This window comes from Flavonifractor sp. An100 (assembly GCF_002161175.1).
GTDB lineage: Bacteria > Bacillota > Clostridia > Oscillospirales > Oscillospiraceae > Lawsonibacter.
On the sequence record NZ_NFMA01000027.1, the window covers coordinates 1 to 42,222 of the forward strand.

The following is a 42,222-nucleotide window of genomic DNA, read 5'->3' on the forward strand; positions in this document are numbered from 1 at the left end:
CGGAGCGCAGGTCGGCAAACCAGGGAGGGCCGCAGGCCCGAGCGTTTGGCGGCGGAGTCGGAGGACTTAGGGAGCCGGGCGCGAGGGCGGGAAGGCGTGACAGCTAGAAGCGCCGCCCGCCGGAGCAGGCGAGCTAAGACAAGACCAACAGACAGGGGGCGGGGATTTCAACCCCCCGCCCCCTGAAACAACAGAATGACCGCAATGTTGGTCACATAGACAATGGCCAGTCCGGCCAGGCGTGACTGCCATGAATCCGCCACGGACATCCCTCCTTTTCTCCCGGCAGGAATAGTGTACGGGCGGGACAGGCAGGAATATACCGGAAGAAAAGAGGACAGACTAAGAGTAAATACTGGGAACACAACCGTCCCTGAAAGGATGTGACATAGCTATGGTGAAAGGCATCACCCGCCAGGTCATCCTGGTAAAATCTCCCGACCCCAAGCTGTTTGAGGAGGCCATTTTTATTGTCAAGGAGGAGGCTTTGGCCCGGGAGGGGGTCAGCGCCGACCGGGTGCTCAAGGAGGCAAGGCAGGCGGCGGACGGATACCTGAAGCAGGGGCGGGCCTGGAACCGGCGGCTGGAGCGGCTGCCGGGTCTGGCGTGGGGCGCGCTGGGAGCGGTGCTGGCCTCGGCGGGCTGGAGCATCTGGCTGCTTCTGCTGTGACTTATGGGGGCGGACGGCATAGGATGGTAAGCGCGCAAGAAGCTCAGCCTGTGCCGTCCCCCGGACAGGAACAAAACGGAGGAAGAAAAGGAGAATTGTACTTATGTCTGGAATCGGAGGATTCTGCAGCGTTCATCAGAATAACAGCACCCTGGCCTGGCGGGATGTGGGCAGCCAAATGGGATTGGCCCTGGGCTCAGACAACGGGGAGTACAAGGGCCTGTGGCAGAATGACCACTGCCTTCTGGTCCGCCGGGGAGTGGAGGACGGCCAGCCGCTGACCCAGCGGTGGAACGGGGTGGAGTATGCGCTGGTGTGGGAGGGGCAGCTGTTTGATTTGTCCCAGCTGTGCCATCAGGTCCGGGAGAGCGGCATGCCCCTGGAGGGGGAGCAGGCCGGGCGCGCCCTGCTGTGGGCCCTGATCGCCTGGGGGGAGGGGGCGCTGTGCCGGCTGGAGGGAGAATTTGCCCTGGCCTTTTGGGACGGCGGAGGCAGGCGGTTGCTGTGTGCCCGAGATAAGCTGGGACGAAAGCCCCTCTGCTACGCCTGGCGAAAGGACACCTTTGTCTTTGCCTCTCGGCCCAGCGCCCTGTTTGCCTATCCGGAGCTCACCCCCGCCTTGGACCGGGAGGGAATCTGCCACCTCCTGGGCCTTGGCTCGGTCCGCGGGCCTGAGGTGGGGCTGTTCCGAGGGGTGGAGGAGCTGCCAGGGGGGTGCTGCCTGATGGTGGATGACCAGGGCAGCCGCTGTCACCGCTACTGGCGTTTAGAGGGGCGCCTGCACCAGCAGGACTACCGGGAAACGGCGGCTCAGGTGGGGGAGCTTATCCGCCGCAGTGTAAAGACCCGGCTGACCGGGGAGGAGCAGGTGCTGCTGTCCGGGGGGGTGGCCTCCTCTCTGGTCACCGGACTGGCTGCCTGTGCATATACTGACAGTGGGAGCCCCCCGCTGCAAGCGGTCACCTTCCACTGTCCCGCCCAGTCCGGCAATGGCAGCCAGTCGCCTGCCATAACCTATGGGCAAACAGTGGCGCAAGCCTTTCATGTCCGCCACCGGGAGGTGGAGTGGGATCTGACCGCCCTGCCCGCCCGGATGGAGCAGGTTCAGCTGGCCCGGGATGTGCCCGGGCTGGGATGTGGGGATGCCGCCCTGCTGTATGCCTGCCAGGAGCTGGGAAAGGGCAAGAGGGTGCTCTCCGGAGGGGGAGCCCAGGTGATTTTTGAAAATCTGCCCTGGTCAGAGGGGTGGGAGGGGGCCATGCCCACCTTCCCCAGGTGCCCAGCTCTGGAAAAACGGCGCAGTGTGTTCCGGACAGAGGTGTGGCATGCGCTGGAAGTGGAGTCCTATGTCCAAGAGCAGCTGCAAAACACGCTGGATGGCTGTCCTGTTTTGGAGGGAGAGCCGGAGTGGGAGCGCCGCCGCCGTCAGGCGGCCTGGCTGGCCCTTACCTGGTGGCTCCCCGAGGTGATGGAGCAGGCGGAGGCCATGAAGCAGGCGGTTGGGGTGGACGTAAAGCTGCCCCTATGTGACAGCGCCCTAGTGGAATACACCTGGAATATTCCCCACTCCATGAAGATGCTCAACGGACACCCTCAGCAGCTTTTGTGGGACGCGGCGGAGGGACTACTCCCGCCACCGGGCCGCCCGCCCCGGCGGAAAAAGCCGGGGAACTGTGATGGCCTATACCGGCAGCTGGTGCGCTCTCGGCTGGCAGCCTTGTTGGATGATCCCACCGCCCCCATCCATGACCTGGTGGATGGCCCTGCCCTGCAAAGCAGTTGGCTGGCAGGAGGCTGGGAGCTGGAGCAGCTGGAACTAATGGCCTATTTGCTGCAGCTCAATACCTGGATGGCGCGCTTCGGCCTGCGGGCCTGAGCCGTCCGTGTCTTCATCGATTCCTCCTTATTTTTTCTTGGCACTCCGGCTGCTGCCGGAGTGCTTTTTTTGCCTGTGGACCTTTAAAAGAATTTAAGGGAAGTTTAAGAAAATCCTCACAGGACCTTTAAAACATTTTTTAAACTGTATGGTATGCTTTCATACAGTTCACAGCTGCCCAAACTGCGAGGTAGTACCAAAGGAGGATCGCTATGGAAGAAATTTTAACTGTCCGGGAGCTGACCCGGGTTTACGGAAAAGGGGGCGGGGTGACCCGGGCCCTGGACGGGGTGTCCCTGTCCCTCCAGCCGGGGGAATACGTGGCGGTGATGGGACCGTCGGGGTCGGGAAAGACTACGCTGCTCAACTGTATCTCCACCATTGACCGGCCCACCGCGGGGTCCATCGTGATTGACGGCCAGGAGCTGACCCGACTGCGGGGCCGGGCGCTGGCCAAATTTCGCCGGGAGCGGCTGGGATTTATTTTTCAGGACTGCAACCTGCTGGACACCCTTACCGCCTTTGAGAATATTGCCCTGGCCCTGTCTATCGTTCACGCGCCGGCAGGGGGAATTGAAAAGCGGGTAAAGGATACCGCCCAGCTGCTGGGGATCAGCGACTGTCTGAACAAATACCCCTACCAGATGTCGGGCGGCCAGCAGCAGCGCTGTGCCGCCGCCCGGGCCATCATCACCAAGCCCGCCCTGGTGCTGGCCGACGAGCCCACAGGAGCCCTGGATTCCCGGTCGGCCCGGATGCTGCTGGACCGGCTGGAGGAGCTGAACCGGGACCTGGGGACCACCATCCTCATGGTCACCCACGACGCCTTCACCGCCAGCTGCTGCCGGCGGGTGGTATTTCTCCAGGACGGGCAGATTTTCCAGGAGCTGCGCCGGGGGGAGGAGGACCGCCGGAACTTTTTCCAAAAAATCATCCAGGTGGTGACCCGGATGGGAGGAGAGATGGCCGATGTTCTCTAAGCTGGCTTGGCGCAATGTCCGCCGCTCCTTCCGGGACTACGGGGTGTACCTGCTCACCCTCACCTTCGGTGTATGCCTGTTTTATACCTTTAACTCGGTGGAGGGCCAGGGGGCCATGGTCTATCTGGCCCGGAATGGAAATCCCATGGTGGAGCCCATCCTCATGCTCATTGACATCTTCTCCGTCTTTGTGGCAGTGGTGCTGGCCTGCCTGATTTTATACGCCAACCGGTTTCTCCTGCGCCGGCGCAAGCGGGAGCTGGGCACCTATCTGCTGCTGGGAATGAGCCAGGGACAGGTGTCCCGGCTGCTGTTTTTAGAGACGGGCCTGGTGGGGCTGGTGTCCCTGGTGGTGGGCCTGGGACTGGGTGTGGTGGCCTCCCAGGGCTTATCAGCGTGGACGTTGTCCCTGTTTGAGGTAGACGTATCCGGCCTGCTGGGGCTGTCCTTCTCCCTGAAAGCGGCGGGCAAGACAGTGGTGTACTTCGGCCTGATTTTCCTGCTGGTGATGGTGTTCAGCGGGCTGGAGGTTTCCCGGGCCAAGCTCATTGACCTCATCCAGGGGGAGCGGAAAAACGAGGTGCTCCGCCAGCGCTCGCTGACGGTGGCAGCCGTGCAGTTTGTGCTGGGGGCGGTGTGTCTGGGGGCGGCCTATGCCATCCTTTTGACGGTTGGTATGGCCATCGCCGTGGCGGTGCTGCCCATCTGCATCCCCATGCTGGCTCTGGGCACTCTGGGCACCCTGCTGATCTTCCGCTCTCTGTCCGGGTTTGTGATGAAATTCGTCCAGAACCGGCCCAAGCTCTATTTCCGCAACCTGAACCTGTTTACCCTCCGGCAGTGGCTCAGCAAGGTGCACACCACCTACCTGTCCCAGACGGTGGTGTGTATTCTCCTGCTGCTGGCCATCGGCATCACGGCCAGCTGTGTGGGGCTCAACCAGACCCTGGAGAACGCCGCCAATGAAAATACGTCCTTTGATATCACCATCCAAAACCAGTCTGCTGATGTGGCTGGAACGGTAGATTTTGATGCTCTGCTGGCCGAGCATGGGGTGTCAGCGGAGGAGCTGGAGTGGCAGAAGGACACCATATTTTATTATAACGACCCTGCGGTGACAGGAATCGAAGACGCCCGAGGGGCGGTGAAGGTCTCCGATTTGGATGAGCTGCGGCTGCGGGCGGGACTGCCGGCGTATTCCGGTGTGCTACCTGCCGTGCTGGACCAGGAGGAAATTCCCCTCACCGGACGGCTGGGCATGACCTGTCTGGTCATTCCCGACGAGATGGCTGGAGAGCTGGAGGTGCGCCGCCAGGTGTGGAGCGCCGACTATGCCGGGGATAAGGAGCAGGTGGAGGCAAAGATTCTGGCCGCTGTGGAGGAGGGGCAAGAAGATTACTCCCTGTTTGCCGACAGCCGTCTCATGCGCTACTCCGACATTATGGGAAACAAGATTCTGGCTCTGTTTTTAGGGCTGTACTTGGGCTTTACCTTCCTGCTGGCTGCGGCGGCGGTGCTGGCCCTGCAGCAGCTGAGTCAGGCGGCGGACAACGCCGGGCGGTATGCCGTCCTGCGCCGCCTGGGGGCGGAGGAGAAGCTGGTGCGCCGGTCGGCCACCCAGCAGGTGGCCCTGGCCTTTCTGCTGCCCCTGGTGCTGGCCGTGATCCACTCCGCGGTGGGGATGAAGGCGGCCAACGATCTCATCGCTACGGCGGGCAAGGTGGATAGCGTGGGCAGCAGCCTGGCCGCAGCGGCTCTGCTGCTGGCCGTGTATGGAGGCTACTTCCTGGCCACCGCCCTGGCCTGCCGCCGTATGGCCAGCCGGGGATAAAATACGCACTACCACAGATGGGCCTGTCCGTCAAAGGGGACAGGTCCATCTGCTGCTTTTCGGGCTTTGCCGTTCTCACAAGGGAGGTCCCGGGAAAAAGCGGTTAAAATTGTGCAAAACACATCTATGCAGAGGAGGGGAGGATGACTATAATAATTCGGTATTCCAAATGGAACCCGAAGAGACTAAGGTATGGAAACATAGGAAAGGAGCGGTGATCCGGTGACCAAGGATCTGACCAGGGGAAATCCCATGGGCTTGCTGGTGAGCTTTACCCTGCCCACCCTGTTGGGGATGCTGTTTCAGCAGGTATATAATTTGGTGGATACCATGATCGTGGGCAAGCTGCTGGGGGCCAAAGCCCTGGCTGCGGTGGGGGCCACAGGCTCCATCAACTTTTTTGTCATCGGCTTTTGCATGGGGGTGTGCAGCGGCTTTGCCATCCCTGTGGCCCAGCGCCTGGGGGCGGGGGAGCATGGAAAGATGCGCCGGTACGTATGCAATGCCGCCTATCTCTCCGCCCTGTTCGCTCTGGTGCTCACAGTGGCCACCGGCCTGGGGTGCCGGGGCATTTTGACCCTGATGCGCACCCCAGAGGACATTTTTGCCGACTCCTACGCCTATATTTTCGTCATCTTTATGGGTATCCCCACCACCTTCCTCTATAATCTGCTGGCGGGAATCATGCGTTCCCTGGGGGACAGCAAAACTCCGGTGTACTTTTTGGCCCTATCCTCGGGATTGAATATCGTGCTGGACTTCACCCTCATTCTCTACGCCCACGCGGGGGTGGCCGGGGCGGCTATTGCCACGGTGATTTCCCAGGGGGTGTCCGGCTTGGCCTGCCTGCTCTATATGCGGAAAAAGTTTCCCATCCTCCACGCCTCCCCAGCCGAGCGGCGGCTGGACGGCCACACCTGCAAGGTGCTTTGTACCATGGGTATCCCCATGGGGCTGCAGTATTCCATCACCGCCATCGGCTCCATCGTCCTACAGTCGGCCGTTAACACCCTGGGCAGCACCTATGTGGCGGCGGTAGCGGCGGGCTCCAAGCTCTTTCAGCTGCTGGCCTGCCCTTATGACGCCATGGGAGCGGCTATGGCCACCTATTGCGGTCAAAATGTGGGGGCCTGTAAGCTGGACCGCCTGGGCCAGGGCGTGCGAGCCTGCTCCCTGCTGGGGCTGGGCTATGCGGTGCTGGCCTTTGCCGCCATGCTCCTGCTGGCACCCCAGTGCGCCATGCTCTTTCTGGACCCCAAGGAGCCCCAGCTGGAGCTGTTGGTGGGGCTGACCAGCCAGTATATCCGCACCCTCACCGCCTTTTTCTTCCCCCTGGCCTTGGTGAATATTGTCCGGTTCTCCATCCAGGGCATGGGCTACAGTGTCTTTGCTATTTTGGCGGGCGTGCTGGAGATGGGGGCCCGTACCGGGGTGGGCTGCCTGCTGGTGCCGGTGTTCGGCTATACCGCCGCCTGTTTTGCCTCCCCGGCGGCCTGGATCTGCGCGGACCTGTTTCTGGTTCCCGCCTGTGTGGCCTGCATCGCCCGGCTGCGCAAGCTCTACCCCAACCAGCCCGAGCAAATCCAACAGGCCCAGCAGTCCCGACCAGTCCGTGTGGGTGCCGGGCAATGATCCTCAGTACCCGCCCGGCAGCAGAAGCTGCCGGGTAGTTTTTTGCTGGGAGGAGGAAAGGTTAGGGTTGACTTTCTACTTTGAATGTGGTAAAACAGTTAGCGTTGTACTTCAACACTTTTAATCGATAAAGCGGAACATAGGAGGAATCCTTATGGAAGAACACAAGCTGCTTTCCCAGCAGGAACAGGAGGAGCTGGAAAAGAAAGCGCAAAAACTATTGGAGGAGAAGGATTCCGAGTCTCGGACCCGAACCTATTCCGGGCCCATGGGTACCCTGATTACCATTCTATTGTGCTTCTGGACCCTGTTCCAGCTGTACTTTAACACCTTCGGCGTGATCAGCGCGGTCAATCTCCGGGCCTTCCACTGTATTTTCTTGCTGTGCTTTACCTTTTTGCTCTACCCCACCTATAAGAAGGAGCGCCGCAGGCGCAGTTTACCCCCGGTGTGGGATCTAGCTTTGGTGGTGCTGACCATCGGGGCCTTTGGCTATCTGATTCTCAACTACACCCGTATTGCCCAAAACGGCGGGCGGGTGACAGATTTCGAGCTGATTCTTGCCGGTGTGGCTCTGGTGCTGGCCTTTGAGGCGGCCCGGCGGGCCTCCGGCAACCTGGCCATCCTGGCCCTCATTTTCCTGGCCTACAACTGGTTTGGCCAGTATCTACCCGGCCGGCTGGGCCACAATGGCTTTACCCTTAAACGGGTGCTGGTGACCCAGTTCTGGGGCACCCAGGGCCTGCTGGGCACCGGTATCGGGGTGTCGGCCACCTACATCTTCCTGTTTGTGGTCTTTGGCGCCTTTTTGAAGTACAGCGGATTTTCCAAGTTTATCAACGACTTCTCCCTGACCCTGGTGGGACGCACCCCCGGCGGTCCGGCCAAGGTGGCGGTGCTGGCCTCCGCCCTCATGGGCATGATTAACGGCTCCGCCATTGCCAACGTGGCCACCACTGGTACCATCACCATCCCCCTGATGAAGCAGACCGGCTACAAGAAGGAGTTTGCCGGGGCGGTGGAGGCGGTGGCCTCCACAGGCGGACAGTTCTGTCCCCCCATCATGGGAGCGGTGGGCTTTGTCATGGCGGAGTTTCTCAGCCTGAGCTATACTGCTGTCATGCTGGCGGCCATTATTCCCGCCTTTTTGTACTACCTGGGTCTGCTGTTTGCCGTCCACTTTGAGGCCAAACGGCTGGGGCTGTCGGGCCTGTCCAAGGAAAATATCCCCAACGCCATGAAGGTCCTTAAGGAGCAGGGCCACCTGATCATTCCCCTGGTGGTGCTCATCGCCCTGATGTGCGTGGGCTACACCCCCCTCTACGCCGCTGTTATCGCCATTTTCGCCACCATCGGCGCCAGCTGGCTGCAGAAGGACACCCGCATGACCTGGGACAAAATCGTGGCCGCCACTGTGGAGGGAGCCCGGGGGGCCATCTCTGTGGGTGTGTGCTGCGTGATCATCGGCGTGATCATCGGCACCGTTACCCTCACTAGCCTGGGCCTGAACATGGGCTACCTCATTTTGGCCATCGTGGACAACAGCAACATCTACATTACCGGCCTGCTGGTGATGATCATGTCCACCATCCTGGGCATGGGCGTGCCCGGCGTGGCCGCCTACGTCATTGTCCAGGCGGTGGCTGTCCCCGTCCTCATCGAGGTAGGGGTGCTGGATATCTCCGCTCATATGTTCTGCCTCATCTACGCATGCCTGTCCAATATCACCCCGCCGGTGGCCATGAGCAGCTATGTGGCCGCTGGCATTGCCGGGTCCAACCAGACCAAAACCGGCCTGTTGTCCGTGCGGCTGGGTCTCATCGGCTTTTTGATTCCCTTCTTCTTCCTGGATAACCCGGTGCTCCTCATCGGGGCCGACCCCAGCTTTACCGTCTGGGAGAGTATTTGGGCCATGATCACCGCCTCCATCGGCACGGTGGCCCTGGTGGGTGGACTGGAGGGCTGGTTTATCCGCCGGTGCAACTGGGGGGAGCGGCTGGTCCTCATTGCGGTGGCTCCCCTAATGCTTTACCCCGGCGCTCTCACCGACCTGGTGGGCCTTGGCGTGCTGATTGCCGTCATTGTCTTCCAGTGGCTGACCCGTCGTCCCGCGTCCCCTGCGTTGGGGAACGCCTGACATAGCATTTCATCCATTTGAAAAGGAGAGATTATTGTGAAAAAAGTTCTGTCTTTGGCCCTGTGCGCCGCTTTGGCGGTGAGCGCTCTGGCCGGCTGTGGCTCCAAGGGGAGCAGCTCTTCGGCCGGAACGTCCTCCGCTGCCGGCTCTTCCACCGGCTCCTCTGCCCAGAGCGGGGGAAGCCATGAGACCGTGACCATCAACTTCCCCACTGCCGACGCTTCCGGCGCTCTGTACGCCGTAGGCGCCGCCATTACCAACCTGTGGGACACGGAGATTGACTTTGTCAACGCCTCCAGCCAGGCCTCCAACGGCGGTATTGACAACCTGACCCAGGTCTCCGAGGGAGAGGCCCAGGTGTCCATCGCCATCTCCTCCAACTGCTACGAGTGCCTCAACGGCCAGAACAGCTTTGAGGGCTACGCCTACGACGACCTGAAGGTCATTGCTGGATTGTACTTCAACCCCAACCAGGTGGTGGTCACCGAGTCCTCCGGCATCGCTGACCTGGCTGGCGTGAAGGGCAAGCACTTCGCCGTGGCCGCCGCCGGCTCCTCTGTGGAGGGCGAGTGCCGCAACCATTTCACCGCCGCCGGCCTGAACTACCCCGATGACATCCAGGTGGAGTACATCGCCTTCAGCGATGCCGCCGACATGCTCTCCAACGGCACCATCGACGGCGCCTGGATCATGTCCGGCGCTCCCGCCGCTGCCGTGTCCCAGGCCCTGTCCTCCGGCTGCAAGCTGCTGAACATCAGCGACGAGGTCATCTCCACCCTGCAGCAGGACTACCCCTGGTACGCCCCCTACACCATCCCCGCCGGCACCTATCCCAACCAGGACGAGGATGTGCAGACCTCTGCCATTAAGATGGTGATGTTCTGCCGGGGCGACCTGGATGAGGAGACCGTCTATGAGCTGACAAAGGTGTTCTGGGAGAACATCGACTCTCTGGGCGAGTCTCAGGGCAACCTGAAGGGCCTGACCCCTGAGGCCGCGGTGCAGGACATTGCCAACCTGCCCCTCCATCCCGGCGCAGAGAAGTATTATAAGGAGATCGGTGTGCTGTAAGGCCCACAGGTCCCCAAACAAAACGCCCGGTCTCTTTTGTAAGAGACCGGGCGTTTTTGCCGTTTATCCTGGCAAAGGTGGAAAAGAAAAAGCCTGTTCTTCCCAAGGAAGGACAGGCTTTTAAGGTTTGTGTTCCGAATTAGTCGGTCACATAGGGCAGCAGGGCGATCTGACGGGCACGCTTGATGGCCTCGGTCAGCTGGCGCTGATGCATGGCGCAGGTGCCGGTGGTGCGGCGGGGAAGGATCTTCGCCCGCTCGGAAGTGAACCGGCGCAGCTTGGCGGCATCCTTGTAATCGATCTGCTCCACCTTGTCCACGCAGAAGGCGCAGACCTTACGGCGCTTGCGGCCGCGGGGGGCTTTGTTATCACGTTCCATAGCCATGGATTTAACCTCCTTTTACGACCATATACGGTCAAAGTTAGAACGGCAGCTCGCCGTCATCATCAGAAAGCTCGGCAAACTGGTCCCCGTCCGCGGGAGGGGCCCCATAGCCGGAGGGTGCCGCGGGGGCGGAATAACCGCCGGAGTAACCTCCCTGGCTGTAGCCGCCGGAATATCCGCCGCCTTCGCCATCCCGCTTGGAATCGCCGAAATATACGTTGTCGGCAACCACCTCGGCGCTGGTGCGCTTGTTGCCGTCCTTGTCGGTCCAGTCCCGCATCTGCAACCGGCCTTCCACCACAGCCATACGGCCCTTGGTGAAGAAACGGCTGACAAACTCGGCGGTGGAACGCCACGCCACCACATCAATCCAGTCGGTGGCCTTCTCGCCGGTGGACTTGTCCTTAAAGTCCCGGTCTACCGCCAGACGGAAAGACGCCACAGGGGTCCCGGTCTGGGTGCGCCGGAGCTCGGGGTCACGGGCCAGACGGCCCATGATGATAATTCGATTGAGCATTTTTGCTCCCCCTTACTGATCCTTGCAGACGATCATGGAACGCATGACGCCATCAGTGATCCGGAAGATACGATCCAGCTCAGCGGGGATAGCGGCGGCGGCGGTAAAGGTCATCAGGACATAGTAGCCTTCCATCAGATCGTTGATGGGATAGGCCAGACGGCGCTTGCCCCACTCGTCGATCTCGGAGACAGTACCGTTCGCCTCGACCACGGCCTTAAACTTCGCCACCAGGGCGGCGATCTGCTCCTCGTTCAGAGAGGGATCCAGAATGTAAACCGCCTCGTAGTTCGCGTTAATCTTTGCCATGTTTTGCACCTCCTTATGGACATATGGTCCCCGGAACACTAAGCCGGGAACAAGGATGTTGCCTGCTTGCATAGGAAGACAGGCTTAATTATTATACCGGAAACAGGGAAAATGTCAAGGAAAATCTGACTTCTTTTTTTCAAAACAGGAAAAAAACGGGGGCGTCCCAGAAAAAGGACGCCTCCCGGAGAGGGAATCTTATTGGGGCAGGGTCAGGTCGCCCTCCTTAATCCAGCCAATCCTGCGGAAGAACAGGCCGAAGGCCCAGCAGAGGATGGCGGGGAGGACAAAGGAAATGAGAATGAGACCTGCCCAGTCGAAGGAGGTAATGGAATCCTTGACCCCCATGGCCACGTCGTTGACCCAGCCGGCGTAGACGCCGATCTGGCCGACGAAGCCGCATGTTCCCATACCCGAGGCCACACCGCCGGAGGGATCGTTCATTTCCAGGTGGAATACACAGGTGGCCAGGGGGCCGGTGATGGCGGAGGTGAGGATGGCGGGCAGCCAGATCTTGGGGTTCTTCACAATGTTTGGCATCTGGAGCATGGAGGTACCCACCCCCTGGCTCACCAGGCCGCCCCACTTGTTCTCCCGGAAGGACATGACGGCAAAGCCCACCATATTGGCGCAGCAGCCTGCCACAGCTGCCCCGCCGGCCAGGCCGGTCAGGCCGATGGCCGCGCAGATGGCCGCCGAGGAGATGGGTAGAGTGAGGGCCACCCCGATGACCACCGACACCAGGATCCCCATCCAGAAGGGCTGGAGCACGGTGGCCCACTTGACGAAGTCGCCCACGGCGGAGGCGGCGGTGCCGATGGCGGGGGCCCACCAGGCCGACAGCACCACTCCGGTGAAGATGGTCACCAGGGGGGTCACCAGGATGTCCACCTTGGTCTCCTTGGACACCGCCTTGCCCACTTCGGCGGCGATGATGGCGATAAACAGCACCGCCAGCGGTCCGCCGGCCCCTTTGCCCCCGTCCAGGGTAGTAGAGCCCAGGGCGTTGGCGGCGTAGCCCACGGTGACCAGGGAGAAGAGCACCAGGGGGGTGGCCTGGAGGGCATAGCCGATGGCCACCGCCATGGCCGCCCCGCTCATAGCCGAGGCGTACCCTCCCATAGTCACCAGGAAGGGGATGCCCAGCTGGTCCCCCAGGGTATCCAGAATGGTGCCGATGAGCAGAGAGCAGAACAGGCCCTGGGCCATGGCTCCCAGAGCGTCAATGCCGTAGCGCTTGGCGGAAAAGACGATGTTTTTCCGCGCCAGAAATTCTTTCATAGGAATCCACCCACTTGTCCCTTTGTAAAATGAAATGATGTTTACAGGTGTCAAGACATATGTAAACATCATTTTAACCCGATTGGAGAATTTGTCAAGTAATTTTTATAGGGAGGCGGCGGGATAGAGCGGCTAAGGGGCGAAATCCTCTCTGAGCAGGATGCCCAGCTCCTCCAGAGCTTGGCATACCCGCTGGTAGGATTCCTGATCGGGGCAGGAGAGGGTGTGGAGATGGATGCCCTCGGTGAGCTGGGACAGGGGGGCGGCATCCTCCGACCGGCACCGGGCGATGAACTGACTGACCTGATAGCGGTTGGACAGCTGTAGGGGACCGGTGAGTTGGCCGTAGATGGGGTGCTCCACGATCACGTCCAGAACGGTGCAGCCCTGGTCCACCATGGTGTTGAGTTCAGCTTCCATGGCGGGGCCGTCGTGGCGCACCGCCACCTGCCGCACTAGACCAGAGGGAGAGCGCTGGATCATATAGCCCCGGGGGGTGGCGGCGATGTCCAGCCCGCCCGCCCGGAGCAGAGCAATATCTCCCACGATGATCTGTCGGCTGACCGAGTGCTCCCGGGCCAGGGTAGCCGCACTCACTGGGCCCTCCGCTCCCTCCAGCCGCCGGGCCACCGCCTGTCTGCGTTGCTGGGCGTCCATGGTACTCCCTCCTTTTGTCAAGTGACTTGTCATGACGCCAGTATACCACGGGAAACTCCGCCGGGCAACGGGGAAAGACGGGCTTTTTTCGGGAACTTGGCGGGAAACCTTGACTTTTTCCCTCTGGATTCATACAATAAAGAATACGAGTTTTCCAATCCATTCTATATTGAGATAAAGGACTGAAACGATATGGCTCAGAACCCCAACAAGAAGCAGGTGGAGCAGATCACCGATATGGAGGTGGACTTCGCCCAGTGGTACACCGACGTGTGCAAGAAGGCGGAGCTCATTGACTACTCCTCCATCAAGGGTATGTTTATCTACCGCCCCTATGGCTACGCCATCTGGGAGAACATCCAGGCCGAGCTGGACAAGAAGTTCAAGGAGACCGGCCACCAGAACGTGTATCTGCCCATGCTCATCCCCGAGTCCCTGCTCCAAAAGGAGAAGGACCATGTGGAGGGCTTTGCCCCCGAGTGCGCCTGGGTCACCATGGGCGGCAGCGAGAAGCTGGAGGAGCGCTACTGCATCCGGCCCACCTCCGAGACCCTGTTCTGCGAGCACTATAAGAACGTTATCCACTCCCACCGGGACCTGCCCAAGCTGTACAACCAGTGGTGCAGCGTGCTGCGCTGGGAGAAGACCTCCCGTCCCTTCCTGCGCCACCGGGAGTTTTTGTGGCAGGAGGGCCACACCATGCACGCCACCGAGGAGGAGGCCCGGGAAGAGACTCAGCGGATGCTGAACATCTACGCCGACTTTTTGGAAAACGTGCTGGCCATGCCGGTGGTAAAGGGCCGCAAGACAGAGAAGGAGAAGTTCAATGGCGCTGAGGAGACCTACACCGTGGAGTGCATGATGCACGACAAGAAGGCTCTCCAGTCGGGCACCAGCCACTACTTCGGCGATGGCTTTGCCCGGGCCTTTGATATCACCTTCACCGGCAGCGACAACCAGCTCCACTATCCCCACCAGACCTCCTGGGGCGTGTCCACCCGTATGATTGGCGGCATCATCATGACCCACGGCGACAACAACGGCCTGGTGCTGCCCCCCCGTATCGCTCCCATCCAGGCCATGGTCATCCCCGTGGCCCAGCACAAGGAGGGAGTCCTGGAGGCCGCCACCGATCTACTGGGTCGCCTGAAGGCCGCCGGGATCCGGGCGGATATGGACGTCTCCGACCAGTCCATGGGCTGGAAGGCCGCCCAGTATGAGATGAAGGGCGTGCCCCTGCGGGTGGAGATCGGCCCCAAGGACATGGAGAAGGGCCAGTGCTGTATCTGCCGCCGGGATTCTGGGGAGAAGATTTTCGTGCCTCTCAGCGAGCTGGAGACCGTGGTGCCCCAGCTGCTGGACGCCGTCCACGAGGGACTGTACCAGCGGGCCAAGAAGAACCTGGAGGAGCATACCAAAACCTGCCTGACCGTGGAGGAGGTCAAGACCTTCATGGAGACCGAGGGCGGCTTTGCCCGGACCATGTGGTGCGGGGACGAGGCGTGCGAGCTGAAGATGAAGGAGCTGGCCGGCGTGTCCTCCCGGTGCATGCCTTTCGCCCAGGAGAAGGTGTCCGACACCTGCGTGTGCTGCGGCAAACCCGCCAAGCACATGATCCTGTGGGGCGTGGCCTACTAAGAGTGAAAAAGAGAAAACAGCGGCAGGAGCCCAGGCTCCTGCCGCTGTTTTGATATAAAATACTTTATTCCAACTCCAGCCACCGCTCCAGGTCGTAGAGGTCCGGGGCGATGTGGACGGGGGAGTAGGAGGCAAAGTCCTCCGCCGGGGTAGTGCCGTTTAAGACCGCGCAGAAATCACAGCCGGCGTTTTGGGCGGCTCCGGCGTCCAGAACGGTGTCCCCGCAGAAGAGGGTCTCCTCCGGGCGGACGCCCAGCTGCTCCATGGTGTCCAGTAGGCCCTGGGGGTCGGGCTTGGGACGGTGGACGTGCTCACTGCCTGTGATGACCTCCAGGGTGTCCCGCACCCCCCAGCGGTCCATGATGATAGAGATAGTGTCCCCCCGCTTGGTGCTGACAATGGCACAGTGGATGCCCTGGTCCTTCAGCCCCCGAAGCAGTTCTACCGCCCCGGGAAAGAGCACCGTCTCCCGGCGCTGGCGCTCCTTGGCCACCGACAGGAACAGGGGACGGAACTGGGAGCGGTGCTCCGGGTCGTTGTCTCCAGTGAGCATGGTGTAGGCGTCCTCCAGAAGGTAGCCGATGGTGCCCCGCACCGTCTCCCGGTCGGGAATGGGCCAGCCCATCTCTTGAAAGGCAAACTGAAAGCCCGCCACAATGGAGTCGGTGGAGTCCCCTAAGGTATAGTCAAAGTCAAAGCAGACGGCTTGATATGGTTTCATGGCCAATCCCCCGCATGTTCTCTCATTCTGACGGATATCATAGCATAGGGGAGAGGTGCTGGCAAGGGGGAGGGTCAGCTCTCGTCCATGTTTCGCAGATAAGCCTCTGCTCCGTAGCGCAGGCAGCGCTGTAGCCGCCGTTCCCCCCGCTTGATGGTCCGGGAGACGGTGGATTTGTCCACTCCCAGCCGTTCTCCAATCTCCCGCATGTTCAGCCCCTCGGCGTAATACAGCAGCAGCACCTGCCGCTGCTTGGCGGTCACGTCCTCCCGCAGGGCCCGGATCAGGTTGCGCTTGAGACGGCTGATCTCCTGGCTGTTGTCGGCGGACATCTGCCGGGAGTAGACTGCCATGTCGGCGGCATATACTTTGCCCCGCCTATATCGTGTATTTGGCATTGCGGCGATACCCCCTGTCATAGTAGCGCTCGGTGAGTACGGCCAGCTCCCGGGCCTCCCGGAGCATGGTGGACAGCATATGGATGCGCTCCTGGAGCTGACAGCTCTCCTCTGGGTCCGCGCTGTGATCCAGCCGGTACTGCAACTGACAGATGCGCAGATCCAGAGCGTGGGCATGGGCCCGGTACTCCACAGACAATTCCCTCAGTGTCATGGCGATTCTTTATCCTCCTCTTTCTCAAACCGGGACAGGCATAAAGCACAGATCTGCCGTCCGTGCCACAGCCCGCCCCGATCTCCGTGGTATTGCTCCTGCCCGCACAGGGGACACAGCCACAAAGCCCCGGCCAACTGACTGTCCCGCAAGGCGGGCAGCAGGGTATGAAAACTCTCCTGCGTAAGTCCTCCCGCTCCTTTCTTTTCGCAGTAAGAATTTCAAAACTTTTTTGAAAAACTCCTTGACAACAAAATAGAACTTTGCTATAATATCCCTTGCTGTTGGACAGCCGTACTGAAGATGCTGGTGTAGCTCAGCCGGTAGAGCAGCTGATTTGTAATCAGCAGGTCGGGGGTTCGAATCCGTCCACCAGCTCCACAAGTTCATATTTGGAGGAGTTCCCGAGTGGCCAAAGGGGGCAGACTGTAAATCTGTTGCGTTTCGCTTCGGTGGTTCGAATCCACCCTCCTCCACCAATTGGAGCAAGTGATGATCCACTTGCTCCAATTTCTATTTGGCTGCCAAGCAGATATAGAACAAATGTTCTAAACATGACATAAGCATACTCCTGTTTACGGATTCTGTCAACCGACAGGAGGAGGGACTTTTCCGGGAAAAGACCGGGAAACGGGACTTTCGACCTGGAACGACAAAAACCCCCGCAGGCCTAGTGCCTGCGGGGGTTTTATCATCGGTCGCAGCGGAAATTAGAAATATTTCTTTACGCCGTCAGGGGCCAGGGAGGCGTCATCACTGATGGTGATGGTGAACTTGATATTATGAAGCTCGCCGAACTTGTTCAGCCAATCCAGGAACTTCTCAGTCTCCACATCGCACTCAGCGCCAACGATCTTGGTCAGGCTGTCGATGAAGATATGGGTAATATCATAGTTGCCGGCATACAGGCCGCTGATAAAGCCCTTGAGGGCGGTGTAATTGGCAATATCATACTGGCTGGACTCCACCAGGCGGATCTGATAATGGATATCGAAGGTGAGCTTGTTGCCCTTTTCGATGCAGACCACGTTTCCGTGCTCGGTCTGGACGGCGTTGTTGATCATTTCGATCATCTGCTTGGTCTTACCGGAGCCCTTCTTGCCCATGATAACTCGAATCATGTGTATCACTCCTTAAACGTTTGACGTAGGGAAGGTTCCCCTTGCTTGTATACACTTTACCATATTAGAGGTGCTTTTTCAACCTTGATGTTTGTGAATTTTTTGTGGCCGTTACAGCCGGGCTTCCAGCTCCGCCTTCAGGTCCTCGTAGCCGGGCTTGCCCAGCAGAGCGAACATGTTTTTCTTATAGGCCTCCACGCCGGGCTGATTGAAGGGGTTGACCTGGAGCAGGTAACCGGACAGACCGCACACGTACTCGAAGAAGTAGATCAGCCAGCCCACAGAGGTCTCTCCGATGGCGGGCAGCTGCAACAGGATGTTGGGCACTCCGCCGTCCACATGGGCCAGGATGACGCCCCGCATAGCCTTTTCCGCCACGAAGGACAGGGGTTTGCCGGACAGGAAGTTCAGCCCGTCAATGTTCTCCGGATCGTTGGGGATGAGGAACTCACCCTTGGGGGCAAAGTGAACCACCGTTTCAAACATGAGCCGCTCGCCCTCCTGGATATACTGGCCCATGGAGTGGAGGTCGGCAGTAAACTCCACGCTGGCGGGGAACAGGCCCTTGCCGTCCTTGCCCTCGCTCTCGCCGTAGAGCTGCTTCCACCACTCGGCGAAGAAGCGGAAGGGGGGCTCATAGCAGGCCAGCAGCTCCACCTTCTTGCCGCTTTCATACATGGCGTGGCGGGCAGCCGCATACTGCCAGGCGGGGTTGTCCAGACCGGGGACGGATAGCTCGTCCATGGCCTGACGGGCGCCGGACATGAGCGCTTCGATGTCGATACCAGCAGCGGCAATGGGCAGAAGGCCCACAGCGGTGAGGACGGAGTATCGGCCGCCTACAGCGTCAGGCACCACAAATTCCTCGTAGCCCTCTGCGTCAGCCAGCCCCTTCAGGGCACCCTTGTGGGCATCGGTGGTGGCGTAAATGCGCTCCCGGGCCCCTTCCTTGCCGTACTTTTGCTCCAGCATACCCTTGAAAATGCGGAAGGCCACAGCGGGCTCGGTGGTGGTGCCAGATTTGGAGATGACATTGACGGAGAAGTCCCGGTCGCCAATGAGGGCGATGAGCTCCAGCAGAGCATCGGTGGACAGGCCGTTGCCGGCAAAGTAGATGTCGGGAGTATTCTTTTTCTTCAGGTTGTAGTTAGGGGAGGCCAGCAGCTCGATGACGGCGCGGGCGCCCAGGTAGGAGCCGCCGATGCCGATGACTACCAGCACCTGGGACTGCTGCTGAATTTTCTTGGCGGCAGCCTGGATGCGGGCAAACTCCTCCTTATCGTAATCCCGGGGCAGGGTGACCCAGCCAGTGAAGTCGCCACCGGGGCCATTATGATTGGCCAGCATGGAAGCGGCCTGCTCCAAAGCGGCTTTCCGGCTGGCGGTAAAATCCTGGGGCAGGAAGGATGATAGTTTGGACAAATCAAGATTTAACATAAGGAAACTCCTCCAATCAAAGAATTAAATCTTATCCCGGAAGGCAGCCATATATGAGAGCAATGCAGGCTCCAACTGGTTTCAATTGGGGTGAGATAAGATTGGGATGTTGCCTTATCCCTATTATACCACAGCATGTCCTGGTTTTCATTGGAAAATTGCAAAATTAAAGGGGAGGAAGGGAAAAAAGAATTTCAAGTAGAGAACGAAAAAAGTGTTGACAAATAGGAAAAAATAAAGTACAATAACCTACGCTGTTCGGACGATTAGCTCAGCTGGTAGAGCATCCGCTTGACGTGCGGGAGGTCACAGGTTCAAGTCCTGTATCGTCCACCATAAAAACCGCTGTTTTCGGGAGAAAACAGCGGTTTTTTGTAACTTTTTGCTTGCTTTTTCAAATCAAGAGGCCATGCGTTTTTCGCATGACCACAGGTTCAGCCACAGACAGAGAAAATATGGGCCTCCGGAGGTGTTCTGCCTCCGGAGGCCCATTTGTGTATTACGCCGGATCGCCTTGGTCAACTTGTCAGGCCGCCCTGCTTCTGCCTCTCCTTCCCAGCGGCAATTTCCGCCTTCATCTCCCGAATCAGTTCGGCCAGCTTTTCCTCACACTCCGCCTCGGTTTTCGCATACACATTCCGGGCCATGCGCCTCCCGTTGACCTTGGGGGAGTAGCGACCCTCCCACAGGTGGTCGTTGATCTGGGAGATACACCCGGTGCCCGGTTTGCGGTACTTGCCCTTGACCGGCTGAAAGGCGGTTCTGCCGGGTGGTTTCGGCGCCTTCCCCTGCGGCGGTTCTCTCCCGGTGATGGCCCGGTCAATTTTGTCCGCCGCCTTCTGCCACATCTCGTCGGTGACATGGGCGTAGACATTCAACGTGGTGGCACTGGACACATGCCCGATGACTGTGGACAGGGTTTTCACGTCCATCCCGTGCTCCAGAGCGCTGGTGGCAAAGGTGTGGCGCAGATCGTGGAAGCGGATGGCGGGGCAGCCCACCCGCTTCAGTACGGCGGACAGCTTCTTCCGCACCGCGGTGGGGTCCCGCGGGGAGTCCCCTTTTCTGGGGGATGGGAACATCCACTGGGAGGTGACGCTCTGCCGGTACTGTTCCAATATCTTCAAGACGGGTGTGGGCAGGAGAATGCTCCGGCTGGAGGCCCGGGTCTTGGGTTGGGAGACCACCAGTTTTCCCCGGATACGCTGGACTTGCCGCTCTACTCGCAGCACCCCAGTCCGGAAATCCAGATCATCCCACCGGAGGGCCAGGATCTCGCCCCGGCGCAGGCCGGTGGTCAGCTCCAGCAGAAGGAGTTCAAAGCAGCCGTCCTCCTTGGCCTGGATTAGCAGGCGTTGGATCTCCTCTCCCGTCAGCACCTGCATCTCTTTGGGGCGTGTGACCGGCGCTTTGCAGGAGAGGGCGGGATTTTTCAAAATCAACCCCTGGGCCACCGCCTGATCCAGCGCCATCCGGCAGGTCACATGACAGCTCTTTACCATCCGGTCGGACAGTCCGGGGCCGTATTGTTCTACCCGCAGGAGCCGGCCCCCTTCCTTCAGCCGGTTATAGAACTGCTGGAGATCCGCCGCGGTCAGTTTGGCCAGAGGGATGGAACCCAGCTCTGGGATGATGTGCTGGTAGATGCGGTTTTCATAGTCCGCCTGGGTCTTGGGACGAATTTGGGGTTTGCACTCCCTCTGATACCAGTGATCCAGCCAGGTACCGAAAGTCATGTCCCCTTTGGGCTTCTCCGGCTTTTGTTCCTGGAGGCTGGCCTTCAATGCTTTCAGCTTTGCACTGCACTCCGATTTGGTTTTTGCCAGTACGTTTTTCGTTTTGGGGCGCCCTTTTTCATCGTAGCCCACCACGACCCGGCCTTCCCAGCGGCCGTCTTTTCTCAGGTGGAGGCTGCCGTCGCCCCGTTTCCTTCGTTTTGCCATAAGGTCAGCTCATCTCCTAACCACTCTGTTATCACATTTCCAACGATCTCAGCGGCGTTTCGGTGCATATCTCCGGTGACATGGGTGTAGGTATCCAGGGTAAAGCTGGCCTTGGTGTGGCCCAGAATGCCGGAGAGGGTCTTGGCGTCCACTCCGGAGGCCAGGGCGTGGGTAGCGAACGTGTGCCTCAGATCATGGAACCGAAGGCTGGGCAGTTCAGCCTGGTTCAGCAGTTCTTTGAGCCTGCGGTATGCGCTGTTGGGATTTACTGGCCGCTCCGGGCGGAGGGGATCTGAAAAGATCCACTGAGTCAGAGCTGCTGTCTTCCGTTCCTTCAGAAGTTGGGTGGTGCTGTAAGGAAGCAGAATTGTCCGCTGTCCCGCATAGGTCTTGGTCTCTCCTGCCTCCAGAGTTCCACCCTTTCGGGCGTGGATGGTGCGGCGCACCTTTAAGGTCCCAACGTCGCTGTCAAAATCCTCCCATTTTAGGCCGCACAGCTCTCCCCGGCGCAGGCCGGTGGTCAGCTCGGTATAGAAGAAGTCGTGCCAGATGGGGTCGAATCGAATTGCGCACAGGAATTTTTCCAGCTGGTCGTGGGTAAGTACCCGCTTGGGTGTGTTTGGCACGCTGGGCGGAGTTACTTTTTCTGCGGGATTGAAGGGGATCAGGCCCTCGTCCGCTGCCGTTTTCAATGCGTGGTGGAGGGTGGTGTGGATTCCCCGGACGGTGGCCGGAGCCAGCCCAGGCCCACAGTTCTGGCGGGGGAGTTTGCGCCCTCGTTCCAGGAGAAGCTGATACAGTTCCCGCAGGTCATCAGATGTCAGTTTTATCAATAGCTTTTCCCCCAGGTATGGCTTCACATGGTTGTCCATGTCCTTCCGGTATCCCTCCAGGGTGCCGGGGCGGACCGTTCCTGTCATGTGCTTCTCCAGCCATTCATCGAGCCACTGTGCCAGTGTCATTTTGCTCTGTTCTGTGAGCTCCACACCTTGGAACGCATCAATATTTTGCCGGAGCTTAGTTGTCAGTTCTTTCTGGGTATCTGCGTAGATATATCGGAAGATGGAATCCCCGTTGCCCTTGTGGCCTACCACGATGCGGCCCTCCCAACGGCCGTCCTCCCGTTTCCGAACCATGCCGTCGCCGGATGGACGTCTCTTTCCCATAAGCTATCCCTCCTCCCGATACATCGTCAGGCTTCCGTCGTCCTCATCCAGGGCCTCCATAGCCATTCTCATCCCCAGCCGGAACCCCAGGATGAAGTGCTCCAGAGCCATGGTGCTGTTGATTTCATTCTCGGCGTTGAGGAGCCGGAGCAGCAGAGTTTTCTTCTCTCCCTCCAACTGGGCAGTGAGCTTCTCCTCACACTGCTCTGCCCGGTCCATTGCGTCTGCTAGAACGGAGCCAGGTGTGATGTCTTGCTCATTGGGTGTGATCTTTCCAAAGTACAGATTCTCCAGGGTGTCTCGCATGTGTGCCGCCTCCTTTCTAACGACACAACATACCACAGAAAACAGAAATAGCCAGTGGTACGGCGCACAATTATCAAACTGTTATCATTTGGGCGCTCTGCCGCCGCATTCATTGTTAACAGCGTCGCAATCTCAAAGCTGGGGCAGATCGGAAGAAAGATATTCTTCTCATCTTTAGCCCCACGTGTCTTTATGCAGATACATGGTTACTTCGTACCTGCGCCCCTTGCAACTGAGACGGTCTTATGCTACAATGCAGGCACAAAGAACCTGATTCGCGGGAGGGATAAACATGTCTGACTCCATTGAACGCTCCATTCGGACAGCGGAGCTTTCCCTGAGAATGGAGGGGTTTTCTGTTACGGACGTCTGTAAGGAACTTTGCCGCAAGCTGCTGGCTGGGGAGATCACGCTGCAGGAATATCTGACGCAAGTGATTTCAGGCGAAGGGAAGGCCTGATATGGCGTACAGTATAGACGCGCTTACAGAGGACTGCTATCCAGGGACGACCTGCCTAATCAATAAACTAGGGATTCAGGATGAGGAGAAACTGGCGGAGACCGAAGCGGCTATTGTTTTGGGCAAGGCCAGTTTGCTGGATCAGCAGCCGATGGCAGGTGCATTTGATTTTGCACATTACAAATCTATCCATCATTTTTTGTTTTGCGATCTCTACAATTGGGCAGGGCAGATACGTACGATCAAGATTTCAAAAAAGGGAACGGTTTTTGTTCCTGCTGCTGAGATTCCGTCGTGTGCGGATGCGTGTTTTTCTCGGTTAGCTACCTTTACCGATGAAGGCCTTTCTCATCAGGAATTCATCGAGGCGATTGCGGATTTTTACAATACGATCAATATGCTGCACCCATTCCGAGAGGGAAACGGAAGAACCCAGCGGCTCTTTTTTACCCAGTGGATTCGTCACTTAGGCTATGAGTTTGATTTGTCTGATGTCGACCCGGATGAGTTCATGATCGCAACAATTTACGCAGCGCAAGGAGTGATGGATCCATTGATCGAGTTTTTTGCGCAAAAGCTCCAAGGGCCAACCATGGGATTAGATATGACATTTCGATAGGAATTTGAGTACCGAACAGTCCTGTTACTGTACGGTACTTTATTATTTTATGGTCATACCACCCCAGGTTTGAATCAGTTCCTCCTCGTGGTCATCCGGCTTGTGGCCCATGGCGATCTTCTTCTCCTGGATTTTTCTTCGAAGTTTGCGGTCGACATGGAGGCTAGCGCCAGATCGGGGTAGAGAGCGATCCTCAAAGATCCGGATCATATGGTAGAGCAGGCGGGTGGCCGACAGCATAACGGAGGGCGGACGGAGGTCACTCTGCCGTTCCAGGAAGAACTGAGCGTACTGGTTTTCCTGGGCGGCGGAGCGGCTGAACCAGTTCATCGCCTGGGTCTGGTCGTGAGTCATGCCCTGTCCTGTCAGGTACAACTTGCCCAGCATATACTGGGCATACTGGTTGTCCGCTTCTGCAGATTGTGTGAACCAATCTACCGCTTTGGCGGTATCTTTAGTCAGCACCTTGCCGGTCAGATACTCCTTTCCCAGCCAGTAGGCGGCCCAGGAATTTCCCTGGGCCGCCGCTTCTTTCAGCCAGCGGATGCCCTCGTCCGGGTCTCGGACTTCGGGATCGTCAGAGAGAAGCAGTTTCCCCAGAGCATACTGTGCCTCCGGAAGGTTTTGCTTGGCCGCTTGAACGAGCCAGTGCTTCGTCCTCCGGCTGTCCGGAATCAGCAGAGGACCATCCCGATAGAGTAGGCCCATCAGGTACTGGGCGTGGGTATCTCCTCGTTCCGCCAGCCGCTCCAATTCCTCCGTCGCGCCGTCCCGGTCGGCCAGGGGGAGGGTGTCGTCCTGAATAATCTGCCGCAGTTCCCAGCAGGCATAGGACTCGCCTCGCACTTGCTCCGGTTCGTCATGGCCGGTCAGGTCAGCGCCCTCGAAGGTGATATCCCCCAACCGTATCCGCTCCGCCTCCTGGATGACAGCGTTCTTGATCTGACGGAACTCTTTCTCCTGAGACAGCTTTTTCTTTTCTTTGGGCTTGTCGTGGTAGTAGCTGTCAACTTCATTTTGGAGAGCGCGCCACTGGTCGTAGCACTCACGGACCACCGGCAGCTCCTCCAGCTTATCCACGATTTCGTCTACGGTTTTCTTCACCGGCTTGGGGAGGTAGCCGTAGGACTTCTTGCCCTTGACCGTCTCCAGCTGCGTGGCCAGCTGTTCCATCTTCTGCTCGATCTCAGGAGCCGAGTAGGTGCTCTGTGACATCTCACGGGTCAGACGTCGAATGGCCCTGCGTGCCTCCCGCACCAACTCATCTCGCGACTGAGATTTCTGCTCATAGGTGTGCAGCATCTCCTGTTGGAAGATCTGATTGGTCAGCGTTGACTTGATCTTTTGGATGCCCTCCCGCGTCAGATAGGCTTCACCTGGCACCGTCGACCACGCCATCATATGGACATGGGGATGCTCGCTCTCATCATGGAAGGCGGCGTACCAGCGGAAGTTTCCCGGAGAAATATTCATCGCTGCGGCGATGTCATTGCGGTTAGCCCGGAGCAGGTTCCGCCACGCCCTGGCATTGTCGTAGCCAAGGCGGGCGGCGTCCTCGCGCTTCAGGGAGAGGATGTGCGTCCACACATTTCCGGTGTAGTGATCCAGTTCGTCCATAGCTTTTGCCAAGTCCACACTGTCCTCGTCACTGAACAGACCGTGATTGCCTAATCGTTCCGCTCTGGGCCGAGTAGCGATGTACTTCATGTAGCCCTCCGACTGCTGCACCGCCGGCCAGTTTTCCTCCAGTGACCTGGAGATGAACGCAGAGGCGTTGGATTTTGTTGGTTTGGTTTTGCAGTCGGAGTACTCATCCAACTCTTTGCTATCAGGAAAATCCTTCACCAATTTTGTGATGAGCTGCTCCTGCTTTCTTGTGGGCGGACGGTCATCCGGAAGCAACTCCACACGCTCCCGTGTCCCAATGTATCGCAGGTATCCACTGACAGAACTGCCGTTGCCGCACTTCAGGTAGGGACTTTTCATAATCAGTCGAGCCACTCATCGTCCTCCTCCCAGGCTCCCCGCACCCGCTGTTCCAGTGAGATGCGGCCGTTGGTCTTTTTCACATTCTGCACGCTCTCCGCCCGCCGGCGGCGGAGGTCCTCGTCACCAAATTGATAGGTGTCCGCCAAGATACCGGCCACCATGTCCTGTTCCACTGCTTGACGAAAGGCGATGGAGGACAGCCGCTCCTCCAACTGTCCCAGCCGTCCATCCAGATAGGACTTGATGGAGGTGGGAAGGAACAGTCCAGCGCTGTTGGCGCTGAGGTAGTCCAAGTAAAAGTCCACCGCCCGCGCGATGAAGGCGGTCATGCTCCGGCTCCCGTCCTCCTGATACCGACGCTCCAGGATGGCTTTCTTCTCCGGGGAGAGGTAGAAGGCGAATTTCTCTTTTCTGCCCATAAACTGCTCCTTTCCGGGGGTTGACCCCTGTTTTTTCCTTGTGACAGTAGGGGTTTGGGGATCATGACCGCAAACGTGATCCCCGCCTGCTGTTTTTGACCCCACTTTTGATACACCGCAAAACCCTCGTAACGACCCGCACTGCGGGGCGAAGTGACCGGCCGGAGGTGCCACCGGCGACCCCAGGCCTTTATCCTGCTTTTCCTTTCGTCCCTCTTACCTCCTCCAGAACCGGCTCAAAACCGGCCGATAACCCAGGGAGGAGATCATCTCCCCGCTCCCCAGGTGGCCTGGCCATACAGCAGCCTATATGCGGTCACGTGGGTGCTTCCTCTGTCGCCCGTTGGTGCTCACCTGGCGATTCCAATCTGTCTAACTGCTGCTGATAAAACGCATCCGTGGCCTGTTGAATAGGTAGAATCGTATAGAGATTATTGCCGTTCTGTTTCATCCCATGCCGGTCGATATAGCTGGTGCGTTCCACCGTGATGAGTTGCTTATCAGAGATCGTAGTGATGTGTTTCATCACAGTATTGACAGACAGACCGGTAGTCTCTGCGATGGTGCTATAGCTGGGATGACACTGGTGAGAGCGGCGGTCCTCACAGCACAGCAGGTAGGCGTAGACCGTGATGGCTCCGTGACTAAGATTCAGATAAAAGACTTCATCCGGAAGAGTGAAAAAATTCCCTGCCGTGGGCGGCGTCCAGGTTGGGAGTAGATTACTGGTCATGAGACCCCGGTCGACCAGAATGTCCACTTGCAGCTCCGCCATCTTGACACTCATTTTTGTGCGCATAGCAAGCTCTCTTATGGCAGGCACACCATGGATCTTCCGGCAGGAGCGGTACTGGAGATAGGCCAGAATGGCAAATGCTTGAGGCTTCAGTTTTTGTACCCAGATGTCGTTGGGCAGCGGGAAACGATACGTACTCGGATGGCGCGGTATGGTAAGCGGATTCATTGATGGCCACCTCCCTGTGTGTGCGCGGATACCCACTGAATGAATTGTTCTTTGGGAACGACCATTCGACTGCCAATCCTCAGAGTGGGGAACCCTTCTGTGTGCATGAGTTCATAGGTGCTGGAGGATGACACTCCGAGAACCTTTGACACGGTATTCGAGTTGAGAAACAGGGGAAGGGCATCATAACTTCTGTAGACAGACTCTTTCATGTGTACCTCCGATTGATTTTTTAAACTTTACCTGATACAATGATAGCAGAGACAGAAGAGGCGTTCAATCGTTTTGAGGTGGATCAGGTAAATCTCAAAAGTTGATCGGGTACAGACAGGAGGGCATATGGTAGGCGAGACATTTGATAGTGGGCAGGTTTTTACAGAGGCTGTAGATGATTTTACAGCGTTGTTCTATAGTGACCGTGTTTTTATTGGAGCGCGGGAATACCCAATTGGTCAGTGTGTTGTGGATATCCTGAACCTAGAGGAATCCGAGTTATTTCGGATCGATCAGATACTGATGGAATTTTTTCATACCGTGCAGGAAGTATGGGAACAAGATACTGAGAAGTCAGTACTTCGGGCACAGAAAAAATTGCAGGATGTATGGAATTTGGTATCTGTGCTACCGGTCTATCGGGACTTGAATATTGACTGGTTGCATCCAGTGGCACAAAACGCCCCCTTGTTAGAAAAGCTATGGAGCCGAATTCGGTATCTGACTGTAGAAGGAAGAGCCGGAGTAGACGAGAACCTACGTAAGCTTATGGGTGTCAATGAGCTCCTGCGTACATTTCAGAAACAGATTTCTCTGATGCTGGACGGATACTTTGAATCGCTGGAGCGGAGAAATCCGGAATCTTACGCTGTGGGAGTCTTTCAATTTTACAGCGATATTATGACGGCAGAGCTTTTGGAACGTGGCACGTGTGAGCTCGATCACAGTTTTCCAATCAAGGTGCAGTTTGTGCCGATGCTGTCCCCAGTAGGTGAGGACAAGGTCATTTTAGCGGAGCGGACCAGATTTTCTGCTCTTCTGGATTTCTTGGAGGTGGAGTTCTTTCGGGGACTTTCGGTGGGCAATGTCCCCCGGCGCTGCCACAACTGCGGGAAATATTTTCTGCTTACAGCGGGTTATAACACCTGTTACTGCAATAACATTGCGCCAGGTGAGACAGAGCGCACCTGCCGGAAAGTGGGAGCCCATCGTAAGGAGGCTAGGGACAGGGCTGGCCGCACGCCGGCGCAGATAGAATATGACCGAGCATACAATCGTTTGAAGCAGAGAAAAAATCGGAAGAAGATTACCATAGATGAGTGGAACGTAGCTGTGGCTAAGGCGCAGGGATTGTTGGAGCGGTCTGAGAGAGGGGAGTTAGCGGATGAGGAACTAAAACAGCAATTGGATAAGTTATAAGAGAAATGCCGGTGGGATACTCCTCCACCGGCATTTCTTTGTTTCAGTGTATCATATTTAAACCTGTGTCTGTTTCTTACATCCAAGCAAAGCGCCCCTTTTGCAAGTACAGTATGTGTGTTTGGGTCCTCAAAATTAGGATCAAGCAGGCATGAAGGAACATACTATGGAACTATACATGCTTCCTATTAGTACAGGGTATAGAAGTATTCTTTGGAAAGAATTTGAAGATGTGGGTGAAGAATTGCTGCTGCAACCGGGAAGCCCGGACGGGAGGCGCTTTGGAGCATACCCTTAACTTCTGAAAGCATTAAATGAGGGGCAAGGGCTCTTGGATTGGCGACTCCTTGGTCCATATCGTTTTGACGATTGTATGAGGATGACTCAAACGCTCAGTTGTTGAATTAGGAGGCCCATGTTATAATAAAAATATATTTGAAAATATTTCCCGATTGGCAACAAAGCGAGGAAACATTGGAGTACGTATAATCATTCAAGAAAAGCGGGGTGACCTCCATGACTCCTGAACAAAAAGCGCGTGAGGCAATTGATCAGAGACTCATTCAGTCCGGTTGGATTTTGCAGGATATGCGGCAGCTCAATCCAATGGCTGCTCCCGGCGTAGCGGTGCGGGAATTTCCCACCAGCACCGGGCCGGTGGATTATGCGCTTTTTATAGATGGCATCCCAATCGGAGTTGTGGAGGCCAAGGCAGATGAAAAAGGCGAAAATATCACCACGGCTGAGGCGCAGTCCAGCCGGTACGCCAGGAGTACCTTCAAGTGGGTCAAGACAGACTACCGCATCCGGTTTGCCTATGAAGCCACGGGAAAGCTGACTCGTTTTACCGATTACAAAGACCAGAAATACCGCTCCCGCCGCATCTTCAGCTTCCACCGCCCAGAGAGCCTGCGGGAGCTACTGAGGCAGGGCGACACCATCCGCAACAACATGAAGCATTTTCCACCCCTGGACACCTCCGGGTTCCGGGATTGTCAGATCACTGCGATCCGCAATCTGGAGCAGTCCTTCGGTGAGAACCGCCCCAGGGCGCTGATTCAGATGGCCACCGGCGCGGGCAAGACGTTTACCGCCATTACTGCCGTGTACCGTCTTCTGAAATACGCCAAGATCAACCGGGTGTTGTTCCTGGTAGACACCAAGGGCCTGGGGGAACAGGCGGAGCGGGAGTTCCTGGCTTACCGCCCCAATGATGACAACCGCTCGTTCTCTCAAATCTATGGGGTAAGGCGGCTGAAAAGCTCATACATCCCCAACGATGTGCAGGTGTGCATCAGTACCATCCAGCGGATGTATTCCATCCTGCGGGGAGAGGAACTGGACGAGTCGGCGGAGCAGACATCCCTCAACGAACTGACAACAGCGGACCGCCAGCCGGTCAAAGAGGTGGTATATAACGAGAAATACCCGCCGGAATTCTTTGACTGCATCATCATTGACGAGTGTCACCGATCCATCTACAATGTGTGGCAGCAGGTGCTGGACTACTTCGACGCCTTCCTGATTGGCCTGACCGCCACGCCGGACAAGCGCACCTTTGCCTTCTTCAACGAAAATGTGGTCAGTGAGTACCCCCGGGAGCAGGCCATTATCGACGGCGTCAACGTAGGGGAGGATATCTTCCTCATTGAGACGCAGGTGACCCAGAGCGGCGCCCACATCATGAAGCAGATGATTGAGTACCGAAACCGCCTCTCCCGGGAGAAGCGTTGGAAGCAGATGGACGAGGACGTAGATTACCGCCCCGCCCAGCTGGACCGGGATATTGTCAACCCCAGCCAGATCCGCACGGTGATTCGCTCCTTCCGGGAGAACCTGTTTTCCAAACTGTTCCCCCGCAGAAGGGAAGTTCCCAAAACATTGATCTTTGCCAAGACGGACAGCCACGCGGACGACATTGTGCAGATCGTCCGGGAGGAGTTCGGGGAGGGCAACGAGTTCTGCCAGAAGATCACCTACTCCGCCCAGGACCCGGAGGGCGTGCTCAGCAGCTTTCGCAACAGCTACAATCCCCGCATTGCCGTCACAGTGGACATGATCGCCACCGGCACCGACGTAAAGCCCATCGAGTGCCTGATCTTCATGCGGGACGTGCGTAGCCGGAACTATTTTGAACAGATGAAGGGCCGGGGCACCCGCGTCCTCAGCAAGGACGATCTGCAGAAGGTCACGCCCTCGGCCACGGAGAATAAGGACCACTTTGTCATTGTGGACGCTGTGGGGGTTACTACCTCCAAGAAGTCGGACACCCGTGTCCTGGAACGCAAGCCCTCTGTCTCTTTGAAAGAACTGATGCTGAATGTGGCGCTGGGAGCCCGGGACGAAAATACCCTCACCTCCCTGGCCGGACGGATCATCCGCCTGAACAGTCAGATGTCGCCCGGCGAGCGGAAGGAGTTTACGGAGGTGGTGGGCCTGCCCGCCAACAAACTGGCGGAGGAGCTACTGGACGCCTTTGACGAGGATGTGCTCACCGCCGCGGCTCGGGAGAAATTCCACACACAGGAGCCTACCGCGGAGCAGGTGCAGTCCGTCCAAAAGGAGGCGGCGGCACAGACGGCCGCTCCCTTCTGCCGGCCGGAGGTGCGGGATTTCATCGAAAACGTCCGCCGTAGCCACGAGCAGATCATCGACAACACCAACCCGGACACGGTGCTCTTTGCCGGGTTCGACGCCCAGAAGGAGCAGACCGCCCAGCGGGTGATCCAGACTTTCCGTGACTTTATCCAGGAGCACAAGGACGAGATCATCGCCCTGCGCATCCTGTACAGCCAGACCTATCAGGACCGGCCCATGGTTCTGGAAAAGCTGAAAGCCCTGTATGAGAAGCTGCGGGAGAAAGGGGTCACCCTGGAGCGGCTGTGGGACTGCTATGCCATTCAGAAGCCGGAGAAGGTGAAGCAGACCAGTGCAGTGCGCCAGCTGGCCGATCTGGTGTCCCTGGTGCGGTTCGAGATGGGGGAGGCGGACAGCCTCCAGCCCTTTGCAGACAAGGTGAACTATAACTTCCAGCAGTGGACCTTCCGCCGCAACGCCGGCGCGGTCCACTTTACCCCGGAGCAGATGGAGTGGCTCCAGCTGGTGAAGGACCACATTGCCACCTCTTTGAGCATTCAGAAGGAGGATCTGGACCTGAGCCCCTTCGACCGCAGGGGCGGCCTGGGGCGGTTCTATCAGGTGTTCGGGGACAAGTATGAGGAGATTTTGTGGGAAATGAATCGGGAATTGGTGGCGTAATAAAATTAAATTTAGGACGGTAATAATGGTAAAAAAGTGGAGTGATGTACTTACAATCGTAAGTGGAAAAAATCAAAAGACCGTTGTTTCCTCTGGCGGAAAGTATCCCATATATGGAAGCGGCGGAATAATGGGATACGCAAGCAATTACTTGTGTGAAGCGGGGACGACGATTGTTGGTCGAAAAGGTACGATCAATAAACCAATTTTCGTAAATGAACCCTTTTGGAATGTTGATACTGCGTTTGGAATTTCACCAGGAAATGAATTGCACCCTAAATACTTGTATTATTTTTGTTGTTCATTTAATTTTAAAGAATTGGACAAATCAACTACAATACCGAGCCTTGCGAAAAGAGATTTGCTTCAAATCGAGATGCCTGTTCCTTCTTTGAGTGAGCAGGAGCGCATAGTCTCCAAAATCGAGGAGCTGTTTTCCAAACTGGACGCCAGCGTGGCGGAACTGAAAACCGCAAAGGAAAAGCTGAAGGTCTACCGGCAGGCGGTGCTGAAAGAGGCGTTTAGATGTGCTGAAAGTTTTGTCCCATTTGGTAACATTACGGATGCCAGATTAGGGAAGATGCTCGATAAGGAGAAAAATACTGGAACGCCACAACGCTACTTACGAAATATTAATGTACGATGGTTTAATTTTGACCTATCTGATTTGTTGGAAATGCGTATTGGTTTGGATGAAATAGAGAAATATTCTATTCAATATGGTGATCTTGTGATTTGTGAGGGGGGAGAACCGGGGCGTTGCGCTGTGTGGGAAGAACAGGAGCCTATTTTCTATCAAAAGGCTCTTCATCGCGTCCGTTTTACAGATGGGTCTAATCCTAAATTTTATATGTATTACTTGTGGTTTGCAGCTCAGACAGGGCAACTAAAGCGTTTTTTTACGGGGACTGGAATTAAGCATTTAACCGGACAATCACTTGTGAAAGTGCCTGTTCCGAGTGCTGATAAGAATACACAGGATCATGCAGTATCAGAAATTGAATTTCGGTTATCTGTTTGTGACAGCATCGAACAGACCGTTGACACTTCCTTGCAGAAAGCAGAAGCCCTGCGGCAGAGTATTTTGAAACAAGCCTTTGAGGGAGGAATATAATTATGTCGTTTATTATTACCGTACACACCAATGAAGGTATTATTATGGCAAGTGACAGCAGGACAACATATACAAATACTTCAAGAGAAAAAGACGGAACCGTTATACAGAGGATTGGGGTTCAAATTACAGACACTACATATAAAACATTTGTATGCAATTCAAAGATTGGGCTTTCAACTTGCGGAACGGCTTCCATTAATGCTATGCCAATTGCAGGATTTATAGAGGATTTTATTGCTCAAAAAATAACGGAAGAAAGTTCAGTTGAAGAAGTAGCACAAGAACTCTTGGCGTTTTTTGCTCAATATACTCCGCTACCAGGAACTAACTTTGTTGTAGCTGGCTATAATAAAGACGATTTAAAGCAACATATTAGCAGAGTTTATATTGCCACGAAGCAAATTGTTCCAATTGCTATAAATGCACCAGGAGTTGTTTGGGACGGTGAAACGGATACATTGATGCGTCTTGTTCAAAATGTTGCCCTAAAAAAACAAGAGAATACATATTCGGATTTGGTTTTCTATCCAATAGGGTATAATTACTTTACTCTTCAAGATGCAATTAATTTTGCAGAATATGCTGTTGATGTTACCATAAAAACAATGGCCTTCAAAGATTGTGTTAAAACTGTAGGTGGCCCTATTGATATATTAGCAATCAAACCAAGTGGTGCGTTCTGGATTCAGAGAAAAGAATTACACGCATGAAAGGAATGCTTATGCCTGACCAAACCTCAACCATCATCTCCAAAGTCTGGGGGATGTGCGGCCCTCTGCGGGACGACGGCGTGTCCTACGGCGACTACCTGGAGCAGCTTACATACCTGATTTTTCTGAAAATGTCCGACGAGTACGCAAAACCACCCTACAAGCGGGAGACCGGTATCCCCGCCGGCTGCGGCTGGTCGGATATGAACACCTTGAAAGGCGCGGAACTGGAGAGCAAGTACAAATCCATCCTGGAGACACTGGGGGAGCAGGGCGGCACCCTGGGCAAGATCTTTCAGGGGGCGGTCAACAAGATCAGCAACGCCGCCATTCTCTACCGCATCGTCCAGATGATCGACAAGGAAAACTGGGTATCTATGTCCACCGACGTGAAGGGCGAGATCTACGAGGGCCTGCTGCAAAAGAACGCCGAGGACGTGAAAAGCGGTGCGGGCCAGTACTTCACGCCCCGGCCGCTGATCCGGGCCATGGTGGAGTGCATCCGACCGGAACCCAGGAAAACCATCGCCGACCCCTGCTGCGGCAGCGGCGGCTTCCTGCTGGCGGCCCAAAGCTACCTGTCCGACCCCAAGCACTATACCCTGGACCGGGAGGCCAAGGAGTTTTTGAAGCGGGACACCTTCCGGGGCTGGGAGATCGTGCCCACCACATTCAAGATGAGCCTGATGAACCTCTTTCTCCACAACATCGGCGACCTGTACGGGGAGGTCCCCATCACTCTCGGGGACGCCTTGCTCACCGACCCGGGGGAGCGGTTCGACTATGTGCTCACTAATCCTCCCTTCGGGAAAAAGTCCTCCCTCACCTTCACCAATGAGGAGGGGGAGCAGGAGGAAGAGGACCTGGTCTACAACCGGCAGGATTTCTGGACCACCAGCTCCAACAAGCAGCTCAACTTCCTCCAGCACATCAACACCCTTCTGAAAGCCACCGGAAAGGCGGCGGTGGTGGTGCCGGACAATGTGCTCTTTGAGGGCGGAGCCGGGGAGACTATCCGGAAGAAACTGCTGGAGACCTGCGACCTCCACACCATTCTCCGACTGCCCACCGGAATCTTCTACAAGCCCGGCGTCAAAGCAAATGTGATTTTCTTCGACAAACGCCCCGCCAGCCCGGAGCGGCAGACCAAGGAAGTCTGGTTCTACGATCTGCGGACCAATCTGCACTTTACCCTGAAACAGCACCCAATGACCTATGAGGATTTGAAAGACTTCATCCGGTGCTACCACCCGGAAAACCGCTATGAGCGCCACGAGACCTGGAGCCAGGACAACCCGGATGGCCGCTGGCGGCGGTTTACCGCCGAGGAGATCCTCAATCGGGACAAAACCAGCCTGGATATCTTTTGGATCAAGGACAAGGCTCTGGCTGATTTGGACAACCTGCCGGCCCCGGAGGAACTGGCGGAGGACATCCTGGAAAACCTCCAGTCGGCCATGGATGGATTCAGCGAGCTGCTGGATGCGCTGAAACAATGACAATTGCAGGCCTATCTGCCAAGTTCATATCATCGTATCACGATTAACACCATCGCAAAAACACTCGAATAACACACGCGTGTGTTTTCTTTGTTGACAAAAACACACGCGTGTGTTATTGTGCGTTTAAAGGATGTGATTGCATTGAACATTGGTTTTCGGGAAGATATGACGCATGAGTTCAAAAGTGATCGAAAGAAGTTGGCGGATCAAGAAATCATCGATGCAGTGGTTGCATTTGCCAATACCGATGGAGGAGATCTTTACCTTGGGGTAGAGGATGATGGCGAGATCACGGGATTGCATAAAGAACATTCGGATATTACTCGTTTGGCCGCTTTTATTGCCAATAAAACTGTCCCACCGGTCCCGGCCCGATGCGAAATTTTAGATCTGGAAAAGCCAATTCTAAAAATCTCTGTCCCCCGCCGTACCAGTATTACCGCATCGTCTTCCGGGAAAATGCAGCGAAGGCGCCTCAAAGCGGATGGAACTCCAGAGAATGTTCCGATGTATCCCTATGAAATTGCCGGCCGGCTATCAGATTTGAGCCTTTTTGACTATTCCGCGCAGCCGGTTCCAGATGGTGATTATCAGGATTTAGACCCTGTTGAGCGGGAGCGGCTTCGTCAAATCATCCGAAAATATCGGGGGGAACCTGCGCTCCTGGAATTGGACAATGAAGAACTTGACAAAGCGCTGCAAATGGTCGTCCAGGTGGACAAAAAGCTTGTGCCTACCTATACAGGATTGCTGCTGATTGGAAAGGCGGAACGTCTGAAAACGTTGATGCCGACGGCAGAAACTGCGATTCAGGTGCTTGAAGGAACCGATATTCGGGTCAATGAATCGTTTTTCCTCCCAATTCTCTCTGCCTTTGAAAAAATTACAGAGTATGTTGCCGCATGGAACCATGAAGAGGAAATGGAAGAGGGATTGTTCCGTGTTTCCATCCCAGATTTTGATAAGCGGGCATTTCGAGAGGCGTTAGTCAATGCGTTTTGCCATCGTGACTATTCTATGCTGGGCAGAGTACGAGTGGAAATCAACAGTGAGGGGATGCTGATCAGCAATCCCGGGGGTTTTATTGAAGGGATCAATGCAGATAATTTGTTGGACGCGGAGCCGCATGGCCGCAATCCGGTCCTGGCTGATGCGCTGAAGCGAATTGGTTTGGCAGAGCGAACGGGCAGAGGTATCGACAGAATTTATGAAGGCTCGCTATTATATGGGCGCCTGCTCCCTGACTATTCCCAATCCACCGGTACCAGTGTGCGCCTTTTCATCCCTAGAGGATTGCCAGATAAAGCTTTTGTCCGGATGATCTCAGAGGAGCAGCAGCGCTTGGGCCACCCGCTTCCAATCTATGCGCTTCTTGTTTTGAACACCTTGAAACAAATGCACCAGGCAGCGCTCCGTGAGATATCCGAGGCACTCAAACGGGATGAAAGCCGTATTAAAATTGTTGTGGAGACGCTTGTGGAATCTGGATTGGTAGAAGCGATTGGGAATGGCCGTGGCAGAAACTATATGTTAAGCCCGAAAGCCTACGGGAGAGAAAATACAGCTGCGTATATCAGACAAAAAGGAATTGACGAACTTCGATATGAAGAATTGGTTTTGGAGCTCGCCAGGAAACAGAAGTCAATTAAACGGGCGGATGTAATCGCATTACTGCATGTTTCTCCGGCAAAGGCATTTCGCATTCTGCAACGGCTGGTGAAGAATCAAAAGTTGACGTTGCAGGGAAAGGGAGCGGGCGCATACTACACATTGGAGGTATGATCTCTTTGTCAACACCATCGCAAAAGTAGTTCCATGGTGACTTGCCAAAAGCAAGTAGGCCGATTACTGTCGCGGTGCAGAAAACCGCACTCTGACCACATTTGTGCAAACGGTCAGATCGCAAAAGTATACTCTCCCAACGATTTGACCACACAACCAGCCACAGACAGCGTTGGAACAGGCGGAAACCTTGTGGTTAAAGAGTGACGGAAAGCAAGTGAAATAAAGCGGATAAGGTTAAAAATTACAAAAATAGTTAGAAAAAATCTCTATTTGGGGTTGACGTGCGGGAGGTCACAGGTTCAAGTCCTGTATCGTCCACCAGATAAACCGCTGTTCTCGAGAGAGAACAGCGGTTTTTTCTAACCTTTTCACCCATTTTTCTCTATGCTGCATTTCGTCCAATTATCTTTGACCACATAACAGCCACAGACAGGCAAAACGCCGACCTCCGGAATTGCTTTTACCGGAGGGCGTTTTTCTGTTTTTAGCCCACTTTTTTCTTGGCCCGAAGGGGTTTCAGCTCCTTCTTCATCTCCTCAATCAGCTGCGCCAATTTCCGCTCACACTCCTCCTCTGTTGAGGCATAAACATTCCGAGCGATGCGCTTTCCATTGACCTTCGGAGAGTACCGCCCTTCCCAGAGGTGGTCACTCAGTTTAGTAATACATCCAGTTCCTGGCTTGCGGTACTTTCCCTTGACCGCTTGGAAGTTCGTTGTCTTCGGTCTCTTCTGTTGTTCCGGCTTGGGAGACGGCTCCACACCGGCGATTCCCCGGTCGATCCGGTCGGCGGCTTTTTGCCGCATCTCATCGGTCACATGGGCGTAGACATTCAAGGTGGTAGCGCTGGATACATGGCCGATGATGGCGGACAGGGTCTTGATGTCCATCCCATGCTCCAAGGCGTTGGTAGCAAAGGTATGGCGCAAGTCGTGAAACCGCAGATGCTTACATCCCGCCCGTTTCAGTACAGCGGCCAGCTTTTTCCGCACCGCCGCCGGGTCCAGGGGAGAATCCGCTTTCTTCGGCGAGGGGAACATCCAGCGGGAGGAGCAGCTTTTATGGTAACGCTCCAGAACATTCAGGATAGGAACCGGCAGGATCACGCTCCGGCTGGAGGTTCTGGTTTTGGGCGTTGAGACTACCAGCTCTCCCTTGATTCGCTGAACCTGACGCTCTATCCGCAGCACCCCCGTTCGGAAGTCCAGGTCATCCCACTGCAGGGCCAGGATCTCGCCCCGCCGCAGGCCGGTAGACAGCTCCAGCAGAAGCAGCTCATAGCACCCGTCCTCTTTGGCCTGAATGAGCAGGCACTGGATTTCTTCTCCGGTCAATACAGCCATTTCCCTGGGACGGGTGGCTGGCGCTTTGCAGTTTGCGGCGGGGTTTTTCAGAATCAGCCCCTCTGCCACCGCCTTGTCCAGGGCCATGCGGCAGGTCACATGGCAGCTTTTCACCATGCGGTCGGACAGCCCCGGGCCGTACTGCTCCACCCGCCGGAGCCGACCGCCCTGTTTCAGTCGGTGATAAAACTGCTGGAGATCGCTTTGGGTCAGTTGGGAAAGGGGGATGTGCCCCAGCTCCGGAATGATGTGCTGATAGATGCGGTTTTCGTAGTCCGCCTGGGTCTTGGGTTTAATAGCTGGCTTACAGTCCGTCTGATACCAGTGATCCAGCCAGGCACCGAAGGTCATGTCCCCCTTGGGCCGCTCCGGCTCTGTACCCTTGAGGCTCTCCTTCAGGGCCTTCAGCTTGGCCGCGCACTCCCCCTTGGTCTTAGCCAGCACATTTTTCGTCTTTGGATGGCCCTTTTCATCATAGCCCACCACATACCGCCCCTCCCAGCGGCCGTCCTTTCTCAGGTGGAGACTGCCGTCTCCCCGCTTTCGCTGCTTTGCCACAGTTCCACCTCCTCTCCCAACAGCTCTGTCATGAAGCCCCCTACGATTTCAGCGGCATTACGGTGCATATCCCCAGTCACATGGGTATAAGTGTCCAGGGTGAAGCTGGCCTTCGTGTGGCCCAGGATACCGGACAGGGTCTTGGCATCCACCCCGCTGGCCAGGGCATGGGTGGCGAAGGTATGGCGCAGATCGTGGAACCGAAGATCAGGCAGTCCGGACTCCTCCAGCAGGCCTTTCAGCCGCCGGTAGGCGCTGCCCGGACTGACCGGCTTCTCCGGGCTGAGCGGATCAGGGAAGATCCATTCCGTCAGGGCGGACTTTTTTCGCTCCCGCAGAAGCTGGGCTGTGCTGGAGGGAAGCAAAATCGTTCGGGTTCCCGCATAGGTTTTGGTCGTCCCTTCCTCCACCCCACCGCCCTTCCGGGCGTGGATGGTACGGCATACATTTAATGTTCCGGCCTCTTCATCAAAGTCGGACCACTTGAGGCCGCACAGCTCGCCTCTCCGCAGTCCGGTGGTCAGTTCCGTGAGGAAGAAGTCCCGCCAGATCCAATCTTGTTGGGCCGCCGCTTTGAAGGTATCCAGCTGATCATGGTTGAGAATTTTCTTTGCTTGACTCACAGCCTTGGGCGGCGTAACCGCATCAGCCGGATTAGAGGGAAGCAGTCCATTCTCAGCTGCAGTTCTCAGCGCATGGTGGATGATGTTATGGATGCTGCGGACGGTGGTCGGGCTCAGTCCAACCTCATGATTTCCGCCTTTCTTTCTTCCTCGTTCCAGAAGCTTTTCATAGAGGGAACGCAAATCTGCCGCGGTGACCTTCCTCAGCGGCTTTTCTCCCAAGTACGGGATGACATGGTTCGTGATATCTCTTCGGTATCCCTCCAGCGTACTATCCCGAATGGTTCCTTTGACATATTCCCCCAACCACTTGTCCAGCCACTGGGACAGGGTCATGCTGCTCTCCTCGGTCAGGTCCACGCCCTGATAGGCGTTTATGTTCTGCCGGAGCTTGGTGGTCAGCTCCTTCTGGGTGTCGGCGTAGATGTAGCGAAATATGGAGTCGCCGTTTGCCTTGTGACCGATGACGATGCGGCCTTCCCAACGGCCATCCTCCCGCTTGCGGACCATGCCGTCCCCGGATGGCCTGCGCTTTCCCATAGCTTCATTCCTCCTCTCTCATCTGGCGGCAGACGCGCTCTGTCTCCTCCTCATCGAAGGAGTACAGGCCGTCCGCCTCCAGTCCCTTACTCAGTCCCCAGGCCAGTTTGAACCCGGCGGTGAAGCTGGCCTGGGAGATTTCTTCTTTCAACAGATTCTGACTGTCCACCAGGTGCATGAGCCTGCGCCGCTGCAGCTTGTCCAGGCAGTCCCGCACTTCCTGGCGGGTGTTCTCGATGTCTTCTTCCAATTCACTGAAGTCCGGCTCCTGGTAGAACCGCTGGTGCAGGGCTCTCATGTAGTCGTTCATGTGCACCGCCTCCTTTGCAGCAACACACAATACCGAACTACCGAGAGAATAGCCAGGGCTTTTGACCACAATTATCAGATTGTTATCATTTGCCGGAGAAATTTTCTTTGTTATACACTGTACTAAAATTGCCCACTGTATTCGGTTTGCAACAGCCGGACTCTTATGTTACAATGCATACATCAACCAACTTCTGTAATGGAGGTTTTCTAAATGTCCAACTCCATTGACCGATCTATTCGATCCGCCGAGCTGTCTTTGCAAATGGAAGGATTTTCGGTATCAAATACCTGTAAAGACCTTTGCCACAAGTTGCTTTCCGGCGAGATTACGCTGGAGCAATATCTGGCCTGCGTTATACCCGACAGGAAGAAGGGTTAGTATGGCTTACAGTATCGATGCGATAACCGACGGCTGCTATCCCGGAACAACCTGTCTCATCAACAAACTGGGGATACAGGATGAGTCTGTATTGGCCGAAACAGAAGCTGCTGTTGTTTTGGGCAAGGCAAGCCTGTTGGATCAACAGCCGATCCAGGGTGAGTTTGACTTTGATCATTACAAGCGTATTCACCATTTTCTATTTTGCGATCTTTATGATTGGGCTGGTCAAGTGCGCTCTATCAGTATTTCAAAAAAGGGTACGGCATTTGTTTCCCCAGATGAGATTGAATCCTGTGCGGGCGCCTGTTTTAAGCGATTGAGCACCTTTCATCCAGACGGATTGTCCCATCGGCCGTTAGCGGAAGAAGTAGCGGACTTTTACCACACCATCAACATGCTGCACCCTTTCCGTGAGGGGAATGGCCGTACTCAGCGGCTTTTCTTTGCGCAGTGGATTCAGCATCTTGGCTATGAGTTTGCCTTAGCAGATGTGGACCCGGACACATTTATGATTGCTACGATTTATGCGGCACAAGGGGTCATGGATCAGTTAATTGATTTCTTTGAAGATGCAATTCAGATCCCGCGTATGAGTATGGAAATTGACCTTTCATAATTTGCACATTTACCGGGCAGTTTCGGACTGCCCGGTATTTTTATCCCATGGTCATGCCGCCCATAGTCTGCTCCTCCTCATGGTCATCCGGCTTGTGGCCCATGGCGATCTTCTTCTCCTGGATCTTCCTCCTGAGTTTTCGATCTACCTGCTGGCCTACTGGGATGGCGGGCGGAACGGAGTTGTCCTCAAAGATCCGGCTCATGTGGTAGAGCAGCTGAGTAACCGCCAGCATCACAGAGGGCGGGCGGAGATCGTTTCTCTGCTCCAGGAAGAACTGAGCATACGGATTTCCCTGGGCGGCGGAACGGCTGAACCACATCATTGCCTGGACCTGATCCCGTGGCAGCCCCTGTCCCGTCAGGCACAGCTTCCCCAGCATATACTGGGCGTACTGGTTGCCCGCCTCTGCCGATTTGGTGAACCAATCCGCCGCTCTGGCGGTGTCCTTGCTGACGGTGCTTCCCTCCAGATACTCTTTGCCCAGACGGTACACGACGCTTACCGTGAGTAAAACAGGCTTTGCAACGATTGAGACGAATAAATACGGGCTATCTCCCATGCTGGCCGGCGAAAAAGTACAGGCCAAAATCTTCTATGACCATGTAGAGTTTTACCACGACCACAGACCGGTTGGACGCTTTCCCAGAAGCTACAAGACCAATGATGAGGTCTACGACTGGACGCAGTATGTGTCCACCCTCTGCAAAAAGCCAGGAGCGATTGAGCATACCCGTTTCTTCCACCAAATGCCGCAACGGTGGCAGGATTATCTTGCTTCCACCAAGGGAAAAGAGCGGAAGAGCGCCCTGCAACTTCTCAGCGAAATCGTTGCTGACGGAAACTCTGAGTTCTGTGATGATGCTCTGGAAATGGCAGCCGCCAATGGCCGGGCCGATGTGGACAGCCTGCGGCAGTGTTATTACATGATTGCCAAGAAGGAGTACCGCCCAGATCTGCTTAAACTCTCCGGAGCCCCATTGCTGAACTACAATCCAAACCTCTCAGCCTATGATGGCCTGATGGGAGGTGAGGCTCATGGCTGAACAGATTGAACAGCTCATGCGGCAAGTGAAGCTGGGCGGCATGGCGAAAGGCTGGCGGAGCGTCCCCTACGAAAATACCGAGCAGTATGTGACCGATCTCTTGACACTGGAATTGCAGGAACGAGAAACCAACCAGATTAACCGCATGGTAAAGACGGCTGGTTTCCGGGTGATGAAGACACTGGATGATTTTGTGTGGAACTCCGCCATTGAACTTCCTGGCGGCTTGCCACAGGAATACATGACCGACCTCCAGTTCCTTGCCCCAAAAGAGAAC

At 56.3% G+C, this 42,222-nt stretch carries 39 protein-coding genes, 3 tRNA genes and 1 pseudogene; 22 read left to right on the forward strand and 21 right to left on the reverse strand.

Features of this window, described 5'->3' with window-relative positions; translation table 11 throughout:
* Positions 1-394 precede the first annotated feature (394 nt).
* The 7 genes from B5E43_RS12860 (at position 395) to B5E43_RS12890 (ending at position 10,197) form a co-directional block, all read left to right on the forward strand.
* Entirely contained in the window at positions 395-670 is a 276-nt protein-coding gene (locus B5E43_RS12860) for a translation initiation factor 2 (protein WP_087397340.1), read from the forward strand.
* Between the two features lie 103 nt (positions 671-773).
* Positions 774-2,546 carry an asparagine synthetase B gene (locus tag B5E43_RS12865; protein WP_087397341.1) on the forward strand — a complete coding sequence of 591 codons (1,773 nt, stop codon included), beginning with the start codon at positions 774-776 and terminating at the stop codon, positions 2,544-2,546.
* 212 nt (positions 2,547-2,758) lie between these two features.
* Positions 2,759-3,526, forward strand: coding sequence for an ABC transporter ATP-binding protein (locus B5E43_RS12870; protein ID WP_087397343.1), 768 nt, complete (start codon positions 2,759-2,761; stop codon positions 3,524-3,526).
* Positions 3,516-5,357: an FtsX-like permease family protein gene (locus tag B5E43_RS12875; RefSeq protein ID WP_087397345.1), complete on the forward strand. Its 1,842-nt coding sequence runs from the start codon at positions 3,516-3,518 to the stop codon at positions 5,355-5,357. Before B5E43_RS12870 ends, B5E43_RS12875 begins: the two co-directional genes overlap by 11 nt.
* A 222-nt stretch (positions 5,358-5,579) precedes the next feature.
* Positions 5,580-6,989 (forward strand): MATE family efflux transporter, encoded by a 1,410-nt coding sequence (locus B5E43_RS12880; RefSeq protein ID WP_087397347.1) that lies wholly within the window; start codon positions 5,580-5,582, stop codon positions 6,987-6,989.
* A gap of 154 nt (positions 6,990-7,143) precedes the next feature.
* Positions 7,144-9,126, forward strand: a complete 1,983-nt coding sequence (locus B5E43_RS12885; protein ID WP_087397349.1) for a TRAP transporter permease — start codon at positions 7,144-7,146, stop codon at positions 9,124-9,126.
* 36 nt (positions 9,127-9,162) lie between these two features.
* A complete protein-coding gene (locus tag B5E43_RS12890) occupies positions 9,163-10,197 on the forward strand; it encodes a TAXI family TRAP transporter solute-binding subunit (RefSeq protein WP_242964829.1) in 1,035 nt (344 codons plus the stop codon).
* A 139-nt stretch (positions 10,198-10,336) separates the two neighbouring features.
* Here B5E43_RS12890 and rpsR read toward each other — a convergent pair whose 3' ends face one another.
* The 5 genes from rpsR to B5E43_RS12915 all read right to left on the reverse strand — a co-directional run bounded on the left by rpsR (position 10,337) and on the right by B5E43_RS12915 (position 13,346).
* Positions 10,337-10,582 carry a 30S ribosomal protein S18 gene (gene rpsR, locus B5E43_RS12895; RefSeq protein WP_087397353.1) on the reverse strand — a complete coding sequence of 82 codons (246 nt, stop codon included), beginning with the start codon at positions 10,580-10,582 and terminating at the stop codon, positions 10,337-10,339.
* 37 nt (positions 10,583-10,619) lie between these two features.
* Complete coding sequence (locus B5E43_RS12900) at positions 10,620-11,099, reverse strand: single-stranded DNA-binding protein (protein ID WP_087397355.1); 480 nt, start codon at positions 11,097-11,099, stop codon at positions 10,620-10,622.
* 12 nt (positions 11,100-11,111) lie between these two features.
* The gene (gene rpsF, locus B5E43_RS12905) at positions 11,112-11,408 is read right to left on the reverse strand and encodes a 30S ribosomal protein S6 (RefSeq protein ID WP_087397357.1); all 297 of its coding nucleotides are present in this window, start codon (positions 11,406-11,408) and stop codon (positions 11,112-11,114) included.
* A gap of 198 nt (positions 11,409-11,606) precedes the next feature.
* Positions 11,607-12,689, reverse strand: a complete 1,083-nt coding sequence (locus B5E43_RS12910) for a PTS sugar transporter subunit IIC (protein WP_087397358.1) — start codon at positions 12,687-12,689, stop codon at positions 11,607-11,609.
* A 132-nt stretch (positions 12,690-12,821) separates the two neighbouring features.
* Entirely contained in the window at positions 12,822-13,346 is a 525-nt protein-coding gene (locus tag B5E43_RS12915; protein ID WP_087397360.1) for a transcription repressor NadR, read from the reverse strand.
* A 192-nt stretch (positions 13,347-13,538) separates the two neighbouring features.
* Between B5E43_RS12915 and proS the strand changes: the two genes are divergently transcribed.
* Positions 13,539-14,984 carry a proline--tRNA ligase gene (gene proS, locus B5E43_RS12920; protein ID WP_087397362.1) on the forward strand — a complete coding sequence of 482 codons (1,446 nt, stop codon included), beginning with the start codon at positions 13,539-13,541 and terminating at the stop codon, positions 14,982-14,984.
* Positions 14,985-15,048: 64 nt separating this feature from the next.
* On the opposite strand, the gene B5E43_RS12925 is transcribed toward proS, so the two are convergent.
* From B5E43_RS12925 to B5E43_RS12935, 3 genes are all read right to left on the reverse strand, one after another.
* Entirely contained in the window at positions 15,049-15,705 is a 657-nt protein-coding gene (locus B5E43_RS12925) for an HAD family hydrolase (protein WP_087397364.1), read from the reverse strand.
* 74 nt (positions 15,706-15,779) lie between these two features.
* Positions 15,780-16,103 (reverse strand): sigma-70 family RNA polymerase sigma factor, encoded by a 324-nt coding sequence (locus tag B5E43_RS12930; RefSeq protein WP_143383013.1) that lies wholly within the window; start codon positions 16,101-16,103, stop codon positions 15,780-15,782.
* Positions 16,084-16,317, reverse strand: coding sequence for a hypothetical protein (locus B5E43_RS12935; RefSeq protein WP_087397368.1), 234 nt, complete (start codon positions 16,315-16,317; stop codon positions 16,084-16,086). The genes B5E43_RS12930 and B5E43_RS12935 overlap by 20 nt, the downstream gene beginning before the upstream one ends.
* Before the next feature lie 305 nt (positions 16,318-16,622).
* Here B5E43_RS12935 and B5E43_RS12940 point away from each other — a divergent pair.
* Together B5E43_RS12940 and B5E43_RS12945 are read left to right on the forward strand one after the other, a co-directional pair.
* Positions 16,623-16,698: transfer RNA gene (locus B5E43_RS12940), tRNA-Thr, on the forward strand.
* 13 nt (positions 16,699-16,711) lie between these two features.
* Positions 16,712-16,796: transfer RNA gene (locus tag B5E43_RS12945), tRNA-Tyr, on the forward strand.
* 231 nt (positions 16,797-17,027) lie between these two features.
* Here B5E43_RS12945 and B5E43_RS12950 read toward each other — a convergent pair.
* Both B5E43_RS12950 and B5E43_RS12955 read right to left on the reverse strand, forming a co-directional pair.
* Positions 17,028-17,438: a hypothetical protein gene (locus B5E43_RS12950; RefSeq protein ID WP_087397370.1), complete on the reverse strand. Its 411-nt coding sequence runs from the start codon at positions 17,436-17,438 to the stop codon at positions 17,028-17,030.
* Positions 17,439-17,549: 111 nt separating this feature from the next.
* On the reverse strand, positions 17,550-18,875 hold the full coding sequence (locus tag B5E43_RS12955; RefSeq protein ID WP_087397372.1) for a glucose-6-phosphate isomerase: 1,326 nt from the start codon (positions 18,873-18,875) through the stop codon (positions 17,550-17,552).
* Between the two features lie 260 nt (positions 18,876-19,135).
* Here B5E43_RS12955 and B5E43_RS12960 point away from each other — a divergent pair.
* Positions 19,136-19,211: transfer RNA gene (locus B5E43_RS12960), tRNA-Val, on the forward strand.
* A 182-nt stretch (positions 19,212-19,393) separates the two neighbouring features.
* Here B5E43_RS12960 and B5E43_RS12965 read toward each other — a convergent pair.
* Genes B5E43_RS12965 through B5E43_RS12975 form a run of 3 tightly spaced genes read right to left on the reverse strand, consistent with a single transcriptional unit; the run spans position 19,394 to position 22,290 of the window.
* On the reverse strand, positions 19,394-20,818 hold the full coding sequence (locus tag B5E43_RS12965; RefSeq protein WP_087397374.1) for a site-specific integrase: 1,425 nt from the start codon (positions 20,816-20,818) through the stop codon (positions 19,394-19,396).
* Positions 20,776-21,984, reverse strand: a complete 1,209-nt coding sequence (locus tag B5E43_RS12970; protein WP_087397376.1) for a site-specific integrase — start codon at positions 21,982-21,984, stop codon at positions 20,776-20,778. Before B5E43_RS12970 ends, B5E43_RS12965 begins: the two co-directional genes overlap by 43 nt.
* A 3-nt stretch (positions 21,985-21,987) precedes the next feature.
* On the reverse strand, positions 21,988-22,290 hold the full coding sequence (locus tag B5E43_RS12975) for a DUF6809 family protein (protein WP_164475096.1): 303 nt from the start codon (positions 22,288-22,290) through the stop codon (positions 21,988-21,990).
* 292 nt (positions 22,291-22,582) lie between these two features.
* Here B5E43_RS12975 and B5E43_RS15210 point away from each other — a divergent pair, with 292 nt between their 5' ends.
* Both B5E43_RS15210 and B5E43_RS12980 read left to right on the forward strand, forming a co-directional pair.
* Positions 22,583-22,750, forward strand: coding sequence for an antitoxin VbhA family protein (locus tag B5E43_RS15210; RefSeq protein ID WP_162614135.1), 168 nt, complete (start codon positions 22,583-22,585; stop codon positions 22,748-22,750).
* 1 nt (position 22,751) lies between these two features.
* Positions 22,752-23,369 carry a Fic family protein gene (locus B5E43_RS12980; RefSeq protein ID WP_087397379.1) on the forward strand — a complete coding sequence of 206 codons (618 nt, stop codon included), beginning with the start codon at positions 22,752-22,754 and terminating at the stop codon, positions 23,367-23,369.
* A 42-nt stretch (positions 23,370-23,411) separates the two neighbouring features.
* Here the strand turns inward: B5E43_RS12980 and mobP3 are convergent, their stop codons facing one another.
* The 4 genes from mobP3 to B5E43_RS13000 all read right to left on the reverse strand — a co-directional run bounded on the left by mobP3 (position 23,412) and on the right by B5E43_RS13000 (position 26,953).
* Positions 23,412-25,370: a MobP3 family relaxase gene (mobP3, locus tag B5E43_RS12985; RefSeq protein WP_242964830.1), complete on the reverse strand. Its 1,959-nt coding sequence runs from the start codon at positions 25,368-25,370 to the stop codon at positions 23,412-23,414.
* Positions 25,358-25,777, reverse strand: a complete 420-nt coding sequence (locus B5E43_RS12990) for a hypothetical protein (RefSeq protein WP_087397380.1) — start codon at positions 25,775-25,777, stop codon at positions 25,358-25,360. The genes mobP3 and B5E43_RS12990 overlap by 13 nt, the downstream gene beginning before the upstream one ends.
* A gap of 316 nt (positions 25,778-26,093) precedes the next feature.
* On the reverse strand, positions 26,094-26,741 hold the full coding sequence (locus B5E43_RS12995; protein WP_087397383.1) for a helix-turn-helix domain-containing protein: 648 nt from the start codon (positions 26,739-26,741) through the stop codon (positions 26,094-26,096).
* Positions 26,738-26,953: a helix-turn-helix domain-containing protein gene (locus tag B5E43_RS13000; RefSeq protein WP_087397385.1), complete on the reverse strand. Its 216-nt coding sequence runs from the start codon at positions 26,951-26,953 to the stop codon at positions 26,738-26,740. The genes B5E43_RS12995 and B5E43_RS13000 overlap by 4 nt, the downstream gene beginning before the upstream one ends.
* Positions 26,954-27,080: 127 nt before the next feature.
* Between B5E43_RS13000 and B5E43_RS13005 the strand changes: the two genes are divergently transcribed.
* The 6 genes from B5E43_RS13005 (at position 27,081) to B5E43_RS13030 (ending at position 36,523) form a co-directional block, all read left to right on the forward strand.
* Entirely contained in the window at positions 27,081-28,154 is a 1,074-nt protein-coding gene (locus tag B5E43_RS13005) for a DUF6076 domain-containing protein (RefSeq protein ID WP_087397387.1), read from the forward strand.
* 516 nt (positions 28,155-28,670) lie between these two features.
* The gene (locus B5E43_RS13010) at positions 28,671-31,412 is read left to right on the forward strand and encodes a DEAD/DEAH box helicase family protein (RefSeq protein WP_087397409.1); all 2,742 of its coding nucleotides are present in this window, start codon (positions 28,671-28,673) and stop codon (positions 31,410-31,412) included.
* A 25-nt stretch (positions 31,413-31,437) separates the two neighbouring features.
* Positions 31,438-32,526 (forward strand): restriction endonuclease subunit S, encoded by a 1,089-nt coding sequence (locus B5E43_RS13015; protein WP_087397390.1) that lies wholly within the window; start codon positions 31,438-31,440, stop codon positions 32,524-32,526.
* A gap of 2 nt (positions 32,527-32,528) precedes the next feature.
* Positions 32,529-33,239: a hypothetical protein gene (locus B5E43_RS13020; protein ID WP_087397393.1), complete on the forward strand. Its 711-nt coding sequence runs from the start codon at positions 32,529-32,531 to the stop codon at positions 33,237-33,239.
* A gap of 11 nt (positions 33,240-33,250) precedes the next feature.
* On the forward strand, positions 33,251-34,738 hold the full coding sequence (locus tag B5E43_RS13025; RefSeq protein WP_087397410.1) for a class I SAM-dependent DNA methyltransferase: 1,488 nt from the start codon (positions 33,251-33,253) through the stop codon (positions 34,736-34,738).
* Between the two features lie 120 nt (positions 34,739-34,858).
* Positions 34,859-36,523 (forward strand): RNA-binding domain-containing protein, encoded by a 1,665-nt coding sequence (locus tag B5E43_RS13030; protein ID WP_242964831.1) that lies wholly within the window; start codon positions 34,859-34,861, stop codon positions 36,521-36,523.
* Positions 36,524-37,010: 487 nt separating this feature from the next.
* Here the strand turns inward: B5E43_RS13030 and B5E43_RS13035 are convergent, their stop codons facing one another.
* The 3 genes from B5E43_RS13035 to B5E43_RS13045 are packed head-to-tail and all read right to left on the reverse strand — an operon-like array spanning position 37,011 to position 39,899.
* Positions 37,011-38,426, reverse strand: a complete 1,416-nt coding sequence (locus B5E43_RS13035; protein WP_087397395.1) for a site-specific integrase — start codon at positions 38,424-38,426, stop codon at positions 37,011-37,013.
* Positions 38,384-39,589, reverse strand: coding sequence for a site-specific integrase (locus B5E43_RS13040; protein WP_087397397.1), 1,206 nt, complete (start codon positions 39,587-39,589; stop codon positions 38,384-38,386). Before B5E43_RS13040 ends, B5E43_RS13035 begins: the two co-directional genes overlap by 43 nt.
* A 4-nt stretch (positions 39,590-39,593) precedes the next feature.
* Entirely contained in the window at positions 39,594-39,899 is a 306-nt protein-coding gene (locus B5E43_RS13045) for a hypothetical protein (RefSeq protein WP_087397399.1), read from the reverse strand.
* Positions 39,900-40,281: 382 nt separating this feature from the next.
* Between B5E43_RS13045 and B5E43_RS13050 the strand changes: the two genes are divergently transcribed.
* The gene (locus B5E43_RS13050) at positions 40,282-40,899 is read left to right on the forward strand and encodes a Fic family protein (RefSeq protein WP_087397401.1); all 618 of its coding nucleotides are present in this window, start codon (positions 40,282-40,284) and stop codon (positions 40,897-40,899) included.
* A gap of 40 nt (positions 40,900-40,939) precedes the next feature.
* On the opposite strand, the gene B5E43_RS13055 is transcribed toward B5E43_RS13050, so the two are convergent.
* Complete coding sequence (locus B5E43_RS13055) at positions 40,940-41,395, reverse strand: tetratricopeptide repeat protein (protein WP_242964832.1); 456 nt, start codon at positions 41,393-41,395, stop codon at positions 40,940-40,942.
* A 10-nt stretch (positions 41,396-41,405) separates the two neighbouring features.
* Here B5E43_RS13055 and B5E43_RS13060 point away from each other — a divergent pair, with 10 nt between their 5' ends.
* Together B5E43_RS13060 and B5E43_RS13065 are read left to right on the forward strand one after the other, a co-directional pair.
* On the forward strand, positions 41,406-41,945 hold the full coding sequence (locus tag B5E43_RS13060; protein WP_158099064.1) for a hypothetical protein: 540 nt from the start codon (positions 41,406-41,408) through the stop codon (positions 41,943-41,945).
* Positions 41,938-42,222: pseudogene (locus tag B5E43_RS13065) on the forward strand (ATP-binding protein); the annotation flags it as partial. The gene B5E43_RS13060 and the pseudogene B5E43_RS13065, both read left to right, overlap by 8 nt.

What these genes read in the sequence shown, in the direction of transcription:
- B5E43_RS12870 (WP_087397343.1), top strand. Translation starts at nt 2,759, where the DNA reads ATGGAAGAAATTTTAACTGTCCGGGAGCTGACCCGGGTTTACGGAAAA.
- B5E43_RS12910 (WP_087397358.1), bottom strand. Translation starts at nt 12,689, where the DNA reads ATGAAAGAATTTCTGGCGCGGAAAAACATCGTCTTTTCCGCCAAGCGC.
- B5E43_RS12915 (WP_087397360.1), bottom strand. Translation starts at nt 13,346, where the DNA reads ATGGACGCCCAGCAACGCAGACAGGCGGTGGCCCGGCGGCTGGAGGGA.
- B5E43_RS15210 (WP_162614135.1), top strand. Translation starts at nt 22,583, where the DNA reads ATGTCTGACTCCATTGAACGCTCCATTCGGACAGCGGAGCTTTCCCTG.
- B5E43_RS13005 (WP_087397387.1), top strand. Translation starts at nt 27,081, where the DNA reads ATGGTAGGCGAGACATTTGATAGTGGGCAGGTTTTTACAGAGGCTGTA.
- B5E43_RS13000 (WP_087397385.1), bottom strand. Translation starts at nt 26,953, where the DNA reads ATGAAAGAGTCTGTCTACAGAAGTTATGATGCCCTTCCCCTGTTTCTC.
- B5E43_RS12930 (WP_143383013.1), bottom strand. Translation starts at nt 16,103, where the DNA reads ATGCCAAATACACGATATAGGCGGGGCAAAGTATATGCCGCCGACATG.
- B5E43_RS13020 (WP_087397393.1), top strand. Translation starts at nt 32,529, where the DNA reads ATGTCGTTTATTATTACCGTACACACCAATGAAGGTATTATTATGGCA.
- B5E43_RS12935 (WP_087397368.1), bottom strand. Translation starts at nt 16,317, where the DNA reads ATGACACTGAGGGAATTGTCTGTGGAGTACCGGGCCCATGCCCACGCT.
- B5E43_RS13045 (WP_087397399.1), bottom strand. Translation starts at nt 39,899, where the DNA reads ATGAACGACTACATGAGAGCCCTGCACCAGCGGTTCTACCAGGAGCCG.
- B5E43_RS12860 (WP_087397340.1), top strand. Translation starts at nt 395, where the DNA reads ATGGTGAAAGGCATCACCCGCCAGGTCATCCTGGTAAAATCTCCCGAC.
- B5E43_RS12990 (WP_087397380.1), bottom strand. Translation starts at nt 25,777, where the DNA reads ATGGGCAGAAAAGAGAAATTCGCCTTCTACCTCTCCCCGGAGAAGAAA.
- rpsF (WP_087397357.1), bottom strand. Translation starts at nt 11,408, where the DNA reads ATGGCAAAGATTAACGCGAACTACGAGGCGGTTTACATTCTGGATCCC.
- B5E43_RS12970 (WP_087397376.1), bottom strand. Translation starts at nt 21,984, where the DNA reads ATGGGAAAGAGACGTCCATCCGGCGACGGCATGGTTCGGAAACGGGAG.
- rpsR (WP_087397353.1), bottom strand. Translation starts at nt 10,582, where the DNA reads ATGGCTATGGAACGTGATAACAAAGCCCCCCGCGGCCGCAAGCGCCGT.
- proS (WP_087397362.1), top strand. Translation starts at nt 13,539, where the DNA reads ATGGCTCAGAACCCCAACAAGAAGCAGGTGGAGCAGATCACCGATATG.
- B5E43_RS12925 (WP_087397364.1), bottom strand. Translation starts at nt 15,705, where the DNA reads ATGAAACCATATCAAGCCGTCTGCTTTGACTTTGACTATACCTTAGGG.
- B5E43_RS12975 (WP_164475096.1), bottom strand. Translation starts at nt 22,290, where the DNA reads ATGCGAGACACCCTGGAGAATCTGTACTTTGGAAAGATCACACCCAAT.
- B5E43_RS13040 (WP_087397397.1), bottom strand. Translation starts at nt 39,589, where the DNA reads ATGGGAAAGCGCAGGCCATCCGGGGACGGCATGGTCCGCAAGCGGGAG.
- B5E43_RS13025 (WP_087397410.1), top strand. Translation starts at nt 33,251, where the DNA reads ATGCCTGACCAAACCTCAACCATCATCTCCAAAGTCTGGGGGATGTGC.
- B5E43_RS12875 (WP_087397345.1), top strand. Translation starts at nt 3,516, where the DNA reads ATGTTCTCTAAGCTGGCTTGGCGCAATGTCCGCCGCTCCTTCCGGGAC.
- B5E43_RS12955 (WP_087397372.1), bottom strand. Translation starts at nt 18,875, where the DNA reads ATGTTAAATCTTGATTTGTCCAAACTATCATCCTTCCTGCCCCAGGAT.
- B5E43_RS12885 (WP_087397349.1), top strand. Translation starts at nt 7,144, where the DNA reads ATGGAAGAACACAAGCTGCTTTCCCAGCAGGAACAGGAGGAGCTGGAA.
- B5E43_RS13010 (WP_087397409.1), top strand. Translation starts at nt 28,671, where the DNA reads ATGACTCCTGAACAAAAAGCGCGTGAGGCAATTGATCAGAGACTCATT.
- B5E43_RS13015 (WP_087397390.1), top strand. Translation starts at nt 31,438, where the DNA reads ATGGTAAAAAAGTGGAGTGATGTACTTACAATCGTAAGTGGAAAAAAT.
- B5E43_RS12865 (WP_087397341.1), top strand. Translation starts at nt 774, where the DNA reads ATGTCTGGAATCGGAGGATTCTGCAGCGTTCATCAGAATAACAGCACC.
- B5E43_RS12980 (WP_087397379.1), top strand. Translation starts at nt 22,752, where the DNA reads ATGGCGTACAGTATAGACGCGCTTACAGAGGACTGCTATCCAGGGACG.
- B5E43_RS12995 (WP_087397383.1), bottom strand. Translation starts at nt 26,741, where the DNA reads ATGAATCCGCTTACCATACCGCGCCATCCGAGTACGTATCGTTTCCCG.
- B5E43_RS12900 (WP_087397355.1), bottom strand. Translation starts at nt 11,099, where the DNA reads ATGCTCAATCGAATTATCATCATGGGCCGTCTGGCCCGTGACCCCGAG.
- B5E43_RS12965 (WP_087397374.1), bottom strand. Translation starts at nt 20,818, where the DNA reads ATGGCAAAACGAAGGAAACGGGGCGACGGCAGCCTCCACCTGAGAAAA.
- B5E43_RS12950 (WP_087397370.1), bottom strand. Translation starts at nt 17,438, where the DNA reads ATGATTCGAGTTATCATGGGCAAGAAGGGCTCCGGTAAGACCAAGCAG.
- B5E43_RS13050 (WP_087397401.1), top strand. Translation starts at nt 40,282, where the DNA reads ATGGCTTACAGTATCGATGCGATAACCGACGGCTGCTATCCCGGAACA.